We start from the raw sequence: 55890 nt of genomic DNA, 5'->3' as shown, positions 1-55890 counted from the left end.
GATCCGGCGCCGCCGCAACTCGTCGGTCGTGGCGAGTGGCCGGGTCCCGATCGTGTAGGACACTGGACGAGGGGCCGGGACGACACCGCCCTGTCGAGGTCGCTCCGCGCAGGGGTGGCACCGGCCCGGGACGATCAGGGAGCCCCGTGAGCGAGTCCGCACGCGTTCCGTCCAGCACCGCACCGTCGGGCACGACGACGTCCCCCGAGGTGCTCGCGTGACCGCCCCGGTCGGCAACGCGCCCGCCCCGGTGCCGCCGTCGGCGGACGCCGCCCGGCTGGAGCGGGTGCTGTTCGAGATCAAGCGCGTCATCGTCGGTCAGGACCGGCTGGTGGAGCGGATGCTGGTCGCGCTGCTGGCCCGCGGCCACGTGCTGCTGGAGGGCGTGCCCGGCGTGGCCAAGACCCTCGCCGTCGAGACGCTGGCGACCGTCGTCGGCGGCAAGTTCGCCCGCCTGCAGTTCACCCCCGACCTGGTGCCGGCCGACATCCTCGGCACGCGCATCTACAAGGCCGGGCAGGACGCCTTCGACACCGAGCTCGGCCCGGTGTTCGCCAACTTCGTGCTCACCGACGAGATCAACCGCGCACCGGCCAAGGTGCAGTCGGCGCTGCTGGAGGTCATGGCCGAGCGGCAGGTGTCCATCGGCGGCGTCACGCACCCGCTGCCCGACCCCTTCCTGGTGCTGGCCACGCAGAACCCGATCGAGTCCGAGGGCGTCTACCCGCTGCCCGAGGCGCAGCGCGACCGCTTCCTGATGAAGGTGCTCGTGGACTACCCGAGCGCCGAGGAGGAGCGCGAGATCATCTACCGGATGGGCTCGCAGCCGCCGGTGCCGGAGAACGTGCTGGACCCCGACGAGCTCCGCCGGCTGCAGCGGACCGCCTCGCAGGTCTTCGTGCACCACGCGCTGGTCGACTACGTCGTGCGGCTCGTCGTCGCCACCCGGTCGCCGCGGGAGCACGGCATGGAGGACGTCGCGAACTGGGTGTCCTACGGCGCCAGCCCGCGTGCCTCGCTCGGCCTCATCGCCGCCAGCCGTGCGCTGGCGCTGGTCCGCGGGCGCGACTACGTCCTGCCGCAGGACGTGCTCGACGTGACCGCCGACGTGCTGCGGCACCGGCTGGTGCTCTCCTACGATGCGCTGGCCGACGGCGTCCCCGCCGACCACATCATCAAGCGGATCATCCAGACCGTCCCGCTCCCGCAGGTCGCCCCGCGCCAGCAGGCGACCGGCGGTGGCCCCGGCGCGCCGGGCGGCCCCTCGGTGCCCGCGCCTTTCTACGGCCCGCCGCAGGGCGCGCCCCACGGTGCCCCCGCCTGGCCGGCGGCGCCGCAGGGCCCCAACGGGCACGGCCCCGGGGCCCACCCGGCGTGATCCGTCGCCGTCGCCGGGAGGAGCCGCTCCCGGCCGCACCCGCGCACCCGGGGCTGCTCCTGCACCCCGCGACGCCGGGGTCCGCCGCGGCTGCGACCGGGGGCGAGGGTGCCCCGCCCCGGTTCGCCGACGGCCCGGCCGACGTCCTGCTCCGGCGCCTGGAGCTCACCGTGCGGCGCCGCCTGGACGGGCTGCTCCAGGGCGACCACCTCGGTCTGGTGCCCGGTTCCGGCAGCGAGGCCGGTGACTCCCGCACCTACCACCCGGGGGACGACGTCCGGCGCATGGACTGGCCGGTCACCGCCCGCACCCAGGTGCCGCACGTGCGGGAGACCATCGCCGACCGGGAGCTGGAGACCTGGGCGGTCGTAGACCTCTCGGCGAGCCTGGACTTCGGCACCGCGAACTGCCAGAAGCGCGACCTGGCGATCGCCGGGCTGGCCGCCGTCGGTCACCTGACCGTGCACGGCGGCAACCGCCTGGGCGCCGTCGTCACCACGGGGGAGCGGGTCGACCGGTACCCGGCGATGCCGGGGCGGCTGGCGGCCGAGCGGTTGCTGCGCTCCGTAGTCGCCACGCCCCGCGCCACCGGAGGACGGCGGGGCGACCTGGCGCAGGCGCTGGAGTCGCTGCGCCGCCCGCACCGGCGGCGTGGCCTCGTCGTCGTCATCTCCGACTTCCTGGGTGACGGCGACTGGGAGCGGCCGCTGCGCGGGCTGGGCACCCGCCACGACCTGCTCGCCGTCGAGGTCGTCGACCCGCGCGAGCTGGAGCTGCCCGACGTCGGCTTGCTGACCGTCGTCGACCCCGAGTCCGGCCAGACTCTCGAGGTGCCCACGGGCAACGCGGAGTTCCGCGCCCGGTACGCCGAGGGCGCCGCCGCACAGCGCGAGCAGGTGGCCGCCGCGCTGCGCCGGGCGGGTGCCGGGCACCTGCAGCTGCGGACCGACCGCGACTGGCTCATGGACGTCGTCCGATTCGTCGCCGACCGCCGGCGCGCCGGCAGCGGAGGGGCCTCCCGATGACCTTCCAGTCCCCGTGGTGGCTGCTGGCGCTGCTGGTTGTCGCACTGCTCGTGGGCGTCTACGTGCTGCTGCAGCTGCGCCGGAAGGCCTACGCCGCCCGGTTCACCAACGTGGCGCTGCTCGGCACGCTCGTGCCCAAGCGGCCCGGCTGGAAGCGGCACCTCGCCTTCGGCATCGTGGCGCTCGGCCTGGCCGTGCTGGTCGTCTCGCTCGCCGTGCCCAGCACGGAGGTACGGGTCCCGCGGGAGAAGGCGACCGTGATCATGGCCGTCGACGTCTCCCTCTCCATGGAGGCCAAGGACGTCGAGCCGACCCGGTTCGCGGTGATGAAGCGGGCGGCGACGGACTTCGTCGACGTGCTGCCCGAGCGGATCAACCTGGGGCTGGTGTCCTTCGCCGGGACGGCGACGACCGTCGTGCCGCCGACGACGGACCGCGGTCAGGTGGCGGTGGCGATCGACAACCTCGACCTGGCCGAGGCGACGGCGATCGGTGAGGCGATCTTCACCTCGCTCTCGGCGATCGAGAACTTCCAGGCGTCGCTGGAGAGCTCGGGGGAGGAGCTGCCCCCGGCGCGGATCGTGCTGCTCTCCGACGGCTCCAACACCGTCGGCCGGGCGAACACCCAGGCGATCGACGCGGCCCGAGCGGCCGGGGTGCCGGTCTCCACGATCGCGTTCGGCACCGACTACGGCACCCTCGACATCGAGGGGGAGAACGTGCCGGTGCCGGTCGACCGCGGCTCCCTGGAGCAGATCGCGGACGAGACGGGTGGCAGCTTCAGCGAGGCGGCGAGCGCGGCCGAGCTGGAGGCGGTCTACAAGGACCTGGGCAGCCAGATCGGCTACACGACCGAACCCAAGGACATCAGCCCGTGGTTCGTGCGGGCCGGCGTCCTCGTCGTCCTGGTCGGGGCGGTGCTCAGCCTGTTCTGGACCAACCGGCTCGTCTGAGCGGCACCGGTCGTGCCGACGGCCGCTCCGTGGGTCAAGCCGCACGGGCCGACGTCCAGCCGCGCCGTGACGCGGCCGGACGTCAGCCCGCGAGGGTCGAGCCGGGCTACCGGCTCGGGTCGAGGACGAGCTTGCCGGTGGTGCGTCGGGCGAGCAGGTCCTCGTGCGCCCGGGCGACCTCGGAGAGCGGGTAGCGGCCGCCGACCACCGGCTTCAGGTCGCCGGCGTCGACGAGGGCCAGCAGGTCGGTCATGGCGGCGTCCATCATCTGCGGGCGGGCCATGCAGTGCGCCAGCCAGAAGCCGATGACGGCGCGGCTCTTCTGCATGAGCATGCCCGGGGGCACGGCGCGGGTCTCCTGGCGTGCGGCCATGCCGTAGGCGACCAGCCGGCCGAAGGGGGCCAGGGCGGACAGTGACCCGGCGAAGACGTTGCCGCCGGTCATCTCCAGCACGATGTCGACCGGCTTGCCGCCGTTGGCCTCGCGGAGCGCCCCGGTGAACGCCTTGGGGTCCTCGTCGGCCAGCGCCGGGTCGACGGTGGCGTGCGCGCCGAGCTCCTCGGCGAGCTTCCGCTTCTCGGGGGAGGAGGCGGTGGCGATGACCCGCCCGGCGCCCCACCGGCGGGCCAGCTGCACGGCCAGCGATCCGACGCCACCGGCACCGGCGATGACGACGACGGTCTCGCCCTCGGCCAGGTGGGCGCTGGTGCGCAGCAGGTGCCAGGCGGTGGAGCCCTGGAGGACGACGGCCAGCGCCTGCTCGTCGGTGACGCCGTCGGGCACGGCCCAGGTGAGGAAGTCGTGCGCGGCGACCTTCTCCGCGTAGCCGCCGCCGTCGAGCAGGCCAACGACCCGCTGACCCCCACCGACCGGGGTGCCGACGAACTCCGCGCCGGGGGTCAGCGGCAGCTTCTGCTCGGCGAGGTAGCTGTTCTCGATCTGGTGGGTGTCGGCGAAGTTGATGCCGGCGGCGGAGACGTCGTAGAGCTTCTGCCCCGGAGCGGCCTCCGGCTCCGGGATGTCGACGACGTCGAGGACCTCGGGCCCGCCGAAGCGGGTGATCTGCACAGCACGCATGCCGTGACCCTAGGCCGTTCGTTGCGTGCGCCTCCGGAGTCCGGAGTCGTCGCGACGTCACCCGCCCCGTGGTTGCCGACTGCCTCGACGCGCCCGCTCGAGGACGCCGTGGACCTGGCGACGACGATGTGGGCGCAACCCGTTGTCGGGCGCAGGTCGGGGCGGGCAAGGTGTGCGGAATGCGGTGGGGGCGGCGGGGAGATCCAGGGTCCGAGCGCACGAGCAGCGCTGTGCGCCTCCTCCTGGCAGAGGCATCCGCCTTCCTCTCGGCCGAGTGCGCCGCGAAGGCCGAGGAGATGCTGAGGGTCTGCGAGCCGGACCTGGCCCTGGAGTGGATCGCGTGGGACCTTGGCCCCCCGCGCGGACGAGCTGCCTGCGGACCTCGTCCGGTCCATCCCGGTGGAAGCGCGCGACGTGGGACCGTTGCCACCCGTCTTCGAGACGTAGAGATCGTGCCCCCTGGAGGCCGGGCTGCGCGCGAGGGTCAGTGCGCCACGGCTGCGGCCTCGATCCAGCCGGTGCGCCCGGTCATCACCCCCGGCCCGAACTCCCGACGCAGGGCCTCGGCCGCGATCCGCGTCGCCTCGACCAGCGACACCCTGGGATGGGCCTCGATCGCGGCGCGCAGCGGGGTTCCCTGGCAGTAGGCGACGGCTGCGTCGTCGGCCGTGGCGGTGCTCGTACCGCGGACCTGCTCGATCGTCAGGGAGGCGAAGCCGGCCTGCAGCACGTCGTCCTCGATGCGGGCCGTGTCGGCGTAGCCGTGCGGAACCCGTGCCATGAAGTCGAGGGAGTCGTCCCCGGTCAGCTCCCGCAGGGCCTGGTCGACCACGCGGGCGAAGTCGTTCGTCGCGAGCGACTCCCACACGGCGAGGACCAGGGACCCTCCCGGGCGCAGCACCCGGTGCGCTTCCCGGTGGCCGCGGACCCGGTCGGGGAAGAACATGACCCCGAACTGGCAGACCACGACGTCGCACCACGCATCGTCCACCGGGAGGTCGAGTGCGTCGGCCTGCTGGAAGCGGACCCGGTCGCTGGTCCCGATGGTCGACTCGGCGCGATCCAGCATCGGCTGGTGCACGTCCGTCGCGAGCACCTCGGCGCCAGGGCAGGCGTCGAGCAGCGCGGCGGTGAGCACCCCCGTTCCGGCAGCGGTCTCCACGATCCGGGCGGGCGCGGCCGACGCGACGCGACGCGCCAGGGAGGCCGCGGGCTCGGTGAAGATCATCGGGACCATCAGCCGCTCGTAGAGCTCCGGGACCGACCCGGTGAACTCGACGTCGTGCGCCATCGGCCGACGGTAGAACCGGCCGCACCCTTCGGACAGAGCTTCGGTGCTGATCGGTCGAGACGGCCGCGCCGGAACCCGTCGCGGGCGGCGCGCCGCCCGCGCTAGCGTCACCCGTCCGGATCGCATCGACAGGCTGCGACCGATCGCGGCCCGCTGCCGGGACGGTGAGTCATGTCCGCGAGCTCTGGCCCGATCATCGCGCTGGCGGTCGTCGCCGTCCTGGTCGTCCTCGGCATCGTGACCGGACTGGTCCTCCTGATCATCTGGCTGCTCTGAGCCGCGGGCGCCGGGAACCGCCAGGTGAAGGACGTCGTCGCGGTCCTCGGGGGTGTGCTCGGTGCGGTGGCGTTCTTCGGGAACGTCGGTCTCTCGCTGATCGCCCACACGCACATGGAGCTGACGCTCGAGTGGCTCGAGCGGGGCAAGCGCTCGGTGCTCACCGCGCTCACGACCGTGGAGAACCGGGGCCGCTTCCCCAAGCGGATCCACTACCTCTGCCTGGTCGTGGGACCGGCGGGGGAGAGCCTCCCGCAGATGCTCGCGGCGCTCGGGGACGCGGGGCGCACCTCGGCGTCGGGCGGCCGGCTGGACGCACTCGTCCGGGCGCGCGCCGACGAGGAGGACTACGCGCCCGACGGGGCGCACGCGCTGCTGCCGCTGCCCTTCGTCTACCGCGACCAGCCGAGCATCGGCCAGGAGGCGGTGTCGTTCCGGTCGGTCATCGACACCGCACGACTGGCCTCGGCGGCCGACCTGCGGGTGTACCTCGTGGCCGCCAGCCGGTACCCCCTCGGCGTCCTCCGGTACCGGACCACGGCGGAGCTGGCGATCCACGAGCCCGGGTGAGCACCGCGGGTCAGGGATGCCGGAAGCCGGTCGCCTTGAGGTCCGGCTCGAGGTCGGTCAGCGGTCCGCGCCGCTCCAGGTAGGACTCCAGGCCCGGCGGGCGGTATGTCGGGATCTGCCGATGCCGGAGGACGGCGGTGGAGGCCACGGTCTCGGTGCGCTCGTGGGTGCTGCCGATGCGCCGGTGGTGCCGGGGCAACAGCTTGTACAGCGCGGTGCGCGAGTCCCGCAGCGGCCCGTCGGCGCACGGTAGGGGGTGGGGACGGTTGTCCGTCGGTCGCCGGCCCTCCGGCAGCGAGGAGAACGCGTCCGGCAGGAAGGTGAGGCCGCACTCCTTGGCCCGCTCCACCATCCACAGCAGGGCGATGTCCGAGAGGCCGGTGTCGGCGTACCCGCCTCCGACGCCGCAGTGGACGCCGGAGAACCAGACCTGTTCCAGCCGCTGACCGACCGGGTGGGCGTCCTCGTCGTGCGGCTCCCAGAGCGTCGGCCGGAACGGACCCCGCTGCTCGTCGATCGCCAGGGCGTGGAAGGCGTTCTTCACGATGGAGCTCAACTTGGTGTCGTGGAAGGCCCACCGGCGGTTGAGCCACCCCATGCCCCGCACGGGGATGCCGAGGGCGCCGACGGTGTCCCACACGCCGATGAAGGTGATCTCCGCTTCCCACGAGTACGAGCGGCGGAACAGCTCGGACTCCGTGCCGCGCGGATGGGCGCCGCGGGCCCGGTAGAGCTCGTACGCCTCCTCGACGCGGTGCGCTTCCTGCGGCTTGAGCACGCCGCAGTTGCGCACGAACCCGACCGTGCTGCGCGCGGTGAAGGCGCCGCGGCTGAAGCCGAACAGGAAGATCTCGTCGCCGGGCTCGAAGTTCTGCACGATGGTCCGGTACGCGTCCTGGACGTTGCGGGACAACCCCATCCCGAACCCGCCGCCACGGAGGCGCTCACCCTTCTCGGTGCCGACGCCGCGCAGGTAGTAGACGCACTGGTCGCGGCCGTCGTCTCCCCTCGGGGCGACCTCCAGCGCCACCTTGGTCACGTTGGTCGGGCAAGGCCGGCCCTCGGCCGCCTGGTCCGGGGTGTTCCAGGTTCCGTCGCAGCAGATCACCAGACGCTTGGCCATGGCCCCTCCCGGCCCTCGGCGGTGGGCGGCGGGCGGCGTTCCCCGCCGCCGACACCGCGAGCGTCCTCGCGGTCACTGCCGCGGACCAGGGTCTTTCGACGTCGCTGCGACGCCGCAGACGGGGGTGAGGCGCGGAGGGCGGGGGTGACCGGTCCGCTTCACCGCGGCCGGGGGTTCGTCGGTCGCCGTCGGGCTCCCGGTCCGGTCCTCCCCGGGTCGATCAGGCGACGTCGGTGCGCGCCTCGGAGAGGTACTCGCGGACGGCGGTCTCCGGCACGCGGAAGGAGCGGCCGACGCGAACGGCGGAGAGCTCACCGCCGTGGACCAGGCGGTACACGGTCATCTTGGAGACCCGCATGATCGCCGCGACCTCGGCGACGGTGAGGAAGCTGACGGCGCGCGGGGCGGGACGCTGCTCCGGCACGGGACGCTGCGCCGCGGGGGCGACGGGCTGCTGCGGGCGGGCGCCGGCGGGCATCATCCGCGCGGCGGGGTAGGCGCCGTGCATGGCCGGGCGGGGAGCGGGGCGCTGGCCGTAGGCGGCCGGGCGGGCGAGGGTCTGGGCGGTGGAGCGCTGGGGAAGGGACACGTCGTTTCCTCTCGCGGGGGTGGTGGACGCCTCGTCCCGGTGTCTACCGGCTGCGCCCTTGCTGACACCCACAGTAAGCAGCCGAGTGCGCTCAGTGTCAGGTCGAGACGGACGAGACGGACCGTTCCCCTTCGTCACATGTTGCCCGTGCGACTCTCGCGACCCGTGCGAAGCGCGAGGTGACAGGCGACGCGTGAGGCGCGTGAGCCCGGCGGCCGCGGACGCCGGATCCCGTCGCAAGCTCGGAGGCATGTCCCCGTCATCGGCCGGATCCTGCAGTCGCAGGAGGACCCATGGCTGAGCGTGTCTTCCTCCACGTGGGGACGCCCAAGAGCGGGACGACCTATCTGCAGGACCTGCTCTGGAGCAACCGCGAGGTGCTCGCCCGGGACGGCGTCGCTTACCCCGGTTGGGCCCCCGACGCGCACTTCCGAGCCTGCCTGGACCTCCTCGACCTGCGCTTCGACGACTGGCACGGCCCGGCGACGGTCGGCACCTGGGACCGGTTGGTCGCGGAGGTGGCGCAGACCGGGGGGCGCGGTGGTGATCAGCCACGAGCTCTTCGGTGACGCCGACGCCGAGGTGGCCCGGCGGGCGCTCGCCTGGTTCGCGAAGCAGCAGTCGCCCGGCTCCTCGGCGCCCTCGGTGCCGGATCAGCCCGAGCCCGAGCCCGAGCCCGAGCCCGCGCCCGAGCCCGAGCTCGCCTCGGAGACGGCTCCGGCACCGCCGGCCGTCGAGCCGACGCCGCAGGACAACCATGCGTCAGCAGACCCGGTGATCTCGTCGGGACGCAGACGTTTGGCCCGGCTCCTCGGGCCTGCGGCGGGCAGGGCCGGCCTGGCCGCGTCCGTGCGTCGCTGACCGCAGCGCCGGCGAGGGACGTCGTCCCCGAGTCGTGCTCGCGGGTGGTCACCGCACCCGCAGGTCGGGCCCCGGCCGGCGCCAGGCGCTACTCTGGGGACGGCGGCGGTCCGCACGGGCCGTTCCACCGGCGACGACTTCTGCTCTCGCGTGGGTGCCCCGGCGATCCCGGTGGCTGTCTGCCCACGACGGAACCGTTCCCGGAGGCGTCGACCGCCCACGGATCCGTGGACGCCGGCGCAGCAGCCCCGCGGTTCCTCCGTCCACGGCCCCGGCCGCCGGACCGGGGCCGTCCGCGGTAGCGCGTCGTGGTGCCCGTGCCGGGTGCCCGGAGGAGGAGTACGTGGCAGGACCAGCTCGTCGGTCGACGGGCGCGCGGCGCAACGCCCCGCGCAACCAGCGCCAGCGGCGTGTCCGCGAGGGCGGCGACGTGATCGCGGTGCTCGCCCGCGCCGTCCGCGAGGTCGAGGGTGCGGTGAAGCGCGGCCGGGTCACCCCGTCGGTCCGCGCCGAGTTCCAGGCCATCGCCCTGGTGCTGCGCGAGGAGCGCGCCCGGGTGCAGGCGGACTCGACGCTGGGGGAGGCCCGCCGCGGCGAGCAGCTCAAGCGGCTGGACGGGATCGCCACGATCCTCGCCACCACCGCCGTCCGGGAGTCGGGCCTGCTGGCCCTGCTCGCCGACGACGCCGTCGCCTCCGACGCGGCCCGCGCGCTGAAGCGGGAGATGCTCGAGGCGGCCGGGATCGACACGCCGGAGGAGGTCGCCCCGCCCGCCCCCGAGGTGGAGACGGCGCCGGCCGCCCCCGAGCGCAAGGTCGTGCCGCAGTCGGTGATCTCCCGGCAGCTGGCCAACCCCTTCCTTGCCCCCGACTTCTCCGCCGCCCGGCCGGTCGCGGCCAAGCCGCGCCGGCTGATGGGCTGGGAGCTGCTCAGCCCGCTGCTGAACTCCTTCGAGCGGGCCGGTGGCGGCGCCCCCGCCTGCATGTCGCTGCCCTTCCCGAGCTCGCAGTTCACCCCGGCCGGGCTGGAGCTCATGCCGCACCAGGGGCAGGTCGTCGCCGCCGCGGCACAGGGGCACCGCACGTTCCTGCTCGCCGACGAGCCGGGTCTGGGCAAGACTGCCCAGTCGCTGCTGGCGGCCGAGGCGGCGCAGGCGTTCCCGCTGCTGGTGGTCGTGCCGAACGTCGTGAAGACCAACTGGGCCCGCGAGGCCGCGCGCTGGACGCCGCACCGGCCTGCGACGGTCATCCAGGGCAACGGCGAGACGATCGACGCCTTCGCCGACATCGTCGTCGTCAACTACGAGGTGCTCGACCGGCACGTGGGCTGGATCGGGGACTTCGGCTTCCGCGGGATGGTCGTCGACGAGGCGCACTTCATCAAGAACAAGACCTCGCAGCGTTCCCAGCACGTCCTCGAGCTCTCCGAGCGCATCCGCTCCCGCACCCCGCGGCCGTTGCTGATGGCGCTGACCGGCACGCCGCTGATCAACGACATCGAGGACTTCCGGGCCATCTGGCAGTTCCTCGGCTGGATCGACGACGAGAAGCCGCTCGGTGAGCTGATGCAGTGCCTGGAGGACACCGGCTTCACGCCTGCGGATCCGGGTTTCTACCCGGCCGCCCGCCAGTGCGTGATCGACCTCGGCATCGTGCGCCGCCGCAAGGTCGACGTCGCCGCCGACATCCCGGCCCGCCGCATCGCCGACCTGCCCGTGGAGCTCGACGACAAGGCCGGCCGGTCCATCCGGGCGGCCGAGCGCGAGCTGGCTGCCCGTCTGGTCAAGCGGTACGACAGCGCGCTCGCGGCGCGCGAGTCCGCGACCGTCGTCGAGGAGATCGACCGCGAACTCGTCCGCAAGGTCGCCGGCTGGGAGCTCAAGGACACGACAACGAAGACCACCGGCGAGAACGTCTTCAGCATGATGCGGCGCATCGGGCAGGCCAAGGCCGGCCTCGTCGCCGACTACGCCGCACAGCTGGCCCGCAGCGCCGGCAAGGTCGTGTTCTTCGCCAAGCACGTCGACGTCATGGACACCGCGGAGGAGACGCTCGACAAGCTCGGCATCCGCTACTCCTCGATCCGCGGGGACCAGACGCCCACGGCGCGGCAGAAGAACATCGACGCGTTCGTGAAGGACGCCGACGTCGCCGTCGCGGTCTGCTCGCTCACCGCGGCCGGCGTCGGCCTCAACCTGCAGGTGGCCTCCAACATCGTGCTCGCCGAGCTCTCCTGGACCGACGCCGAGCAGACGCAGGCGATCGACCGCAGCCACCGCATCGGCCAGACCGAGCCGGTCACCGCCTGGCGGATCATCGCCGCGCAGACGCTCGACTCCCGCATCGCCGAGCTCATCGACAGCAAGGCGGGCCTGGCCGCCCGGGCGCTCGACGGCTCGGACGAGGAGGTGCAGTCCTCGACCGACGTGCAGCTCGAGGCGCTGGTCGCGCTGCTCACCGACGCCCTGGAGAACCGGTGACGATCCTGGACGACGCGACCCGCGTCGCGGACCTGCTGCTCGACGTCCAGACCCGGGTGAACGGGCAGATCGACGCCGCCCTCGCCGACGCGCTGCCCGCGGTCCAGCGGGCGGTCGGCGTCTCCCCGGAGGACGCCGTCGACCTCGGGGACCTGGTCAACGCGCGGATCACCGGGCTCTCCGTCGTCGTCACCCCGGCCTCGGTCGCCGCCGTCGTCCCCCTGTCGGGCACGTCGGTGCAGACGACGCGGACCGCCCGGCGGGCCATGGCCGAGATCCTGACCGGCGCCGACCAGCGGCTGGCCGTGATCGCCGGCCCCTGCTCGATCCACGACCCGGAGGCCGCGCTGGAGTACGCCGCCTTCATCGCGCGGATGCGGCAGCGGCACGGCGCGGACCTCGAGATCCTGATGCGCACCTACACCGAGAAGCCGCGCACCGAGGTCGACTGGAAGGGCTTCGTCTACGACCCGTTCCTCGACGGCTCCAGCCGGATCAGCGTGGGGCTGGTGGCCACCCGGATGCTCATGTGCCGGATCACCGCGCTCGGCGTCCCGGTGGCGGCGGAGCCGCTGAACGCGCTCACCCCGCAGTACGTCAACGGGCTGGTCACCTACAACGGGGTCGGCGCCCGCAACGTCACCGACCAGACCGCCCGCGAGCGGGTCTCGGGCTTCTCCTCGGTGGTCGGGTTCAAGAACTCGCCGGAGGGCAGCGTCGAGTCGGCGATCCAGGCGGTCGTGACGGCGCGGTCGCCGCACGAGTTCCTCGGCGTCGACGCCCACGGGGTCTCCGCCCAGCTGTCGACGACGGGCAACGCGACCGGGCACGTGATCCTGCGCGGCGCCAAGGACGGCCCGAACTACTCCGCCCAGCACATCGCCGACCTGCGGCAGCGGTTGTCCGAGCGGGGGCTCCCGCAGGTGGTCGTGGTCGACGCCTCCCACGGCAACAGCCAGAAGAACCACCTGCGCCAGATCGAGGTCGTGCGCGACCTGGCCGGTCAGATCGCCGGTGGGGAGAGCGCGATCCGCGGTGTCATGGTCGAGAGCAACCTGGTCGCCGGCCGGCAGGACCTCGACCAGGAGCACCCCGAACGCCTGGAGTACGGCCGGAGCGTGACCGACGCGTGCGTCGACCTGCCGACCACCGAGGCGATGGTCGCCGAGCTGGCGGAGGCCGCCCGCGCCCGGCGCGGCTGACCTGCCCGGCTACCGTTCGTCCGTGCCGACCGTCGCCCGCACCGCCGCCCGACTCGTCCTCGGGGCGACCATGGTCGGCGCCGGGGTGCTGCACCTGACCACGCAGCGGCAGGAGTTCCAGGCCCAGGTGCCCGAGTGGTTCCCGCTGGACGACGACCTGACGGTGCTCGGCTCCGGCGTCGCCGAGATCGCCCTGGGGGCGGCCTTCGTCGCGCTTCCGAGACGGCAGCGGCTGATCGGCGGGCTGCTGGCGGCGTTCTTCGTCGCGATCTTCCCGGGCAACGTCGCGCAGTACCTGGAGGGGACCAGCGCCTTCGGGCTGGACACCGACACCAAGCGGCTGGTCCGGCTGTTCTTCCAGCCCCTCCTGGTGCTGTGGGCGCTCTACGGCGGCGGCTGGCTGCGGCGCCGGCCGGCTCAGTAGGAGCGAGGGAGTCCCAGCACCTGCGTGCCGAGGTGGGCGAGGATCAGCTCCTCGGCCACGGGGATGTTCTTGGCGATGCGGGAGTCGCGGAACAGCCGTTCCACCGGGTGGTCCTTGGAGTAGGCCATGCCGCCGTAGGTCTGGAAGGCCTGGTTCGCCGCCTCCCAGGCGACCTGCGCGCCGGTGAGCTTGGCGATGTTGGTCTCGGTGCCGCAGGGCAGGCCCTGGTCGAACAGCCAGGCGGCCTTGTAGGTCATCAGCCGGGCGAGCTCGGTCTTCGCCTTGATCTGCGCGAGCGGGAACTGCACCGCCTGGTTGGCCCCGATGGGCCGGCCGAACACCGTGCGTTCCCGGGCGTAGTCGCAGGCCAGGGCCAGCGCCGCCTCCGCGCCGCCGACCCCGCCGGCCGCGGCGAGGATCCGCTCCGGGTTGAGCACGTCCCACAGCACCGGGAAGCCCTGGTCGACCTCGCCCAGCACCCGGTCGGCCGGCACCCGCAGGTCGTCGAGGAAGACCTGGCTGCTGGTGACGACGTTGCCGCCCAGCTTCGGGATCGGCGTGTAGCTCAGCTGCCCGTTCGCCACCGCCTCCTTCACGTCGACCAGGAAGAGCGTGAAGCCCGCGGTGCGGGGCCTCGCCTCCGCCGCCGGGATCGTGCGGGTCACCGCGATCATCCAGTCGGCGTTCTCCAACCCGGAGATCCACACCTTCTGCCCGCGGATGAGGAAGTCCTCGCCGTCCCGGCGCGCCTGCGTGCTGATCTCCAGGGCGTTGCTGCCCGCGTCGGGTTCGGTGAGCCCGAGGGCGAACTGCACGCTGCCGTCGGCGACGCCGGGCAGGATCGCGGCCTTCTGCTCGGGCGTGCCGTGCCGGGCCAGCGTCATCGCGCCGAAGCCCGGCGTGAGGATGTAGAGGAAGATCCCGGCCGTGCCGCCCGAGGCGGCGAGCGTCTCGCAGGCGACCGCGAGCTCGAGCAGCCCCTGGCCGCCGCCGCCGTACTCCTCGGGCACCGACAGCCCGAGCCAGCCGCCGTCGGCCAGGTCGCGCCAGGCCTCCGTGGGGAAGCGGTGCTCCTCCTCGCAGCGCGACCAGTAGGCGTGGTCGTACTTCGCCGCGACCCCGCGCACTCCGTCGCGGACGGCCAGGGCGGAGTCGGGGAGCGTGAAGTCCATGTCGCCTCGCAGATAGGAGGGGCCACCGCGCGACGGCGGCGGACACAGCGCCGCCGATGCTGCCACGGCCCGCCGTGGAGCGGACGGTAACGATCCGGCGGCCGTGTAAGGGACGCCGACGCGTGTCGGGCCTCCGGCGCCCCAGGCTCCGTGCACCCTGGTGCGCCGGTGACGGAAGGGGTGCGTGTGGTCGTGCGACGGTGGACTCCTCGGCTCGGGCGGGTCGTCGTGGGCGCAGCGCTCGGTCTGGGCCTCCTGTGCGGAACGGCGTCGGCGGCGCCGGCGGACCCGCGGGTCACCGCCGCCGAGCAGGCCGCCCAGGCGGCGACGGTCCGGGTCGGCGAGCTGCTGGGCCGGCTGGGCGTGGCGCAGAACGAGGTGGACCGCGCGGGCGCGGAGCTCGCCCGGGCGCGAGCCGACGCCGAGGCGCAGCAGCAGGCGTACGCGGCCACGTCCGCCGCGGCGCAGGCCGCAGGGCGGGTGGCGCAGCAGGCGCAGGACGAGCTGACCGCCGCCCGCGACGCCGTGGTGGCCTTCGCGCGGACCAGCTACATGTCGGGCACCACGTCGCCGACCCTGGCCGGGCTGCTCACCGCTGGGAGCCCCGCGCAGCTTGTGGAGCGGGCAGCACTGCTGGAGGTCGTCGGCGCGGGACGTACCGAGGTGTTGGCGTCGGCCGCGGCAGCGCAGCAGCATGCGGCGGAGAGCGAGTCGGTCGTGCAGGAAGCCCTCGCCGAGGCCGACCGTGCGCGGGACACCGCCCAGGCGGCCGTGGCCTCTGCGGAGGCCGTCGGGGCCCGCGCGACCGAGCAGCTGACCCAGCTGCAGGCCCAGCAGGCCGACCTGCAGGCGCAGCTCGAGCAGGCCCGGAGCGCGCTGGTCGCCCAGCAGGTGGCCGCCCGCCGCACCGTGCCGGCACCGCCGCGGCCCGCCCCGACGACCGGCGGCGCCCCGGCGCCGGCTCCCGCGCCTGGGCACGACTGGGACGCCGTCGCCCGGTGCGAGAGCGGCGGCAACTGGAGCATCGACACCGGCAACGGCTACTACGGCGGCCTGCAGTTCGGCTCCACTACGTGGACGTCGTTCGGCGGCGGGGCCTACGCCCCTCGCGCGGACCTGGCCACGAAGGAGCAGCAGATCGCGATCGCCGAGAAGGTGCTCGCGAAGCAGGGCCCACGGGCCTGGCCCACCTGCGGCAAGCTCCTCTGACCCTCGGCCGCCCTGAGCGAACCGTGGTGAGCCTGTAACGATCCGTGCGGTCCGGACACGTACCGGATGTGATCGCGACGCAGGGGCCACCAGCCATGACCAGACCGCTACGCGGCGACGACCTCTTCGAGGAGGTCTACCGGAGCTCCGGTACCGCGTTGCTGGGCTATGCCCTGCGCCGGTCGTCCACGCGGGAGGACGCGCTCGACGTCGTCGCCGAGACGTTCGCGACCGCGTGGCGGCGGCGGGCCGACATGCCACCGGATCCGGCCGACGCCCGCCCCTGGCTGTTCGGCATCGCCCGCCGCCACTTGGCCAACTCGCGGCGCGGCAGCGAACGCAGCGGACGGCTGGGGGAGCGGCTCGCCCGCTCGTTCGCCACGGACGCCGTCCCTGATCCCGCGGACCTGCTCCAGCGGTCGGCGGACACCGCCCGCGTGCGGGCGGCGCTGCAGCAGATGTCCGAGGAGGACCGCGAGCTGCTGACGCTCATCGCCTGGGAGGGCCTCACCCCTGCCCAGGCCGCCGCGGCGCTCGACCTCACGCCGGGCACCGCCCGGGTCCGTCTGCACCGCGCCCGCGGACGACTCCGCGCCGCCCTTGCTCCCTCCACCGATGAGGAGACCGCCCGATGATCACCGACCGAGAGCTGGACGACCGCCTGACCGCGGCGGCGGGCATCCGCGACGCCGAGCTGCCCGCCCTTCCCGACGACTTCCTCCGCTTCGTGACCGAGGCCGACGAGTCGGCGTCCGTCGTCGCCGCCCGCCAGCTGGCCGCCGAGTCCCGCACCGCACCGCGTCGTCGGCGCCCCAGCCGGAAGACCTTCGTCCGGGCCGGCGCGGGGGTGCTCGTCGTCGCCGCGGCATGGACCACCGCCGTCGTCGTCGACCTCCGACCGGAACGACCACCGGTCGTCGCGGCGCCCGACGCGCAGCTGCCGGCCGAGCCGACGCCGCTGCCGCTCGACCCGCCCGGCGGCCTGACCCTGGTCGCTGCTGAGGCGATCACCTTCCCGTACTCGCTGGACCCGGCGCCCGAAGGACTGACGCCCGTCCTGAGCCGCGGGGGAGGGCTGGAGATGTTCGGCGCCGTGGAGCCGTTGGTCTACTCGGCCCGGTACAGCTCCGCGGACGACCCGGGGTTCACGTTCACGATCTCCGAGCGCGATCCGCGGGTGCCCCCGCCGGGCGCGCAGCTGTCGCCGCCCTACACCGACGACGAGGTCGAGGACCGGGGCACCACCGCAGTCGCCGGCCGGCCCGCCGACTTCACCCGGGCGACCCTGTCCGAGCCGTCCTGCACCTACGCCCCGGCGCCGCCGACGCAGCAGCAGGAGCCGGAGCAGGTCTGCGGCAGCGCCTATGCCGAGCTCTACTGGCAGCGCGCCGACGGGCTGTGGGTCGGCCTCGTGGGGTGGGGTGACCGGTACGGCTCGGAGACCGCCCTGGTCTCCGTCGGCCAGTCGATCGTCGACCGGCCGCAGCCCGTCCAGCTGCAGTTCGGTCTCGCGCCCGAGGGGTGGGCGGTCTCCAGCTACGAGAGCCTCGGCAACCTCGCGCTCGTCGACGAGGCCGACCCGACGAACCCCAGCGCGCGCGTCGCGGTCAGCCTGCTGGAGCAGTGGCGGGGCTACGACTCCCCGGACGTCGTGCTGCGGGGCATGGCCGACGGCAATCCCGTCGAGGAGCTCACCGTCAAGGGGCGGTCCGCGCGGCTGGTCTCGGTGCCCGATCACTTCGCCGACCTCGGTTCGGGCACGCGGATGTGGTACCTCGCCGGCGAGTTCCGCGATGGCACCGGCTTCCTGCTCCAGGCGCCGGACACCCTCTCCCGGGAGGACGTCCTGGCCATGGCCGAGGGGATGAGCTACACGGCCTGATCGGCCGGCGGCGGGACGGACGGCACGCGACAGGCCGCCGTCCCGCCGGGCAGCCGGTACCGGTTGGCCGCCACCAGCCGGTACACCGGCGGGGCGATCCAGCGGACCGGCGGCAACGACAGCAGGACGCCGAGGACGAGCCAGAACCCGCCGGCGGCCCGCAGCGCCCGGGCCACGGCGGGCGCGCCACCGGTGACCGCGCCGTCCCTGTCGACCCAGAGCACCTCGCGCTGCGCCCGTTCGGCGGTGAGCCCCGCTGTGGCGAGGTCCACCTGCTGCCAGGGGAGGACGGCGCACCCGGCCGGCAGGATGCCCCGGGCGAACTCGGCGCTGCGGGTGCAGAAGGCGCAGTCGCCGTCGAAGACGAGGGCGGGACGCTGCACGGGGCACCTCCGGACAGGGATCGGACGCGTCAGTCTCGCAGGTGGCGGTGCTGGTGGGGAGCCTGCCGCGCCGCCATGATCGCCGTCGTGAGCACCGACTACGTCTACTTCCTGGCCGACGACGACGCAGCCGCCGCCGAGGCGCTGACCCGCCCGGGCGGCCCGCTCGGGTGGCCCGAGGTCACCGGTCAGCGCAAGACCGGGCTCTTCCGGAAGGAACCCGTGGTGACCGAGCTCGGACCGGGGTACCCGGGCTTCGCTACGCCCGCCGTCGATCCGGTCGTGGCGCTGGGCACCCTGGCCGAACTGCTGACCGGCGTCGACTACGACGCGGTGCAGGACGACCCGCGCCACGGTGCGGAGGTCGCCTCGACGCCCACCGGCGATCGCATGGTCCTCGCCGTGACCGACTCCCTGCGGGAGGCACTGACCGCCGTCGAGGACTCGCGCATCGCCGAACTCGCCGAGGCATGGGGTCGCACGGAGGAGCTCGAGCACGCCGACCCTGCCGACCTGCGCGAGGTCCTGCGCGGCCTCCGGGAACTCGCCCGCGGTGACGCCCGAGCCCGGCTCTACGCGTACCTGGCGGCCTAGCGGGACCCGCTCCCGTGAGGCAGTGATCACGTACTCGCCGGTAGCCGGTGGGAGCCGCGACCAGGGGCTAGGTTCGGTCCGACAGGGTCGTCGGCAGGGGAGTGGCGCGCGTGAGCAGATCGGTGCTGGTGACCGGTGGGAACCGGGGGATCGGGCTGGCCATCGCGCGCTCGTTCGCCGAGCAGGGCGATGCCGTCGCGGTCACCCACCGGGGCAGCGGCGCCCCCGACGGGTTGTTCGGGGTGCAGTGCGACGTGACCAGCAGCGAGGACGTCGACCGCGCGTTCGGTGAGATCGAGCAGCACCAGGGGCCGGTCGAGGTCCTCGTCAGCAACGCCGGGATCACCCGCGACGGGCTGCTCATGCGCATGAAGGAGGACGACTTCACCGACGTCCTCGACGCGAACCTCACCGCCGCCTACCGGGTCGCCAAGCGGGCCAGCGCGAAGATGGTCCGCGCCCGCTCCGGCCGCATGATCTTCGTGTCGTCGGTCGTCGGCCTGCTCGGCTCGGCGGGCCAGACGAACTACGCCGCCTCCAAGGCCGGCCTCGTCGGGTTGGCCCGGTCCATCGCCCGCGAGCTGGGCAGCCGGAACATCACCGCGAACGTCGTCGCGCCCGGCTTCGTGACCACCGACATGACCGCGGAGCTGCCCGAGGCGCGGCAGAAGGAGATCCTCGGCCAGGTGCCGCTGGGCCGGTACGCCGACGCCGACGAGATCGCCGGCGTCGTGCGCTTCCTGGCCGGCGACGCGGCGGGCTACATCACCGGGGCGGTCGTCCCGGTCGACGGCGGACTGGGAATGGGGCACTGATGGGGATTCTCGAGGGCAAGAAGATCCTGGTCACCGGCGTGCTGACGGAGGCGTCGATCGCCTTCGCCACCGCGCGGCTGGCCCAGGAGCAGGGCGCCACGCTCGTGCTCTCCAACTTCGGCCGCGCCCTGTCGCTCTGCCAGCGCATCGCCAAGCGGCTGCCGCAGGAGGCCGCCGTCGTCGAGCTCGACGTGACGAACACCGAGCACCTCGGCTCGCTGGCCGACCGGCTGCGCGAGCAGGGCTTCGACACCCTGGACGGCGTCGTCCACTCCATCGGCTTCGCGCCGCAGGAGGCGATGGGGGAGGGGTTCCCGGAGGTCGCGTGGGAGCACGCGGCGACGGCCTTCCAGGTGTCGAGCTGGTCCTACGCCTCGCTGACCCAGGCGTGCCGGCCGCTGCTGGCCAACCCCTCGTCGGTCGTCGGCCTCACCTTCGACGCCTCGGTCGCCTGGCCGGTGTACGGCTGGATGGGCGCGGCCAAGGCGGCGCTGGAGTCGGTCAGCCGGTACGTCGCCCGCGAGCTCGGGCCCGAGGGCGTGCGGTCCAACATCGTCGCCGCCGGGCCGCTGCGCAGCATGGCGATGAAGTCGATCCCCGGCAGCAAGCAGTTCGAGGAGGCCTGGGAGGGCCGGGCCCCGCTGGGCTGGTCGGTCACCGACACCGAACCCGCGGGCAAGGCCGTCGTCGCCCTGTTGTCAGACTGGTTCCCGGCCACCACCGGCGAGATCGTCCACGTCGACGGAGGCTTCCACGCCGTGGGCGTGTGAAAGTCGCAGAGCCACGCCGTCGGCGTGTGAGTGCATCCAGCGTCACCCCGCAACAGGAAGAAACACACGTGCCCCGCGCCCTCGTCGACATCACCCCTGACGGCCAGCGTCCCGACCAGGACCCCTCGCTCGCCGTCCGCAACAACGGCGGCGTCGAGCCGTCGTCCGCCCCGGCTCCGGCCGGTCGCCGCGAGGCGTTGCTGCTGCTCTCCTTCGGCGGCCCGGAGGGCCACGACGACGTCATGCCGTTCCTGGAGAACGTCACCCGCGGGCGCGGCATCCCGCGCGAGCGGCTGGAGGAGGTCGCGGAGCACTACCACCACTTCGGTGGCGTGAGCCCGATCAACGACCAGAACAAGGCGCTGCTCGCCGCGCTCGAGGGAGAGCTGGAGGCCGCCGGCGTCGACCTGCCGATGTACTGGGGCAACCGGAACTGGGCGCCCTACGTCGAGGACGTCTGGCAGCAGATGGCCGACGACGGCATCCAGCACGCCTACGTCCTCGCGACCTCGGCCTACGCCTCGTTCTCCGGGTGCCGGCAGTACCACGAGGACATCGCCCGGGCCCGCGCCGCGTTGACCGGGGATCCGGCCACGCCGGGAGGCCCGACGGCGGAGAAGCTGCCGCACTACTTCGACGCCGACGGGTTCGTGCGCGCCAACGCGGACGCGCTGGTCGAGGCGCTGGCGCACATCCCGGCCGAGCTGCGCGACTCCGCCCGTCTGGTCGCGACGGCGCACAGCATCCCCGATTCGATGGCTGCCGTCGCCGGTCCGGACGGGCACGCCTACGAGGCGGAGCTCATGGAGACCGCCCGCCGGGTGGTCGCCGCCGCCGTGCCCGGGCGGGACTTCGACCTGGTGTGGCAGAGCCGTTCGGGTCCGCCGTCGGTGCCGTGGCTGGAGCCGGACGTCAACGACCACCTGAAGGCGCTGGCGGAGGCAGGGGAGAAGGCCGTCGTCGTCTTCCCGGTCGGCTTCGTCAGCGACCACCTCGAGGTGATCTGGGACCTCGACAACGAGGCGAAGGAGACGGCCGGCGAGCTCGGCCTCGCCTTCGCCCGGGCGGCGACGGCCGGTACGCACCCGGACTTCGTGCGCTCGCTGGTCGAGCTGCTGGTCGAACGCCGCGCCGGAGGGGAGCCGCGGCTGGGTACCAACTGCCCGGCGTCCTGCTGCTTCACCCCGCCGCGGCCGCCCCGCCCGACGGCCTGACCGCACGACTCTGCCGGCGGGTTCCCGACCGTGCTGGAGGGATCGCGCCCGCAGCGTGTGCGGTCCAGCCGCAGAGTCGCCGCTCAGTCGGTGCCGGACCCGACTGAGCGGCGTCTCAGTGCCGCGAGGTGGGCGTCCGCCACAGCGGTGCCACCTCGCGGGTGTACCGGCGGCCGATCAGGCGGGTGAAGACGGCGAGCACCGGCGGGGGCACGGTGGACCGGAGGAACCGACGCTCCGGTTCCTCGGCACCGTCGGTGAGCCAGGCGAAGAAGCGGCCGATCTCGCCGACCGGGCGGCTGCGGAGCTTCTTCTCCACCGCCTTCCACTCGGGGGAGTCGTGGTGCGGCTCCAGCTGCGGCTCGAGCTCGTCCTCCTCGTGCCGGAGGTGCCGCTCGGTGATCTCCCGCGTCCGGCCCACGCTCGCGCTCGCCGCCGCGGCATCGGTGGTCGAGCCGCTCGCGGCCAGCGCGCCGAGCGCCGTCGACGTCTGCGCGAGGGCCTCGGCCATCGCCTCGTGCTCGGACTCCATCGCGGTGAGCAGCTCCCGGTCGACCCCCACCGAGGCCAGCATCGGCCAGATGTAGGCGTCCTCCGTCTCGTGGTGGTGGGTGAGCTCGGCCCGGAGGTTGGCGAAGGCGCGCTCGAGCTCGCCACCTCGTGCCCGGTCGCCCTCGCGCCAGTCGTCCAGGGCCGCGGAGAGTCGCTGCAGGTCCCGCCGCACCGCGGCGTGGATCACCCGGTTCATCGTCATCGACGCTGCCATGGCCGAACGCTAGCCGCGCGCGTTCCCCCGGTGGAGGGGTTCGCGCGCCCTATCGGCTCCTCGGCAGCTGCCCGCGCCGAGCTGACGAGGCGGGGCCAGAGGTGTCCTCAGTCGGTGCCGGACTCCATGGCGGCGCGGTCGAGCAGCTCATCGTGCGCCGACACCTGACCGCGCGAGGCGATCGTCTCGGCACCACCCTGCTCGGAGGCGTCGATGAGCCCGGTCGATGCCGCCTGGGCCGCACCGATCGCCGCGTGCGAGGCGGCACCGCCGACCATGCCGATCCGGGCGTACTGCTCCAACCGGGCACGCGAGTCGGCGATGTCGAGGTTCCGCATCGTCAGCTGACCGATCCGGTCCACCGGGCCGAACGCCGAGTCGTGCGTGCGCTCCATCGACAGCTTGTCCGGGTGGTAGCTGAACGAGGGGCCGGCGGTGTCGAGGATCGAGTAGTCCTCGCCGCGCCGCAGCCGGATCGTCACCTCTCCGGTCACCGCCATGCCGACCCACCGCTGCAGCGACTCCCGCAGCATGAGCGCCTGGGGGTCCAGCCAGCGACCCTCGTACATGAGCCGGCCCAGGCGGCGGCCCTCGGAGTGGTAGGTGGCGAGGGTGTCCTCGTTGTGGATCGCGTTGACCAGCCGCTCGTAGGCGATGTGCAGAAGCGCCATGCCCGGAGCCTCGTAGATCCCGCGGCTCTTGGCCTCGATGATGCGGTTCTCGATCTGGTCGGACATGCCCAGCCCGTGCCGGCCGCCGATGGCGTTCGCCTCGGTCACCAGGTCGACGGCGGAGTCGAACTCCTTGCCGTCGATGGTGACCGGGCGGCCCTGCTCGAACCCGAGCGTCACCGTCTCGGGGGTGATCTCGACCGACTCGTCCCAGAACCGCACGCCCATGATCGGCTCGACGGTCTCGATGCCCGTGTCCAGGTGCTCCAGCGTCTTGGCCTCGTGCGTGGCGCCCCAGATGTTGGCGTCGGTGGAGTAGGCCTTCTCGGCGCTGTCGCGGTAGGGCAGGCCGTGCGCGACCAGCCACTCCGACATCTCCTTGCGGCCGCCGAGCTCGGTGACGAAGTCGGCGTCCAGCCACGGCTTGTAGATCCGCAGGCCGGGGTTGGCCAGCAGGCCGTAGCGGTAGAACCGCTCGATGTCGTTGCCCTTGTAGGTCGAGCCGTCGCCCCAGATCTGGACGTCGTCCTCGAGCATCGCCCGGACCAGCAGCGTGCCCGTGACGGCGCGGCCCAGCGGCGTGGTGTTGAAGTAGCTGCGCCCACCGGAGCGGATGTGGAAGGCGCCGCAGGTCAGCGCGGCGAGGCCCTCCTCGACCAGTGCGGCGCGGCAGTCGACCAGCCGGGCCAGCTCTGCGCCGTAGGCCGAGGCCCGGCCGGGGACCGAGGCGATGTCGGGCTCGTCGTACTGCCCGATGTCCGCGGTGTAGGTGCAGGGGACCGCTCCCTTGTCGCGCATCCACGCGACCGCCACGGAGGTGTCGAGACCTCCGGAGAAAGCGATGCCGACGCGTTCGCCGACGGGAAGGGACGTGAGCACCTTGGACACGGCACAAGTATGCATGACCGTGCATGGTCATGCATGACCGGGTCAGCGGGGGACGGCGTTGTACGCCGCGGTCACCGCCTCGCGGACGGCGCCGGCGAGCGGACGCAGCGCGGCGTCGCGCCGCGCGGCCTGCGCGTGGTTGACCGCGGCTCCCGGTGCATCGGTCGCCGCCAGGTCCAGGACGGCGGCCAGCCGGAGCGCCCGGCCGAGGACCGACAGCGCGAGGGGGTCGTGGTCGTCCGGCAACCCCGGCGCCGGCCTCGGGCGCGCCAGCCCGGCCAGCAGGGTGGGCACCTCGGGATGCCAGCGGGCGAGGTCGAGCTCGGCCAGCGTGCGCGCGGCATCGGTGACCGCCAGGTCCAGTGCCCCCGAGGCGGCGCGCAGGGTGCCCTCGACCGGTGGGGGAGGAGGCGGGACGTCGTCGAGGCCGAACGCCGTCCACTGCAGCACCGCCGAGCCGAGCTGCTCGGGCACCAGGGCGACCCGGTCGCCGACGGCGGCCTGTCCGGCCTCCAGCGCGAGCGGCGCCAGGCCCGGGACGGCGGGCAGACCGCGGACGTCGCCGGGCGCGGGGAGCACCAGCCGCAGCCGCTTCTCACCGAGGCCGCGCAGCGCGCTCAGCGCCTCGCCCAGCGGGATCGCGCCGTCGGAGCCGGCGAGCCCGACCACCCGGTGCGCGGAGTGCCCGGTGATCCCGTCGAGGGCGTCGTCGTAGGCGGTGCGTCCGGTGAGCCAGGCGGTGGCCCACACCGCGAACCGGCCGGCGGGGAAGTCGTGCACGGCAGCGAGGCTACGGCCGGGGAAGCGGTGGCTCCCGGGCCGCACCGACGTTCCCCCAGGTGGGGTGCGGTGGATGAGACGAAGACCACCGGTCTGCCAGACTCCGGCACATGGCTGCCTGGCTCATCTGGCTGATCGGTGCCGTCGTGCTCGCCGTGGGCGAGGTGCTGACCGTCGACCTGGTGCTGCTGATGCTCGCCGGGGGTGCGCTGGGCGGCATGGCGGCGGCCCTGCTGGGTGGGGGAGCGGTCGTCCAGGTGATCGCCTTCATCGCCGTCTCCGGACTGCTGATGGCCGGTGTGCGGCCGATCGCCCGGCGCCACCTGGAGAACCGCACACCCCGCCAGCCCGACGGCGTCGAGACGTTCATCGGCCGGACCGCCACCGTCACCGAGGCCGTCGGTCGGCACGGCGGCCGGGTCCGCATGGGCGCCGACGAGTGGTCGGCCCGCACCGAGCAGTCCGCGGACTCCTACGCCGTCGGCGCGACGGTGCGCATCCTGGCGATCGACGGGGCCACCGCCGTCGTCGGCGACGCGCTGGAGTGAACCGGCCGCCGAGGGGCTGACCCGGCGAACCGGACCCGGCAGGATCTGCATCGACCCCGAGGAAGGGAGCCAGCCGTGGAACCGGCGCTCATCGCACTGCTCGTCGTCGCCGTCCTGGTCATCGTCCTGCTCGCCAAGAGCGTGACGATCGTCCCGCAGGCGCAGGCAAAGGTCGTCGAGCGGCTGGGCCGCTACAGCCGCACGCTGTCCCCGGGGCTGTCGATCCTGGTGCCGTTCATCGACCGCGTGCGGGCCACCATCGATCTGCGCGAGCAGGTCGTCTCGTTCCCGCCGCAGCCGGTGATCACCGCCGACAACCTGCAGGTCGGCATCGACACCGTCGTCTACTTCCAGGTGACCGACCCGCGGTTGGCCGTGTACGGCATCGCGAACTACATCACCGGCATGGAGCAGCTGACCACCACGACGCTGCGCAACGTGGTCGGCGGCCTGAACCTCGAGGGTGCGCTGACCGGACGCGACGGCATCAACAGCCAACTGCGTTCGGTGCTCGACGGGACGACCGGCCCGTGGGGTCTGCGCGTGGCCCGGGTGGAGATCAAGGCGATCGACCCGCCGCTGTCGATCCAGGACTCCATGGAGAAGCAGATGCGCGCCGACCGGGACAAGCGCGCCATCATCCTGACCGCTGAGGGGCAGCGGCAGGCCGCGATCACCTCGGCCGAGGGTGAGAAGGCGGCAGCGATCCTCTCCGCGGAGGGCAAGAAGCAGGCCGCGATCCTCGAGGCGGAGGCCGAGCGGCAGAGCCGGATCCTGCGTGCCGAGGGTGAGCGTGCCGCGCTGTTCCTCCAGGCGCAGGGCCAGGCGAAGTCGATCGAGACGGTGTTCCAGGCCATCCACGACGGCAAGCCCGACCAGGGGCTGCTGGCCTACCAGTACCTGCAGACGCTGCCGCAGATCGCCCAGGGCGACGCCAACAAGATGTGGATCGTCCCCAGCGAGTTCAGCAAGGCGCTGGAGGGGCTGGCCAACCTGGGCGGCGCCGGCGAGGGGCGGTCCTGGATGGACGTGCAGTCCGACGGGAACGGCAGCAGAGGACCCAAGGACGGCGGTCTGGACACCAGCAGCTGGTTCGAGTCGCAGGTGCCGGCTGCGGCCGATCAACCGGAGGCCCGGATCGAGCTGTCGAGCATCGCCGACACCACGCCCGCCGTGCCGACGCCTCCGTCGCTGTCCGAGGTGACCGCCGAGGTGCGGGAGAGCGGCCCGGCCGCCGACCCCGCCGTCCGCGAGCAGTTCGGCACACCGGACGACGGCACCACTTCGCCGTGATCATGAAGTTCGGGAAGCGACGCGCCGCTGAACGGCGGCGTGGCGCTTCCCGAACTTCATGATCACGCAGCGGGTGGGCGTGAGCCAGGGGATGGCGGGGGCCGGGCTCAGTCCTTGAGCAGGCCCTCGCGCAGCTTGGCCAGCGTCTGCGACAGCAGCCGGGAGACGTGCATCTGCGAGATGCCGATGTCCGCGGCGATCTGCGACTGGGTCATGTTGCCGAAGAACCGCAGGATCAGGATGCGGCGCTCGCGGGCCGGGATCGTGGCCAGCAGCGGCTGCAGCGACTCCCGGTACTCGACGCCCTCCAGCGCGGCGTCCTCCTCGCCGAGCGTCGCCGCCAGGGTGGGGGAGTCGTCCTCGCCGGAGAGCCGCTCGTCCAGGGAGCTGCTGCGGTAGGCGTTGGCCACCGCGAGACCCTCCAGGACCTCGGCGCGCGGGATGCCCAGGTGCTCGGCCAGCTCCGACGGCGTCGGCGCGCGGCCGTTCTTCTGCGCCAGCTCGCCCACCGCGGAGTTCAGCGACAGGTGCAGCTCCTGCAGCCGGCGCGGCACCCGCACCGACCAGCCCTGGTCGCGGAAGTGCCGCTTGATCTCACCGGTGATGGTCGGCACCGCGAAGGAGAGGAACTCCACGCCGCGGGTCGGGTCGAACCGGTCGATCGCCGCGATCAACCCGAGCGTGCCCACCTGCAGCAGGTCGTCGAACGGCTCGCCCCGGTTGCTGAACCGGCGGGCGAAGTGCCGGACGAGGGGCAGGTGCTCCTCGACCAGGATCTCGCGCAGCCGTTCGCGGCGCGGGTCGTCCTTCTCCAGAGAGGCGAGCTCGGCGAACAGGGGTGCGGTGCGCTCGGCCCGGCGCCGGTTCTCCGACATGGGGACGGCGTCGGGCTCCGCGGCCTGCGCCTCGGGCGCAGGGGCGTTCCCGTCGGTGCTCCCGACCGGCGTCGACTCCGCTGCCTCGCCCGTCGGGGCGTCCAGCGGTTCCTCCACCGGGTCGGTGGCGGCCGAGGGGGTCACCGGGCCACCGAGAGGTTCTGTCCGCTGCCCACCTCGGCCGGGTGCTGACCGGGCAGGAACTTGTCCATGGAGATGATCGCGACCGGACCCTGGCCGCCGTCGCCGGCCGGGACCTCGCCCTGGGTCGAGCGGCGTCCCTCGACGGCGTCGACGAGTGCAGCCAGGACCGCCCAGCCGAAGCCGTCCGTGGGCACCTCGGTGCCGTCGGCCGTGGGCACCCACGCATCGATGTGCAGACCGGCGCGCGTGGTCTCGAAGACCACCGTGAGCGGGGCGTCGCCCTCGGCGATCGTGGTCAGGGTGGCGCAGGCCTCGTCGACGGCGAGGCGGAGGTCCTCCACGGCGTCCAGGTCGTAGTCCATGCGCATCGCCAGGTCACCGGCCATCGCCCGGACGGCGGGGAGCTGGGTCGCCGTGGTGGGCACGCGCAGCTCCAGTCGTTCCGCGCGTCGTCCGTCCTGCGCGAGGGGGCCCCTCGAGTCGACCATCCGTCGTCCGCTCCTTCGTTCCCGGCGCGCTCGACCCTCGAGCCGCGGCGGTCCATCCTGCCCGGGGTCCGCCGCGGGCTCGCGGGTCGTTCCCGGGTCACTGCACAAGGAGGCTGGTTACCCGCGCGGCAGGCCCCCGGAAACGTGGGCCTGCCCACGGGCGCCAACCGTGGGAGCGCGGTTGCCGCACCCCCCGCCCTGAGGTTCCCTGGCCGGTGATGAGCGCCAGTTCCGGCAGTCTGCCACCCTCCACCGCCCACCCTCTGGACGAGGGTGCCGCCGTGCTGGTCGCCGCGCTCGACGCCGCTCCGCACGCCGTCTTCCTCCTGCGGGCCGACACTCCCGTCCCCGTGTGGCTGAACGCCCGGGCCCGCGAGCTCCGGGACGGGGCGGACGGTCTCCCCGAGGTCGCCGGCCGCCCCGTCACCGACACCGTCGACGCGGCGCTGCGCAGTGGCCGCCCGGAGACGGTGCTGGGCCGGCTCGGGGCCGGCGGGCCGCGCACGTCGGCGACGGCGCGGCCGCTCACCGTGGACGGCGAACGGGCCGCGCTCCTGGTGCTCGAGGAGATCGACGGGAACGCCGCGGACGACCTGCACCGCGCGCAGCTGTCGCTCCTGCCCCCGTCGCTGCCGATGTTGCCGGACCTGCGCCTGTCGGGGAGCTACCACCGGGCGACGGACTCCTCGGCGGCGGGCGGTGACTGGTACGACGCCATCCCGCTCGGCAAGGGGCGGCTGGCCCTCGTCGTCGGCGACGCCGTCGGCCACGGGGTGGCGGCGGCCGGGGCGATGAGCCGTCTCCGGGGTGCGCTGCGCTCCACCCTCCTCCGGGAGAGCGATCCGGCCGCGGTGCTCGCCACCCTGGACGCCTTCGCCGCCCAGATGGAGGACATCGAGGGGACGTCGATCTTCTACGGCGTGCTGGACGCCGGCACCGGCCGGCTGGTCTACAGCGCGGCGGGCCACCCGGCTCCGCTCGTCGTGGGGGCGGACGGGGCGATCGTCTGGCTCGACGTCACCCCGCGCCCCCCGCTCGGGAGCCTCCCGGGCGCGCCGGCGCCGGTGCACGAGGCCCTCGTGCCGCACGGGGCGACCCTCGTCCTCTTCTCGAACGGGGCGGTGGCCGGCGCCGACGAGCCCCCGACGGTCGCGCTGGACCGGCTCGGACAGGTGTCCCGTGAGGTCCTCGCTGCGCCGGAGTCCCTCGACGCCGAGGCCGCGGCCGGCATCGCCGACGCCGTGGCCGAGGGGGTGCGGCAGCCGCAGGGCTGGCTGGACGACGTCGCCGTGCTGGTGGTGCACCGCCGGGCCACGGCCCAGGAGGAGTTCCGGCTCGACCTGACTGCGGTGCCCCAGGCACTCCCCGGCGTGCGGCGGCGGCTCAACGCCTGGCTGACCGCGCTCGGCATGGGGGAGCAGGACCGCGTGGGGGTCATGGTGGCCGTCGGCGAGGCCTGCGCCAACGCCGCCGAGCACGCCTACTCCGGTGTCGAGCCCGGTCCGATGACCGTGACGGCGCACGTGGACGTCGACGGCGTGCTCACCGTGACCGTGCACGACGAGGGCACCTGGCGTCCGCCGGACCGCGACCCGGGTGACCGCGGGCGCGGGCTGCTGATCATGCGGCAGCTGGTCGACGGCGTGACCCTGGCCGACGACCACGGGACGACGGTGACGTTGAGCTTCCGGCTCCGGCAGACACCCGACGCCGACCTGGACACCCCGCGTGCGGTCGAGGGCATCGACATCGAGGTGGACCGGGACGGGCAGCGACCGGTCGTCCGTGCCCGGGGCGCCATCGACGGGTTGTGCGCCGAGCAGCTGCGCATCCGGCTGCTCGAGGCCAGCCACGGCGGGGCCGCCCCGATGGAGCTGGACCTGACCGGCGTGACGCTGTTCAGCAGTGCCGCGGTGCGGGTCGTGCTCGCGATGGCGCGGATCGCCCGCGGCGAGGGCTGGCGGTTGGTCGTGCACGCGCCCGAGGGCGGCGTGACCCGGCACGTCCTGGAGATCAGCGGGCTGGACGGGCTGGTGGAGCTGCGCTGAGGCGTGACGCTGCGCCGCCGCGCGTTTGCGGAACGCCTCCGGTGCCCATCCACCGCCCGTGAGACTGCGGCGGAGCGACGTGCACGGCCCCGGCTACTCGCGCCGGCGCGCGGGGCGGGGCTTCGCCTACCGCGATCTGGACGGCTCCCTCATCCGGGATGACCGGCTCGACCGGATCCGGGCGCTGGCGATCCCCCCGGCGTGGAAGGACGTCTGGATCTGCCCGTGGCCGAACGGGCACATCCAGGCCACGGGCGTGGACGCTGCCGGGCGCCGGCAGTACCGCTACCACGACCAGTGGCGGGCCCGGCGGGACGCGGAGAAGCACGAGCGGGTGCTCGAGATCGCCCGCCAGCTGCCCGACGTGCGCGACGCGGTCAAGGCGGCGCTGCGCACGCGGGGGCTGAACCGCGACCGCGTGCTGGCGACCGCGATCCGCTTGCTCGACCTCGGTGCCTTCCGCATCGGGAGTGAGCAGTACGAGGAGGAGAACGGAACCTTCGGCCTGGCCACGCTGAAGCGGGCGCACGTCTCGGTGCGCGGCGAGCGGACCTTCTACTCGTACACGGCCAAGGGCGGGATCGACCGCGAGGTGGAGATCACCGACCGGCCGGTGGCCACCGTCGTCCGCCAGCTGCTCGAGCGACCGGCCGATGCCGGTGAGGACCTGCTGGCCTACCGGACCGAGGACGGCGAGTGGCGCGACGTCACCAGCAGCGAGATCAACGCCTACCTCAAGGAGATCAGCGGCGCGGAGATCTCGGCCAAGGACTTCCGCACCTGGACGGCGACCGTGCTGATGGCCGCCGCGCTCGCCGAGGCACCCCCGCCGACGTCGAGGACGGCGCGCAAGAAGCTCGTCAGCGCGGCCTACAAGCAGGTGAGCGAGCAGCTGGGGAACACGCCGGCGGTGTGCAAGGCGAGCTACGTGGACCCGCGGGTGGTGGACCGCTTCGAGCACGGCGAGACGGTCGCGCACGTCCTGAGGGAGGCCGATGAGGCCCTGGAGTCCGGCGGGATGGCCGACCGGGACACCCAGAAGGTGCTCGAGCAGGCCGTCTGCCAGCTGCTGTCGGCCTGAGCAGCGTCCACCGAACGCGAGGAAGGCCCCCACCGGAACCCGGCGGGGGCCTTCCTCGCGGCGCCGCCCCGGAGGGCGGCACCCGACGCTCAGCGGGCGTCGGCGATCGTGAACAGGTCGATCAGACCGGTGACCTCGAGCGGCCGGGTGACGGCGCGGGTCGTGGCGATGAGCCGCAGGGCGACCTCACGGCTGCGGGCGGACTTCTGCGTCTCCACCAGCACGGCCAGGCCGGCCGAACCCAGGAACTGCACGCCCGAGAGGTCGATGACCAGCTCGCTGGGCGACTGCTCGAGCTGGCTGTCCAGCGTGGAGCGCAGCACGGGGGCGGTGAAGGTGTCCACCTCGCCGACGACCGTGACCGTGACCGCGCCGTCCTCGCCGGTGGAGGTCGACAGCGTGATCACGTCGTCGAAGGGTGCCTCCGTGCTCTCGGTCGACACGTCGGGCTGACCCTCGGCGGGCAGGTCGGAAGTGGTCACGGACAGTGGCTCCTCTCGGCGGCACCCGGACGGCGGACCGCCCGGACAATCTACCGCTGTGCGCGCCGGGGGCTCGGAGGTCCCCGGTGCGCCGGTGGTCGAACGTGTGTCGTGCCGGACGGGGGCCCAGCGCGGCGCGGCTACCTGCTGAACCGCGGACCCAACGTAGACAACCCACCGCGCCCGCGCCAACCCGCCCCCCGCGAGCCACCCGTGGGGGTGTCTGCGGGGAGCGGGTCGGCGGGCCGGACCGGGGCGGTCAGCCGTCGGTGATGTGCACCGCGGCCTCCTCGGGACCCTCCCCGCCCACCGGCACGTCGGCAGTGGCCTCGACGTCGTCGGCGGTGCGGTTGGTGCCGGAGTCGCTGAACGGAGTCGTGGGGGTGTCCTGCTCCAGCTGGGCGTCGGCGCGGTTGGGGTCCTCCGCCGGACGCACGTCCAGGGCGCCGTCGGGGATCTCGCGGTCGAGGCGGCCGCTGAGCGACTCGCCCTCGGACTGCTCGAAGGCGGTGGTGCCGAAGTCGGTGCTGGCGCCCGGTCGCTCGCCGGGCAGCGCCTCGAACTGCGGGTCCTCGGCGGTCTCCATGGTCGGGGAGTCGTCCTGGGCGGTCTCCGGGATGCCCTCGTCCTCGGGGAAGACGTCGCGCGCGGTCTGGCCCTCGGGCTGCGTCATGCGGTGCCTCCGTCTCTGCGCGGTGTGCGCGGCTGTCCGTCGTGGCGCCGTGGCAGGCGCCGGAGCCGGTCGGTGGGACCGGCGTCGGACCACCGCCCTACCCGGCGCGTGAGAGGCCATGCGCCGGTGTGGGTCGCGGCACTCCGTCGGGCGGTCGGCATGGGCGGTCCGCGAGGGGGTAGCGGGGAGTCATGGCATTCACAGACGAGGTGCAGCGGGTCGGGGCGCCGATCCGCCGCTGGGCCCGGACCCAGAAGCGCGAGTACACCCAGGGCGAGCCACGGCCGCTGGCCGGTGACCTCGGCGCGATGGGCGTGTACGCGAGCCTCGTCGCGGGTGGGGCGGCCGCCGTCCGTGCGTCGGGGAAGCGGCTGCCCGAGCGCATCCCGCTGGGTGACGCCGTGCTGCTGACCGTCGCCACCTTCCGGTTGGCGCGCCGGATCGCCAAGGACCCGGTGACCGCCCCCTTCCGGGCACCGTTCGTGAAGTTCGAGGGGCCATCCGGGCACGCCGAGGTTGCCGAGGAGGTCCGGGAGCACGGCGGGATCAAGCACGCGGTCGGCGAGCTGGTGACCTGCCCGTTCTGCCTGGCGCAGTGGGTGGGGACGGCGTTCGTGTTCGGCTACGTGACCGCGCCGCGCGCCACCCGGCTGGCGGCCCTGACCATGACCACGGTCGCGGGCTCCGACGTCCTGCAGTTCGTGTACGACGCGATCCAGAACGGCGCCCTCGCCCCGTCGGAGGACGAGGCCGGCGTGCAGTCGTGACCGCGCCATGACGGTCGGTGGCTGTCGCCCGTAGGGGGGAGCCGCGGCGTCGTCCGGGCTGCCGCGGGTACCGCAGCGGACCTATCCTGCGATCTTGACCCGGATCCGGGGTCGTGGAGCGTCGCGGGCGTCCGGGGCGCGAGGGAGGAGCGGCATGCGATCGATCTGGCGCGGCGCCGTGTCGTTCGGCCTGGTCAGCATCGGTGTGAAGCTGTACTCCGCCATCGAGGACAAGGACATCCGCTTCCACCAGGTGCACGCCGCCGACGGCGGCCGGGTGAAGTACAAGCGGGTGTGCTCGATCGACGGCGAGGAGGTCGAGTACGCCGACATCGCCAAGGGCTACGAGCTGCCCAGCGGCGAGGTCGTGATCCTCACCGACGAGGACTTCGACGAGCTGCCGCTCAGCACCCGCCGGGAGATCGAGGTCCTGGAGTTCGTCGACCAGGCCGAGATCGACCCGATCATGTTCGAGAAGACCTACTACCTCGAGCCCGACGGCCCCGCGGCCCGCCCCTACGTGCTGCTGCGCGACGCGCTGGAGAACGCCGGCCAGGTGGCGATCACCAAGATCGCGCTGCGCCAGCGGGAGTCGCTGGCCGCGCTCCGGGTGCGCGACGGCATCCTCGTGATGCACACCATGCGCTGGCCCGACGAGATCCGGCGTCCGGACTTCGCGTTCCTCGACGAGGACATCTCGGTGCGGCCGCAGGAGCTGAAGATGGCCGAGGCGCTCATCGGCTCGATGACCGCCGAGTTCGACCCCTCGGAGTTCACCGACGAGTACCGCGAGGCCATGACGGCGCTGCTCGAGGCGAAGCAGAGCGGTGGCGAGGTCGCCCAGCCGGCCGAGGCGCCCGACGACGGCGCGGCGGTGGTCGACCTGATGAGCGCTCTGCGCCGCAGCGTCGAGCGCGCCCGCGGCGGTGCGGTCGAGGACGACGAGCCGGCAGAGAAGCCGGCCGCCCGCCAGGCCGCCCCGAAGAAGGCGGCCACGAAGACGTCGGCCACGAAGACGTCGGCCACGAAGGCGGCGGCCACGAAGGCGCCTGCCGCGAAGGCGCCGGCGAAGAAGGCCGCCGCGAAGAAGGCGGCTGCTCCGGCCGAGAAGGCCGCAGCCGCCGGCGACAAGCCGCCGGCCAAGCGGGCCCGCCGCAGCGCCTGAGGTGGCGGCACCCGAGCCGGCGGGGCTCCCGCTGCCGATGCTCGCCGTCCCCGGTGAGCTGCCGCCCGACGACGGCGGCTGGGGGTACGAGTTCAAGTGGGACGGCGTGCGGGCGCTGGCCGGGATCCGGGACGGCGGGCTGACGCTGGCCTCCCGCAAGGGCACCGACATCACGGTCCGCTATCCGGAGGTGGGCCGGCTCCCGGGCGCGGTCGCCGGCCGGGACCTCGTCGTCGACGGCGAGATCGTGATGATGGACGCGCTGGGGCGGCCGGACTTCGGCGCCCTGCAGAACCGGATGCACCGCACCGGCCCCGAGGTGCCGCGCATGGCCGCGGCCGCGCCGGTGACCTATCTCGTCTTCGACCTGCTCGCCCTGGACGGGCGCGACCTCCGCAACCGCCCCTACGGCGAGCGGCGGGAGCTGCTGGACGAGCTGGCGCCGGCCGGGAACCGCTGGGTGCTGACGCCGTGGTTCCCCGGCTCGGGGGCGCAGGTGCAGGCGGCGAGCGAGGAGAACGGGCTGGAGGGCGTCGTCGCCAAGCGGCTCGACTCCCCCTACCGCGAGGGCGTCCGCAGCCCCGAGTGGCGCAAGGTCAAGAACTTCTTCACCCAGTCCGTCGTCGTCGGGGGATGGCGTCCGGGGCAGGGGCGGCGCGAGGGCACCATCGGCTCGCTGCTCGTGGGAGTTCCGGACGACGAGGGCCGGCTGGTCTACGTCGGGCACGTGGGCACCGGGTTCACCGACGCGGCGCTGCGCGACCTGCAGCGGTTGCTGACCCCGCGGGCGGCCACGCCGTTCCACGGAGTGCTGCCCCGGGAGGTCACCCGCGACGCGCACTGGGTGGAGCCGGACCTCGTCGGCGAGGTCGCCTACGCCGTGTGGACCGCCGAGAACCGGCTGCGCCACCCGGCCTGGCGGGGGATCCGGGACGACCTGGAGCCCGACGACGTGGTGCGCGAGTCATGACCGGGAAGCAGCGGGTCGAGATCGCCGGGCGTCAGCTGGGTGTCTCGAACCTGGAGAAGGTGCTCTTCCCGGAGGTCGGTTTCACCAAGGCCCAGGTCATCGACTACTACGTGCGCGTCGCACCGGCGCTGCTGCCGCACGTGGCCGGCCGGCCGGTGACCTTCACCCGCTGGCCCGACGGCGTCGAGGGTCAGGCGTTCTACGAGAAGAACAGCGCCCGGCACGCGCCGGAGTGGGTGCGCCGGGTCACGATCCCGAGCCCGGGCAGTTCGCGGGGCCGGGAGACCCTCGACATGGTCGTGCTGGAGGACGTCGCGGATCTCGCGTGGGCGGCCAACCTCGCGGCGCTCGAGGTGCACGTGCCGCAGTGGCAGGTGGACGACGACGGCGAGCCGCAGCTGCCTGACCTCCTGGTGCTCGACCTCGACCCGGGGCCCGAGACCGGCATCTACGAGTGCTGTCTCCTGGCCGAACGGCTCGGCGCGCGGCTGGAGGCCGACGGGCTGGACCCGGTGGTGAAGACGTCGGGCTCCAAGGGCATGCAGGTGTACGCGCCGATCTCCACGCCGTCGGACCGCGAGCACCCGAGCCGGTATGCCAAGGCGCTGGCCCAGGAGCTCGCGGCGGAGACGCCCGACGACGTCGTCTGGCGGATGGAGAAGGCGCTGCGCCCCGGCAAGGTGCTCATCGACTGGAGCCAGAACAACCCCGCGAAGACGACGGTGGCGCCGTACTCGCTGCGGGCGCGCGCGGGGGCGACGGTGTCGACCCCCATCGGCTGGGACGAGGTGGACGCCGTGCGCGACGGCTCGCTGGAGCCGGCCGCGCTGCGGTTCACGACCGATCAGGTGCTCGCCCGGGTGGAGGAGTACGGCGACCTGTTCGACGTCGCCGGCGCCCGTCGCGCCCCGCTGCCGGAGGTCTGACGCCGCGCTGCCCCCGTGATCATGAAGTTCGGGAGGCGACGCGCCGGTTCCTGACGCCGCGGCGCTTCCCCAACTTCATGATCACGCGGGCGCGGGGTCTGGGAGTATGCGCGGCATGGCTTCCGCGCAGAATCCCGGCTCCACCGACGCCGGGCGGCTCGTCGTCCGCTGCCCCGACCGACCCGGGATCGTCGCTGCGATCAGTGGCCTGATGGCCGAGGTGGGCGCGAACATCACCGACTCGCAGCAGCACTCGTCGGACCCCAGCGGTGGCACGTTCACGCTGCGGCTGGAGTTCGTCCTCGCGGATCTGGCCGCGCGGCGCGCGGAGCTCGACTCGCGGCTGGCCGAACTGGCGGGGGAGTGGCAGCTCACCTGGCGGCTGGTCGAGGCCACCCACCGTCCCCGGGTCGCGGTGTTCGTGAGCCTCACCGACCACGTGCTCCAGGAGCTGATCTACCGGGTGAATGCCGGCGACCTGCAGGCCGACATCGTCGCCGTCGTCTCCAACCACCCCGACCTCGAGCCGGTCGCCGCGGCGGCCGGTATCCCGTTCCACCACGTGCCGGTCACACCGGAGACGAAGGCCGAGGCCGAGGCGCGGGCGCTGGAGCTGATCGGCGACGTCGACCTCGTGGTGCTCGCCCGCTACATGCAGATTGTCTCGCCGGAGTTCTGCGCCCGCTTCCCGGAGCGGCTGATCAACATCCACCACAGCTTCCTGCCGGCCTTCGTGGGAGCCAACCCCTACCGTGCGGCGCACGACCGCGGGGTGAAGCTGATCGGCGCCACCGCGCACTACGTCACCGCGGAGCTCGACGCCGGCCCGATCATCGAGCAGGAGGTCGCGCGGGTGGACCACCGGGCGACGGTCGAGGACATGCGCCGCGTGGGCCGGTACGTCGAGCGCCAGGTGCTGGCCCAGGCGGTCACCTGGCACGTGGAGGACCGCGTGATCGTGGAGGGCCCGCGCACCATCGTCTTCGCGTAGTGCCGCGGATGATCAGGTGACCTGATCGTTCTGGGTCCTCCCTCACCGTCGACCACGAGGGAGGACCCGTGGTGATCAGGTCACCTGATCATCATGGGTGGTCTACGCCTCCTTCTTTTGACTCAGTCAAGAAAAGGGCGTTGACTGGTCGGCGATGGAGACGACCTGGGCGCAGCACCTGCGAGAGGCGGGGCTGCGCGTGACGCGGCCGCGCCTGTCGGTGCTCGACGTCCTGGCCGACCATCCCCACGCGGACGTGGACACGATCGTGACCGGCGCGCGCGAGCAGCACCCGTCGTTGTCGCCCCAGGCCGTCTACGGGGTGCTCACGGCGTTCGTCGCCGCGGGGATCGCCCGCCGCATCGAGCCGGCCGGCGCGCCCGCGCTGTTCGAGCTGCGCGTGGGCGACAACCACCACCACCTGGTCTGCCGCTCGTGCGGCGCCGTCGCCGATGTCGACTGCGCCGTGGGGGCTGCTCCCTGTCTGAGCCCCTCGGACACGGCCGGCTTCGTCGTCGACGAGGCCGAGGTCGTGTTCTGGGGGCTCTGCTCGACCTGTCTGAGCAGGAAACACGAGGAGGAACACCCAGCATGACCGACGTCGCATCGCAGGGCCCGGCCCCGAGCGAGGCCGACCGCCCCGTTCTGACCAACCGTCAGGGCCACCCGGTCTACGACAACCAGAACCAGCGGACCGTGGGCGCCCGTGGTCCCGCGACCCTGGAGAACTACCAGTTCCTCGAGAAGATCAGCCACTTCGACCGGGAGCGCGTCCCGGAGCGTGTCGTGCACGCCCGCGGCATCACGGCCTTCGGCTACTTCGAGGCCGACGGCACCGTCGGTGACGAGCCGATCGCGAAGTACACCCGCGCCAAGCTGTTCCAGGAGAAGGGCAAGCGCACCGACGTCGCGCTGCGCTTCTCGACCGTCGCCGGCGGACGGGACTCCTCCGAGTCCGCCCGCGACCCCCGCGGCTTCGCCGTGAAGTTCTACACCGAGGACGGCAACTGGGACCTCGTCGGCAACAACCTGGGCGTCTTCTTCATCCGCGACGCGATCAAGTTCCCCGACTTCATCCACTCGCAGAAGCCGGACCCGGTCACCTTCGAGGCCAACGTCGCCGAGCGCGCGTTCGACTTCTTCAGCCAGACCCCCGAGGCCATGCACATGATCTCGCTGGTCTTCAGCCCTCGTGGCACGCCGGCGAACTACCGGCACATGCAGGGCTTCGGCGTGAACACCTACAAGTGGGTCAACGCCCAGGGCGAGACCGTGCTGGTCAAGTACCACTGGTACCCCAAGGAGGGCGTGAAGTCCTGGGGCCCCGCCGACGCCGCTGCCGCGCAGGCGAAGAGCCTCGGCACCCACACCAAGGACCTGCACGACGCCATCGCCGCGGGCGACTACCCGCAGTGGGACCTCTACGTGCAGATCATGAGCGACGACGAGCACCCGGAGCTGGACTTCGACCCGCTCGACGACACCAAGACCTGGCCGCAGGAGCTCTTCCCGGTCCGCAAGGTCGGCACGATGACCCTGAACCGGATGCCGGTGGACAACTTCACCGAGAACGAGCAGATCGCCTTCGGCACCGGTGTGCTGGTCGACGGGCTGGACTTCTCCGACGACAAGATGCTCGTCGGCCGGACGTTCTCCTACTCCGACACCCAGCGCTACCGCATCGGGGCCAACTACCTGCAGCTTCCGGTCAACCAGCCGAAGGCGCGGGTCGCCACCAACCAGCGCGACGGCCAGATGGCCTACGGCGCGGACCGTGCCGAGGGCACCAACCCGCACGTGAACTACGAGCCGTCGATCCTCGGCGGCCTGCGTGAGGCGCAGTACCCCAGCCACGACGAGCAGGGTCCGGTCATCACCGGTCGGCTCACCCGCAAGCGGATCCCGCGCACGAACGACTACCAGCAGGCCGGTGAGCGCTACCAGCTCTCCGAGCAGTGGGAGAAGGACGAGCTGGTCGCCAACCTCGTCGGTGCCCTCGAGCAGTGCCGCCGCGACATCCAGGAGCGGATGGTCTGGCACTTCTTCATGTGCGACGACGAGTGGGGCCAGCGGGTCGGTGAGGCCCTGGGCATCACCGCGGACGACGTCCGGGGCCTGGAGCCGCTGCAGACCCAGACGCTGGACGAGGACGAGCTGGCGCGTGCGGCGAACCTCGGCAAGAACGGCCCGCGCGACGTCACCGGCAAGGACATGACGCACTGCGTGCCGAACGAGCACGTGACCGTCTCCTGACGAGCGCGTAGCTCCGGCACGAGCAGCGGGCCGCGACCGGGATCTCCCGGTCGCGGCCCGTCGTCGTTCCGGCCAGCGGAGGCCGAGTGGGGCGGTGGCGGCCGAAGCCCTAGCGTTCGAGGGCACCTGACGCCGATCCCCGGGAGACCCCGTGAGCTCCACCTCGACCGCCGGCGGAACGACCGCCCGCGCCACCGGCTGGGTGGCCCCGCTGTGCTGGATCGCCGTCCTGCTCGACGGGTTCGACCTCGTCGTCGTGCCCACGACGCTGAGCGGGCTGTCGAAGGACTGGGGGCTGTCGGCGGGCGGCGCGAGCACGCTGATCACCGTCGGTCTGATCGGCATGATGGTCGGCGCGCTGAGCATCGGCACGCTGACCGACCTGCTCGGCCGGCGCAAGGCGCTCATCGGTGCAGTCACTGCATTTTCCGTGCTCACCGCGCTCTGCGCGCTCGCGCCCAACCCGGTCGTCTTCGGTCTCCTGCGGTTCCTCGCCGGGCTCGGGCTCGGCGGCTGCCTGCCGACGGCGATCGCGATGGTCAACGAGTTCAGTCGCGGTACCCGGGGTGGCCGCGCGACGACGACGATGATGACGGGCTACCACGTCGGTGCCGTCGCCACCTCGGCGCTGGGCATCCTGGTCGTGGAGCCGCTGGGCTGGCGCTGGATGTACGTCATCGGCGCGGTACCGGCCCTCGTGCTGGTGCCTCTCATGCTCCGCCACCTGCCGGAGTCCGCGGCGTACCTCGCCGCGCACGGCCGCCGCCCGGAGGCCGAGGAGGTGGCCCGCCGGTACGGCCTGGAGCTCGAGGCGCCCGCCGCCACGGTGGACCCGCACGCGGGGGAGGCCAGCGCGGGAGGCGCCGCGGCGAACCTGCGGACTCTGTTCGGCGCCGGGTACCTGCGCAACACCGTGGCCATCGGCGTCACGTCCTTCATGGGCCTGCTGCTGGTCTACGGGCTGAACAACTGGCTGCCCGGCATCATGCGCGAGGCCGGGTACGAGCTCGGTGCGCAGCTGGCGTTCCTGACCGTGCTCAACCTCGGGGCGGTCGCCGGACTGCTGGTGGCCGGAGGCGTGGCCGACCGCATCGGCGCCCGGAAGGCCGGCGTCGCCTGGTTCGCCGCCGCGGCCCTGCTCCTGGCGCTGCTGTCGATCAAGCTGCCGATCGTCGGCATCTACCTGATGGTCTTCCTGACCGGCTGCTTCGTCTTCAGCGCCCAGGTCCTGGTGTACGCGCTGGTGAGCGCGGCGCACCCGCCGCAGGTGCGGGCCACGGCCCTCGGCTGGTCGGCCGGGGCGGGCCGCATCGGCGCCATCGTCGGCCCGATCCTGGCCGGCCTGCTGGTCGGCGCCGGCGTCGCCTTCCCGTGGGGCTTCTACATGTTCGCCGTCGTCGGGCTCCTCGGAGCGGTGGCCCTGAGCGTCACCCGCCAGTCGCGCTGACCCGGACCCGCGGGTTCCCCAACCGCAGGGCCGGTGCGAGAGTGGTCGGCATGTCGAGCATGCGCGGCGGCCGCTGCGCACCTGGCGACGGAACGCTTCGTGGAGGTGGCGCGCGCGTTCGACGGGAACGACGTCGCCCGGGCACGCGAGGTGTGGCGCACCGTGGCGCCGATGGTCCCGACGCTGTTCGCCGAGTCCAACCCCATGCCGCTCAAGTACTGCCTCTGGCGTCTCGGGCTGATCCGGTCGCCGGAGTGCCGCCTGCCCCTCACCCAGGTGTCGAGCGGCATGGCGGCCACCCTGGAGTCCCTGGTCGCCGGGTTGCCGGAACGCTGACCGGCGTCAGTCGCGGGGGCGCTTGCGGTCCTGGTCGGCCAGGAACCGCTCGAACTCCGCGCCGATCTCCTCGGCGCTCGGCACCTCGCCGGCGGCGCCGAGGAGGTCGGTGCCCTCGCGCGCCGCGGTGAAGGAGTCGTACTGCTGCTCCAGGGCGGCGACCACCGCGGTGTTCTCCGCCGAACGCCCGATCTGCTCGTCGATCTCCGTGCGGTTGGCCTCGGCCGCCTCGCGCAGGGCATCGGTGGGCAGCCGCAGACCGGTGAGCCGCTCGAGGTGCTCGATCAGGGTGAGGGACGCCGCCGGGAAGGTCGCCTGCGCCAGGTAGTGCGGCACGTGCGCGGCGACGCCGAGCGCGTCGACCCCGACCTCGCCCATGCGCAGCTCCAGCAGGGCCGAGACGCTGCCCGGGATCTTCATCTCGCCCCAGTAGACCGGGTAGGGCTCGATCAGCTGGCGTCGGGTGGCGTGCGCGGTGACGGTGACCGGCCGGGTGTGCGGCACCGGCATCGGGATCGCCTGCAGCGCCACGACGCTGGTGACGCCCAGCCGGTCGACCAGGGTGCCGACCGCGGCGACGAACCGCTCCCAGGCGTAGTCGGGCTCCGCGCCGTGCAGCAGTAGGAACGTCTCCCCGGCGTCGTCCTCGACGGCGTACAGCAGGATCTCCGGCGCCGTGAACGACTCGTACCGGTCGGAGTTGAACGTCATCCGCGGCCGGCGCGCCCGGTAGTCGACGAGGCTGTCGGCGTCGAAGCGCGCGATCACCTCCGCGGAGAGCGCGCTGAGCAGGTGAGCCCCGGCCAGGGTGCCGGCCGAGGCGGCGTCGAAGTCGCCGGCGAGGTCGTGCACCAGAACCAGCCCGCGTCGCTCGGCCGGGTCGGTGACCGCGGCCTCGCGGTCGAGGAACCGGTCTGCCGCGGGGAGCAGCTCGACGAGCTCCTCCGGTCGCTGGGCCACGGGGGGACCTCCTGGTGCTCGGGAACCGGACGGGGGGTGCAGCACGCGGGTGCTGGCCCGGCATTCCCATCGTCCCCCGGAGGGGAGGGGTCAGCCGCGCCGGGTCTCCTCCGGCTGCGGGGCGGCCACCTGCTCGTGGACGACGGCGGTGCCCGAGTCGTCGCCGTGGACGCGCGCCCGGGTGCCGTCGTCGGCGACCTCGGGCTCCTTGTCGTCGAGCTCGTCCCGCACGTAGCGGTAGACGACGGCGATCAGCGCGGCGACCGGCACGCCGAGGAAGGCGCCGATGATGCCGGCCAGACTGCCCCCGGCGGTGACAGCGAGGATGACCACGGCGGCGTGCAGGTTGAACCCACGCCCCTGGATGATCGGCTGCAGGACGTTGCCTTCCAGCTGCTGCACCACCAGCACGATGACCAGGATGATCAGCGCGGTCGTGAAGCCCTGGTCGACCAGCGCGATGAGGACGGCGAAAGCACCGGCGACGAACGCACCGATGATCGGGATGAAGGCCCCGAAGAAGGTCAGCACGGCGAGCGGGATCACCAGCGGCACGTCGCAGATCCACAGGCCCAGCCCGATGAAGAAGGCGTCGATGAAGCCGACGAAGGCCTGCTGGCGGATGAACTCCGAGAGCGTCGCCCAGGTCTTGTAGGACAAGGCCGCGACGTGGCGGGCGGCGCGCGGGCCGGTCTGGGCCGACAGCCACGGCACCCAGCGGGGGCCGTCCTTGAGGAAGAAGAAGCAGAGCACCAGGGCCAGCACGAGGTTGATCAACCCGTTGCCGACGGCGGACGCGCCGCTGACCGCGTACCCGGCGATGTTGGCCGCGTTCCCCTGGATGGAGTTGATCGTGGAGTCGACGGCGTTGCCGATCTGGTCCTCGCCGAGGTTGAACGGCGGTCCCTGCAGCCACTCCTGGACGTCCTGCAGGCCGCGCGAGGCCTGGTCGGCCAGCTCGGTGACCTGGTCGGCGACCGAGGGGGCGATCGCGGCGATGATGCCGCCGAAGATCGCGAGGAACGCCACCAGGACGATGGCCGCCGCCAGCGCCGGCGGCCATCGGTGGGCCCGCAGGAAGCGCACCGGCGGCCACAGCACCGTGGCGATGAGCAGGCCGAGCACGATCGGCAGCAGGATCACCCAGAGCTTGCCGAGGACGTACCCCAGGACGTAGACCGCGGCGAGGATCAGCAGGAGCTGCGCCGAGGTGCTGGCCAGCGTGCGCAGCGCCCGCTGCATCTTGGGGCCGCGACCGCTCGTGGGAGCCGGCGCGCTGGACCGGGCCGGCGCGGCCTCGTCCACGGAGGGCGCCGGCTGGGGGCGTGTCTCGTCCGCACCGCGCGCAGCAGCGGGCGTCCGACCGGGCAGGCGCAGCTTCATGCTGCGATCCCACCACGGATCGCGCGGGTGTACCGGCCGGGAAACGATCATCACACCGTCGTCGTAGCGTTCCGGCCATGCCGAAGATCGCCACCGCCGACCGGGTCGACCGCGAGGCGCTCCTGGACTTCCTGCGCCCCCGGCACCGGGCCGTGCTGGTCACCCGCCGCGCCTCGGGCGCGCCGCAGCTCTCGCCGGTGACCTGCGGGGTCGACGCCGAGGGGCGCATCGTCGTCTCCACCTATCCGCAGCGGGCGAAGGTGGCCAACGCGCGCCGCGATCCGGCGGTCTCGATGTGCGTGCTCTCCGACGAGTGGGACGGGCCCTGGGTGCAGGTCGACGGCGAGGCGGAGGTGCTCGACCTCCCGGACTCGGTGGAGCCGCTGGTGGAGTACTTCCGCTCGATCAGCGGGGAGCACCCCGACTGGGACGAGTACCGGGCGGCGATGGTGAAGCAGGGCAAGTCGCTGCTGCGGGTCACCGTCACCGGGTGGGGCCCGATCGCCACGGGTGGCTTCCCCGCCGAGATAGCCGACAAGCTCTGAGACTTGCGTTGCCTAGAGAAAGCTGTCAGGCTTGCCTGGTGCCGTACGTCATGACCGTCGACCAGCAGGGCAGCCGGCGAGGCCCCGATCGCGTCGGTGAGGCCCTCGCCCGGCTCGGCGACGGGCTTCGCCCCGTCCTGCCCTTCGAGCGGACCGCGGGAGACGAGTTCCAGGGAGTCCTCGGCACGCCGGAGGCGGTTCTCGAGGTGACCGTCCGCCTCGTGCGGCTCGGCGGCTGGAGCATCGGCATCGGTGCCGGACCCGTGCAGAACCCGCTGCCGCCCAGCACCCGCGCGGCCGCCGGGCCGGCCTTCCTGTGCGCCCGGCGAGCGGTCGACGCGGCGAAGCAGCGCCCGATGCGCCTCGCCGTGCGCGGCGCCGTCCCCCCGGACGCGGCCGACGCGCAGGCGGTGCTCAGCGCCCTCGCGGTGCTCGTGGCGCGGCGCAGCCCGCAGGCGTGGGAGGCCATCGACCTCGTCGAGGACGGGCGCACCCAGGCCGAGGCGGCCGCGGAGCTCGGCATCTCCCGGCAGGCGGTGGGCCAGCGGCTGGCCGCGGCGTCCTGGGAGCTGGAGCGGGAGCTGCGGCCCACGGCGGCCCGGCTGCTGGCGAGGGCGGCCGGATGACGACCGGGGTGCTGGTGCTGCTCGGGCTGGTGGCGCTGGCCGGCCTGCTCCTGACGCTGCGCGGCGAACGCCGACCTGTGGTCATCGGGGGAGCGGTGGCCCTCGTCGGGGCCCTCGCCGTCGCCGCCGGGCTCGCCTGGATCGGGCAGGGCGTCGGCACCGGCGCCCTGCAGGGCGGCGTGGTCCTCGCCGTCCTGGCTGCCGTCACCGGCGGCAGCCCGGTGACGACGGCGGTGCTGCACGCCGCCGACCCGGCCGCGGCCGGGGTCACGGGCGGCCCGCAGGACCCCGACATCCTGCGCGGCGGCGCCTGGATCGGTGTCCTGGAACGCGCCGCGATCGCCGGGACCCTGCTGGGCGGCTGGCCCGAGGGCCTGGCCGTCGTCCTGGCCGTGAAGGGACTGGGACGCTTCTCCGAGCTGCGCGCCCCGGCCGCGGCCGAGCGCTTCATCGTGGGCACCCTGGCCAGCGCGCTCTGGGCCGCGGCGTGCGTCGGGGTCGTGGCGCTGCTCCGGCTGTGAGCGCACGCCGAGCGGGGTGATCACGAGGCGGCGACAATGGAGGCTCACCGTCGTCCCTCCTGGAGGCCTCGTGCCCGACCCGACCGCCACCGGCGCCGTCCGCAACCCCGAGCTGCTGGCCATCTACTGCAACGACCACCTGGCCGCGGCGACCGGCGGGATCGAGCTGGTCATCCGGATGATCGGCCGGCACCGGGGGACCGCCTACGAGGCGCCGCTGGAAGGGCTGCTGGACGAGCTGCGCGAGGAGAAGGCCGCCCTGCGCAGCACCATGCACTCCCTCGGCGCCCCGGTGCGGCAGTACAAGCTGCTCGCCACCTGGGTCGCCGAGAAGTTCAGCCGGGGCAAGCTGAACGGCCGCCTGCTCTCCCGGTCCCCGCTCAGCGACCTGGTCGAGTTCGAGTTCATCGCCACCGCCGTGCTGGCCAAGCGGGCGGGCTTCGAGACGCTGCGCGCCCTGGGCGAGTCCGACCGCCGGGTCGACGCCGCTCTCTTCGAGCGGCTCATCGACCAGGCCGACCGCCAGCACCGCTGGCTGGCCGAGGCGCGCCGGGAGGTGGCGGAGGAGATCTTCGGCGGCCGCTCGGAAGCCGCCAGCGACGCCGCCGACACCTGAGCCGAGGAGTTCTCCCCGCATGTGCCACAGCCACGACAGCCGCCCGCCCGCGCCCCCGCGCAGCGGAGCGGTCGGGTCCAGCACGGCCTCGACCCTCACCGCCGCCGACGGGACGGAGTTCTCGGTCAGCACGGCCCTGCCGGCCGAGCCGGCCCGCACCGGGGTCGTGATCCTCCCCGACATCCGCGGCCTGCACCCCTACTACGTGGCCCTGGCCGAGCGCTTCGCCGAGGCCGGCGTCGCCGCGGTCGCCATCGACTGGTTCGGCCGGACGGCGGGGATCGCCGCGACCGGCACGCGCGGCGAGGACTTCGACTGGGAGCCGCACATCCCGCAGACCACCGTCGAGGGCATCGACGCCGACGTCACCGCGGCGATCGCGCACCTGCGGGCGCAGGCGGGGGAGGACCTGCCGATCGTCACCGTCGGCTTCTGCTTCGGCGGCAGCCACTCCTGGCGGCTGGCCGGTGGCGATCTCGACCTGGCCGGCTGTGCCGGGTTCTACGGCCGCCCCTCGTTCGTGGGCGACGCGGCCGACCGGGCGCACCTGCCCACGGTGATGCTGATCGCCGGAGCGGACACCGCGACGCCGGTCGAGGAGCAGCGAGCCCTCGCCGAGCGGATGCGTGCGGCCGGTGCCGAGGTCGACGCGGTGGTCTACGACGGCGCCCCGCACTCCTTCTTCGACCGGGCTCACGGCGACTGGGCCGATGCCTGCCGCGACGCGTGGGAGCACGTGCTGGCCCTGACCGACCGGGTGGCCCGCTCCTGACCGGCTCGGGTCCGGCGTGGGGACGGTTGTCGGGAACGTCCGTCGACGTGCGCCGGGCAACGGCTGCCGACCTGCCGGCCCTGGTGGGGTTGCTCGCCGACGACCCGCTGGGCCACGGGAGGGAGCGAACCGCCGACCTGGATCCCTACCGGGCTGCGCGCTCGTGCAGCTGACGACCGACCGGACCCGTGCCGACGCCCACCGCTTCTACGAGAGCCTCGGCTTCTCGCACACCCATGCCGGCTACAAGATCGCGCTGTGACGGCGGTGTCGGCCGCGGTCTCCTACGCTGGTGGCGTGAGCGGCCAGCAGATCGACCCCGACGTGATCGAACTCGCCGGACGGGTCTTCGACCTCGCCCGCGGGGGATACACCGAGGAGCTCGCCGCCTACCTGGACGCGGGGGTGCCGGCCAACCTCACCAACGACAAGGGCGACACCCTGCTCATCCTCGCGGCGTACCACGGGCACCCGGCCACGGTGAGGGCCTTGCTCGCCCACGGCGCCGACCACGGGCGGGCCAACGACCGGGGCCAGACGGCGTTGGCGGCCGCGGTGTTCAAGCAGTCCGCCGAGACCGTGCAGGCGTTGCTCGCCGCCGGGGCCGACCCGGACGCCGGCGGCCCGAGCGCGCGTGAGATGGCCACCTTCTTCGACCTCCCGGCGATGGCGGAGCTGCTGGACGGGCGCGCCTAGCGCGCTCACCCTCGCCGCGCGGCGAGGGTGAGGGGACGATCGACGCCATCGAGGGGGAGGGTGGGCATGGCGGCACCACGTGACCTGCCGGCGACAGCAGGCCCGCGGGCACTCGGCGCCCGCGACCCGGAGCCGGACGACCCGGCCACCGAGGTCGCGGTCGAGGTCGCCACGGCCGAGCCCGCCCCGACCGGGCTGCCCCGATGGCTGCTCCTCGTCGGTGGGGTCGCCGCCGCCACCATCGCCGTCGCGGGTCTGCAGGCGGTCGCCTGGCTGGTCGCCCCGGTGTTCCTCGCGCTGGTCGTCGTCATCGCCCTGGCGCCGGTGCAGAGCTGGCTGCGCGGCATCGGCGCGCCCCGGTGGGTGGCCACCACCGTCCTCCTGCTGCTGGTGTGGGCGGTCCTGCTGGGCTTCGTGGCCCTGCTCGTCGTCTCCGTGGCGCAGTTCGCCGCGCTGCTGCCCGACTACGCGGGCCAGGCGCAGGCGCTCATCAACGAGGTCGTCTCCGACCTCAACAGCCGGGGCATCGTCTCCGGGCAGCTGTCGGACCTCGTCGAGCAGATCGACTACGGCTCGCTGGTGGGACTGGCGACCGACCTGCTCGCCCGGCTGACCAGCGCGGCCTCGACGCTGGTCCTGCTGCTCTCGGCGCTGGTGTTCATGGCCATCGAGTCCGGTGGCTTCAGCCGCCGGATGGCGCTGGTCGCCTCCGAGCGGCCGCACCTGCCGGTGGCCCTCAGCCTTTTCACCCGCGGCACGCGCAGCTACCTGCTGGTCAGCACCGTCTTCGGCGCGATCGTCGCGGTGGGCGACACGATCGCGCTGGCCTGGCTCGACGTGCCGGCCGCCCCGTTGTGGGGCGTGCTGGCCTTCATCACCAACTACGTGCCCAACATCGGCTTCGTGCTGGGCGTCGCGCCGCCGGCGGTGCTCGGGCTGCTCGCCGGCGGGTGGGGCGAGCTGGTCGCCATCATCGTCGTCTACTCGCTGCTGAACTTCGTGGTCCAGACGCTGATCCAGCCGCGCTTCGTCGGGGACTCGGTCGGTCTGTCGATGACGGTCACCTTCGTCGCGCTGCTGTTCTGGAGCTGGGTGCTCGGGGCGCTCGGGGCGCTGCTGGCCATCCCGCTGACGTTGCTGGTCAAGGCGCTGCTGGTCGACGTCGACCCGCGGGGGCACTGGCTCGACGCGCTGCTGCGGGAGGAACCCCGCGCCCCCCGCACCATGCGGGCGCGGCGCCGGATGGCCGTGCGGCACGCCACCCTCGCCTCGATGCGGCGGCTGCACCACCACCCGCACCGCCGGTCCTCCGCGGCGGCGGGGCAGGGCGCCGAGGGCGTGCAGGCCGTGGACGCGGAGACGCGCTGACCGCTCGGGAGCTCGTCGTGCGCGGACCTTGTGACAGGGGCCGCAACCGGCGGCCGTAACGTGTCGGGCGCAGCTCGCCGCGCACCGGGGCTCCCCGGTGATCGCCGGCATCCGACCCGAAGGGAACTCACATGAGCGAGGCAGGCACCACGGGGGCACCGTCCCGCGTGGCCATCGTGACCGGCGCGGCCCGTGGCATCGGCGCGGCGACCGCGATCCGGCTGGCCCAGGACGGCTTCGCCGTCGCCGTCCTCGACCTGGACGAGGGCGCCGCCAAGGCCACCGTCGAGGCCATCGAGTCCGCGGGCGGCAAGGCGCTGGCCGTCGGCGCCGACGTCAGCGACTCCGCCGCGGTCGAGGCCGCCGTCGAGCGGATCGCCACGGAGCTCGGCCCGCCGACCGTCCTGGTCAACAACGCCGGCGTCCTGCGCGACAACATGCTGTTCAAGATGTCGGACTCCGACTGGGACATCGTCATGAACGTGCACCTGCGCGGCGCCTTCCTCATGACCCGTGCCGCCCAGAAGCACATGATCGACCAGAAGTTCGGCCGGATCGTCAACCTGTCCAGCACCTCGGCGCTGGGCAACCGCGGTCAGGCCAACTACTCCACCGCCAAGGCCGGTCTGCAGGGCTTCACCAAGACCCTCGCCATCGAGCTGGGCAAGTTCGGCGTCACGGCCAACGCGATCGCGCCGGGCTTCATCCAGACGGAGATGACCAAGGCCACGGCCGACCGCATGGGCATCCCCTTCGACGACTTCATCAAGGGCGCCGCCTCCCAGATCCCGGTCGCCCGCGTGGGCCAGCCGGAGGACATCGCGCACCTGGTGTCGTTCTTCGTCAGCGAGGGCGCCGGCTTCGTCTCCGGTCAGGTCGTCTACGCCGCCGGCGGTCCGAAGGCCTGACGCGCGCGTTCCATCCCCGCACGAGGCCGGGCAGCCGCATAGGCTGCCCGGCCTCGTGCCATTTCCCGCGTCCGGAGGTCCCGTGTCCGAGCAGCCCGTCCTCGTCGAGCGCCGCGGTGCGGTGCAGGTCATCACGATCAACCGCCCGCGGGCGAAGAACGCCCTCGACGCCGCCGTGGCGCGGGACGTCGCCGCCGCGGTCGACGAGCTGGACGCCTCCGACGAGCTGCGCGCCGGCGTGCTCACCGGCGCCGGCGGCTTCTTCTCGGCGGGGATGGACCTCAAGGCGTTCCTGCGCGGTGAGACGCCGGCCATCGAGGGTCGGGGCCTGTGCGGGATCACGAGGACGCCGCCGCGCAAGCCGCTGATCGCCGCCGTCGAGGGTGGCGCGCTGGCCGGCGGCTTCGAGCTCGTGCTCGCCTGCGACCTGGTGGTCGCCGGCCGGGGTGCGCGGTTCGGCGTCCCGGAGGTGAAGCGGTCCCTGGTCGCCGCCGGGGGAGCCGCGCTGCTCCTGCCGCAGCGCATGCCGCGGGCCGTGGCGCTGGAGCTGCTGCTCACCGGCGACCCGGTGGAGGCCGAGCGCGCCGCGGCGGTGGGGCTGGTCAACCAGGTGGTGGAGGACGGCGCGGCGGTGGAGGCGGCCGTGACCCTGGCCGAGCGGATCGCGGCCAACGGACCCCTGGCCGTCGCGGCCACCAAGCAGGTGGTGCTGTCCGCGCCCGCCTGGTCGCCGGACGAGGCGTGGGACCGGCAGGACGAGATCGTGCGGCCGGTGTTCGCCTCCGAGGACGCCCGTGAGGGCTCGACGGCGTTCGCCGAGCGGCGGGAGCCGGTGTGGCGCGGTCGCTGACCGCGTGACCGCTTGCACACCGTGAAAGATTGCACGGTGTGCACGAAAGCTGCTTCACTGGGCCGGTGACGGGGCCGGGGCTGCGCGAGCGCAAGAAGCGGGACACCCGTGCCGCGCTCGCCCGCGCCACCCTCGACCTGGCGGCCGAGCACGGGCTGGCCGAGGTGACCGTCGAGCAGATCGCCGCGCGGGCCGGCGTCTCCTACCGGACGTTCTTCAACTACTTCTCCGGCAAGGAGGAGGCGCTGCTGCGCCCGGACGACGGCGACGTCACCTTCGCCCCGCGGCTGCTCGCCCAGGACCCGTCCCTGCCCCCGCTCGAGGCCGCCCGGCGGGCGCTGCGCGAGCAGCTCGCCGTCCTGGACGAGGACCAGGCGGGCTGGCGGCTGCGGCTCACCGTGATCGCCGCGGCACCGGAGCTGCTGCCGCGGCTGATGGAGATCGGATCCGCGGGCGAGCGCGAGATGACCGAGGCGCTGGGCGAGTTCACCGGCCTGGACCCCGCCCGCGAGCCCTATCCGGCACTGCTGGCAGCCGTCCTCGGGTGCGCGGTGCGCGTGACCCTTGCGCACTGGCACGCCGCGGGCGCCGCCCGCCCGCTCGCCGCGCTGTTCGACGACGCCGTCGACACGCTGGCCGCCGGCCTGCCGGCGCCCGCCCCGCAGATCCCCTGACCCCCGACGGCCGATCGCCGTCGGGGAACCGAGCACGACCGAGGAGAACCGTGTCCACGTCCGTCGAACCCGCCGCTGCGGCGACCCCGTCCGCCGGGAACCCCGCGGTGGTCGCGCCGATGGCGCGCAAGGAGGTGCTGCAGGCACTCTCCGGGCTGTTCATGGGCATGTTCGTGGCCATCCTGGCCGCGACCATCGTGTCCAACGCGCTGCCGGTGATCATCCCCGAGATCGGCGGCAGCCAGTCGGTCTACACCTGGGTCGTCACCGCCGAGCTGCTGGCCATGACCGCCACCGTGCCGCTCTGGGGCAAGCTGGCCGACCTGTTCAGCCAGAAGCTGCTGCTGCAGCTCTCCTTCGCGCTCTTCGTGGCCGGATCGCTGCTGGCCGGCTTCGCGCAGGACACCACCATGCTGATCGTCGCCCGGGCGCTGCAGGGCATGGGCGCCGGCGGTCTCACCGCTCTGGTCCAGATCGTGATGGCCGCGATGATCCCGCCGCGGGAGCTCGGTCGGTACGCCGGTGTCTTCGGTGCGATCTTCGCCGTCGCCACGGTCGGCGGCCCGCTGATCGGCGGCGTCATCGTGGACACCGACTGGCTCGGCTGGCGGTTCTGCTTCCTGCTCGGCGTGCCCTTCACGCTCCTGGCGATGGTCCTGGTGCAGCGCACGCTGAAGCTGCCGGCCGTTCCGCGCCGCGACGTCTCCATCGACTGGTGGGGCGCGCTGCTCATCACCTCGGGCGTGAGCCTGCTGCTGGTGTGGATCACCTTCGCCGGCGACAGGTACGACTGGCTCTCCGTCCAGACCGCGCTCATGGTCGGCGGCACCGTGCTGCTCCTCGGCCTGGCCGTGCTGGTCGAGTCCCGCGTGCGCGAGCCGATCATCCCGCTCGACCTGTTCCGCAGCCGGACGGTCTCCCTCGCGGTGCTCGCCAGCGCCCTGGTCGGCGTGGCGATGTTCGGTGGCACGGTCTTCCTCGCGCAGTACCTGCAGGTCTCGCTCGGCTACTCGCCGACCGGGTCGGGCCTGATGACCCTGCCGCTGGTCGGCGGTCTGCTGGTCTCCTCCACCGTCGCCGGCGCGCTGATCACCAAGACCGGTCGCTGGAAGGGCTGGTTGGTCGGCGGCGCGGTGCTGATGACCATCGGCTTCGCGCTGTTCTCCACCATCGACGCGCAGACCTCGCCGTGGGTGCTCGGCCTCTTCATGGCCGTGCTCGGCGCCGGTGTGGGTGCCCTGATGCAGAACCTGGTGCTCGCCGCGCAGAACGACGTCCCGGCGCACGAGCTGGGCGCGGCCACCTCGGTGGTCTCGTTCTTCCGCAGCCTCGGCGGCACCATCGGCGTCAGCGCGCTGGGCGCGCTCCTGGCCACCGAGGTGGCCGAGGACCTCAGCGTGCTCGGCACCGCAGAGGGTTCGGGCGAGGCAGCGGCGCCGGACATGTCGCTGCTGCCGGCGCCGGTGCGCGAGCTGGTGCAGAACGCCTACGCCGACGCCACGGCAGAGCTGTTCCTCATCGCCACGCCGCTGGCCGCGCTGGCCCTGGTGGTCGTCCTCTTCATCAAGGAGAAGGCGCTGAAGACGACGTCGGGCGCGCAGCGCCTGGCCGAGGAGCAGGGCGCCGCGGCGCTGCCGCAGCACTGACCCGCGGGGCATAGGAGGGGCCACGGCCGGTGTTGATCCGGTCGTGGCCCCCTCTCGTCTCCGCCTGGCCGTCCTCGGCGACTCGATCGCCTACGGCACCGGCGCCTCCCGGGCCGAGGACACCCTCGGCCGCCGCCTGTCGACCGAGCTGAGCGCCGACGGGTTCGACGTCGACCTGCACGTGCTCGCCGTCCCCGGTGCGGTCTCCGCCGATCTCGCCGCCCAGGTGCGCCGGGCGCTCCCGCTGCGCCCCGACCTCGCGCTGGTCGTCATCGGGGCCAACGACCTGGCCCGCTTCGTGCCGCCCGCGCAGGCCACCGCCGCTCTGGGGGCCGCCGTGGCGGGGCTGCGCGCCGCCGGCACCGACGTCGTCGTGGTGCCGGCACCCGACATGTCCATGGTCCCGTTCGTGCCCCCGGCGCTGCGGTCGCTGGTGCGGGGTGCCAGCGCGGTGCTGCAGGAGGAGCAGCGGCGGGTGGCCGAGGCCGGCGGCGCCACCGTCGCGTCGGTCGCCGCCGAGATGGTCGGCGCGTTCACCACCGATCCCGGCATGTTCTCCGCCGACCGCTTCCACCCCTCCTCGGCCGGCTACGCACTGATCGCCGGTGTGCTCGCACCGCACGTCCTCTCCGTGGCCCGGGCCCGTCGGGACGACGCCGCCGCCTGACCGTCAGGCCGGCACGAAGGCAGTCCGCCGCAGCGCCACCGGTTCGGCGAACCGGGTGAGCAGGGGCCCGGCCACCGCGAGCACCAGCACGTACCCGGTCGCGACCGGCCCGACGTCGGCCAACCCGGCCGACACCGCGAGCCCGGCGATCACGACCGAGAACTCCCCGCGGGCCACCAGCGCCGTGCCGGCGCGCAGCCGGCCGGGGACGGCGACCCCGTCGCGGCGGGCGGCGAACCAGCCGGTGCCGACCTTGGTGAGGGTGGAGACCGCCGCCAGGGCGAGCGCGGCGGGAAGCACCGGCAGGATCGCCCCGGGATCGGTGGCGAAGCCGAAGGCGACGAAGAACAGCGCGGCGAACAGGTCGCGCAGCGGGGCGAGGATCGTCCGCGCCCGCTCGGCGAACGACGCGGGCAGCGCCAGCCCGACCAGGAACGCCCCCACGGCGGCCGAGGCGCCCATCGCCTGCGCGCCTCCGGCGACGAGCAGCGTGAGCCCGACCAGCCGCAGCAGCACCTGCTCGTCGTCGTCGTGGGTGAGCAGCCGGCCCAGCCGGTGACCGTGCCGTTGCGCCGCCACCAGGACCAGCGCGACCGCGCCGACGGCCAGCGCCATCCCGCCCAGCGCCGCCGCCGGGCCGTCGCCGGCGAGGGCGACGACCAGCAGGGGGAGGAACAGCGCCATCGCCAGGTCCTCGAGCACCAGGACGGCGAGCACAGCCGGCGTCTCGCGGTTGGCCAGGCGGCCCAGGTCGCCGAGGAGTCTGGCGACGATGCCGGAGGAGCTGATCCAGGTGACGCCGGCCAGCGCCAGCGCACCCTGCCACGGCAGGCCGAGCAGCAGCCCGGCGACGAAGCCCGGTGGCGCGTTGAGCACCAGGTCGACCACGCCGGACGGGGCGTGCCGGCGGAAGGAGCTGAACAGCTCGGTGGCGGAGAACTCCAGCCCCAGCGTGAGGAGCAGCAGCACCACGCCGATCTCGGCCGCGGCGCTGAGGAACGGCGCAGCCGTGTCCAGCGGGACGAGTCCGCCGTTGCCCACCGCCAGCGCGGCGACCAGGACGAACGGCACCGGTGAGAGGCCCAGGCGGCGGGCGATCAGGCCCAGCAGCGACAGCCCGGCGAACAGCAGCCCCAGCTCGACCAGCAGCGTGGCGACGTGGTCCACCTCGGCCTAGCCCCGGCCGGAGAGGCGGCGCTCGAGCTGGGCGAGCCCGGTGCCGGATCCGATCACCACCAGCACGTCACCGGCCTGCAGCACGTCCTCGGGCCCGGGGGAGGGGACGACGTCGGCGCCGCGGACCAGCGCCACGATGGAGCAGCCGGTGAGGGTGCGGGCCCGGGTGTCGCCGAGCGGGCGGCCCGCGAACGGCGACCCCTCGGCGATGGACAGCCGCGCCGACTCCAGCCCGGGCACCTCCTTGGAGAGGTCGGCGAACCGCTGGGTCAGCCGCGGTGCCCCGAGCACCTCGGCGACCGCGTCGGCCTCGTCCGGGCTGAGGCGGAACATGCCCTGTGCCCGGTCGGGGTCGCGCCGGTCGTAGACCGCGATCTCCGCGCCGCCGGTCCGCTGCACGACGATCCCGAGCACCTGACCGGAGCTGCAGCGCAGCTCGTAGCGCACGCCGACACCGGGCAGCAGGGTCTCCTCGAGGTCCACCCCGGCATCGTCGCAGACGGCGGTCAGGGCAGGCGGCCGGCCAGGAGCTCGGCGAGGTGCTGCCCGCGGCGGCCGGCCAGCTGGTCGAGCTGGGTGCGGCAGGAGAACCCGTCGGCCAGCACCACGGCGTCCTCGGGCAGGTCGCGGACCGCCGGGAGCAGCTGCTGCTCGGCGATGGTCACCGAGACGTCGTGGTGGCCCTTCTCCACGCCCCAGTTGCCGGCCAGCCCGCAGCAGCCGCCGAGCCGGGTGACCGTCGCGCCGGCCTTGCGGAGCAGGGCGGCGTCGGCCGACCAGCCCAGCACCGACGCGTGGTGGCAGTGCGGCTGGGCGACGATCTCCACCCCGGCCAGCGACGGCGGTTCCCAACCGGGGGTGGCGGCGAGGAGCTCGGCCAGCGTGCGCGTGCCCCGGGCGACCCGCTCGGCGGCGTCGCTCCCGACCAGCTCCAGCGACTCGCCGCGCAGGGCGGCCGTGCAGGAGGGCTCCACGCCGACCACCGGGATGCCGGCGTCCACCAGCGGCGCGAGCGTGTCGACGGTGTGCGCGAGCGTGGCGCGCGCGGTGTCGAGCTGGCCGGTGGTGATCCAGGTCAGCCCGCAGCAGGTGTCGGCGCCGGGCACCTGCACCCGGTAACCGGCGGCCTCCAGCACCCGGGCGACCGCGTGCGCCACCTCGGGGGCGAAGTGGTCGGTGAAGGAGTCCACCCAGAGGGCCACCGGGGCACCCCCGCCGGCCGGGACCGGGCGGGCGGCCCACTCGTCGCGGAAGGTCCGGGCCGCGAACGGCGGCACCTCGCGGCGCTGGTCCATGCCCGCGGACCACTTGGCGACCCGCCCGCCGAGGCGGGAGCGCAGCACCGCGTTCACCAGGCGGGGAGCGCGTGCGGCGAGGTCGGCCCAGAAGGGGAGCCGGCCCAGCGTGTAGTGGGCGCGGGGCCGCAGCCGCCGACGGTAGGACTGGTGCAGCACCTCGGCCTTGTAGGAGGCCATGTCGACACCGGTCGGGCAGTCGCGCGAGCAGCCCTTGCACGAGAGGCAGAGGTCCAGGGCGTCGTGCACCTCGGGGGAGCGCCAGTCGCGCACCGGCCCGCCGGGCGCCAGCATCTCCTGCAGCACG

59 protein-coding genes (1 of these 59 running past the window's edge) are annotated in these 55890 nt (G+C 73.6%); 41 read left to right on the top strand and 18 right to left on the bottom strand.

Annotated features, from left to right (window positions below):
• The first annotated feature begins 277 nt into the window (after window positions 1-277).
• The 3 genes from DQ237_RS02430 to DQ237_RS02420 are packed head-to-tail and all read left to right on the top strand — an operon-like array spanning window position 278 to window position 3356.
• Complete coding sequence (locus tag DQ237_RS02430; RefSeq protein WP_369832189.1) at window positions 278-1378, top strand: AAA family ATPase; 1101 nt, start codon at window positions 278-280, stop codon at window positions 1376-1378.
• On the top strand, window positions 1375-2403 hold the full coding sequence (locus tag DQ237_RS02425; RefSeq protein WP_113796722.1) for a DUF58 domain-containing protein: 1029 nt from the start codon (window positions 1375-1377) through the stop codon (window positions 2401-2403). The genes DQ237_RS02430 and DQ237_RS02425 overlap by 4 nt, the downstream gene beginning before the upstream one ends.
• Entirely contained in the window at window positions 2400-3356 is a 957-nt protein-coding gene (locus tag DQ237_RS02420; RefSeq protein ID WP_113796720.1) for a VWA domain-containing protein, read from the top strand. The genes DQ237_RS02425 and DQ237_RS02420 overlap by 4 nt, the downstream gene beginning before the upstream one ends.
• A 106-nt stretch (window positions 3357-3462) precedes the next feature.
• On the opposite strand, the gene DQ237_RS02415 is transcribed toward DQ237_RS02420, so the two are convergent.
• Both DQ237_RS02415 and DQ237_RS02410 read right to left on the bottom strand, forming a co-directional pair.
• Window positions 3463-4434 carry an NADPH:quinone oxidoreductase family protein gene (locus tag DQ237_RS02415; protein ID WP_113796718.1) on the bottom strand — a complete coding sequence of 324 codons (972 nt, stop codon included), beginning with the start codon at window positions 4432-4434 and terminating at the stop codon, window positions 3463-3465.
• Between the two features lie 484 nt (window positions 4435-4918).
• A complete protein-coding gene (locus DQ237_RS02410; protein ID WP_113796716.1) occupies window positions 4919-5725 on the bottom strand; it encodes a class I SAM-dependent methyltransferase in 807 nt (268 codons plus the stop codon).
• A 300-nt stretch (window positions 5726-6025) separates the two neighbouring features.
• Between DQ237_RS02410 and DQ237_RS02405 the strand changes: the two genes are divergently transcribed.
• Window positions 6026-6571, top strand: coding sequence for a hypothetical protein (locus DQ237_RS02405; RefSeq protein WP_113796715.1), 546 nt, complete (start codon window positions 6026-6028; stop codon window positions 6569-6571).
• A gap of 10 nt (window positions 6572-6581) precedes the next feature.
• Here the strand turns inward: DQ237_RS02405 and DQ237_RS02400 are convergent, their stop codons facing one another.
• Together DQ237_RS02400 and DQ237_RS02395 are read right to left on the bottom strand one after the other, a co-directional pair.
• Window positions 6582-7694, bottom strand: coding sequence for a DUF2235 domain-containing protein (locus DQ237_RS02400; RefSeq protein ID WP_113796713.1), 1113 nt, complete (start codon window positions 7692-7694; stop codon window positions 6582-6584).
• A 220-nt stretch (window positions 7695-7914) separates the two neighbouring features.
• Window positions 7915-8172, bottom strand: coding sequence for a helix-turn-helix domain-containing protein (locus DQ237_RS02395; protein ID WP_113797443.1), 258 nt, complete (start codon window positions 8170-8172; stop codon window positions 7915-7917).
• Between the two features lie 404 nt (window positions 8173-8576).
• On the opposite strand from DQ237_RS02395, the gene DQ237_RS02390 reads away from it, so the two are divergent.
• The 5 genes from DQ237_RS02390 to DQ237_RS02370 all read left to right on the top strand — a co-directional run bounded on the left by DQ237_RS02390 (window position 8577) and on the right by DQ237_RS02370 (window position 13249).
• Window positions 8577-8852, top strand: a complete 276-nt coding sequence (locus tag DQ237_RS02390; protein WP_113796711.1) for a hypothetical protein — start codon at window positions 8577-8579, stop codon at window positions 8850-8852.
• Entirely contained in the window at window positions 8827-9144 is a 318-nt protein-coding gene (locus DQ237_RS02385; protein ID WP_147251722.1) for a hypothetical protein, read from the top strand. Before DQ237_RS02390 ends, DQ237_RS02385 begins: the two co-directional genes overlap by 26 nt.
• 343 nt (window positions 9145-9487) lie before the next feature.
• Window positions 9488-11623 (top strand): DEAD/DEAH box helicase, encoded by a 2136-nt coding sequence (locus DQ237_RS02380; protein ID WP_113796707.1) that lies wholly within the window; start codon window positions 9488-9490, stop codon window positions 11621-11623.
• The gene (locus DQ237_RS02375) at window positions 11620-12825 is read left to right on the top strand and encodes a 3-deoxy-7-phosphoheptulonate synthase (RefSeq protein WP_240619339.1); all 1206 of its coding nucleotides are present in this window, start codon (window positions 11620-11622) and stop codon (window positions 12823-12825) included. Before DQ237_RS02380 ends, DQ237_RS02375 begins: the two co-directional genes overlap by 4 nt.
• A gap of 22 nt (window positions 12826-12847) precedes the next feature.
• Window positions 12848-13249, top strand: a complete 402-nt coding sequence (locus tag DQ237_RS02370; protein WP_205730038.1) for a hypothetical protein — start codon at window positions 12848-12850, stop codon at window positions 13247-13249.
• Here the strand turns inward: DQ237_RS02370 and DQ237_RS02365 are convergent.
• Window positions 13243-14421: an acyl-CoA dehydrogenase family protein gene (locus tag DQ237_RS02365; protein ID WP_113796703.1), complete on the bottom strand. Its 1179-nt coding sequence runs from the start codon at window positions 14419-14421 to the stop codon at window positions 13243-13245. The two genes, DQ237_RS02370 and DQ237_RS02365, sit on opposite strands and share 7 nt — an antisense overlap.
• Window positions 14422-14613: 192 nt before the next feature.
• Between DQ237_RS02365 and DQ237_RS20490 the strand changes: the two genes are divergently transcribed.
• From DQ237_RS20490 to DQ237_RS02350, 3 genes are all read left to right on the top strand, one after another.
• Window positions 14614-15630: a transglycosylase family protein gene (locus DQ237_RS20490; RefSeq protein ID WP_304557630.1), complete on the top strand. Its 1017-nt coding sequence runs from the start codon at window positions 14614-14616 to the stop codon at window positions 15628-15630.
• A gap of 95 nt (window positions 15631-15725) precedes the next feature.
• On the top strand, window positions 15726-16265 hold the full coding sequence (locus tag DQ237_RS02355; RefSeq protein WP_113796701.1) for an RNA polymerase sigma factor: 540 nt from the start codon (window positions 15726-15728) through the stop codon (window positions 16263-16265).
• Entirely contained in the window at window positions 16262-17512 is a 1251-nt protein-coding gene (locus DQ237_RS02350; protein WP_113796699.1) for a hypothetical protein, read from the top strand. The genes DQ237_RS02355 and DQ237_RS02350 overlap by 4 nt, the downstream gene beginning before the upstream one ends.
• Here the strand turns inward: DQ237_RS02350 and DQ237_RS02345 are convergent.
• A complete protein-coding gene (locus DQ237_RS02345) occupies window positions 17500-17895 on the bottom strand; it encodes a thiol-disulfide oxidoreductase DCC family protein (protein WP_113796697.1) in 396 nt (131 codons plus the stop codon). The genes DQ237_RS02350 and DQ237_RS02345 overlap by 13 nt on opposite strands.
• Before the next feature lie 87 nt (window positions 17896-17982).
• Here DQ237_RS02345 and DQ237_RS02340 point away from each other — a divergent pair, with 87 nt between their 5' ends.
• The 4 genes from DQ237_RS02340 to DQ237_RS02325 all read left to right on the top strand — a co-directional run bounded on the left by DQ237_RS02340 (window position 17983) and on the right by DQ237_RS02325 (window position 21288).
• Window positions 17983-18489 carry a hypothetical protein gene (locus tag DQ237_RS02340; RefSeq protein ID WP_147251721.1) on the top strand — a complete coding sequence of 169 codons (507 nt, stop codon included), beginning with the start codon at window positions 17983-17985 and terminating at the stop codon, window positions 18487-18489.
• 110 nt (window positions 18490-18599) lie between these two features.
• Entirely contained in the window at window positions 18600-19304 is a 705-nt protein-coding gene (gene fabG, locus DQ237_RS02335; RefSeq protein WP_113796693.1) for a beta-ketoacyl-ACP reductase, read from the top strand.
• Window positions 19304-20074 (top strand): enoyl-ACP reductase FabI, encoded by a 771-nt coding sequence (fabI, locus tag DQ237_RS02330; RefSeq protein WP_113796691.1) that lies wholly within the window; start codon window positions 19304-19306, stop codon window positions 20072-20074. Before fabG (DQ237_RS02335) ends, fabI begins: the two co-directional genes overlap by 1 nt.
• 68 nt (window positions 20075-20142) lie before the next feature.
• Complete coding sequence (locus DQ237_RS02325; protein WP_113796689.1) at window positions 20143-21288, top strand: ferrochelatase; 1146 nt, start codon at window positions 20143-20145, stop codon at window positions 21286-21288.
• 115 nt (window positions 21289-21403) lie between these two features.
• On the opposite strand, the gene DQ237_RS02320 is transcribed toward DQ237_RS02325, so the two are convergent.
• The 3 genes from DQ237_RS02320 to DQ237_RS02310 form a co-directional block, all read right to left on the bottom strand.
• Window positions 21404-22054 (bottom strand): hemerythrin domain-containing protein, encoded by a 651-nt coding sequence (locus tag DQ237_RS02320; protein ID WP_113796687.1) that lies wholly within the window; start codon window positions 22052-22054, stop codon window positions 21404-21406.
• 107 nt (window positions 22055-22161) lie between these two features.
• Window positions 22162-23613 carry an argininosuccinate synthase gene (gene argG / locus DQ237_RS02315; RefSeq protein WP_113796685.1) on the bottom strand — a complete coding sequence of 484 codons (1452 nt, stop codon included), beginning with the start codon at window positions 23611-23613 and terminating at the stop codon, window positions 22162-22164.
• A gap of 42 nt (window positions 23614-23655) precedes the next feature.
• A complete protein-coding gene (locus DQ237_RS02310; protein ID WP_113796683.1) occupies window positions 23656-24393 on the bottom strand; it encodes a hypothetical protein in 738 nt (245 codons plus the stop codon).
• Between the two features lie 110 nt (window positions 24394-24503).
• On the opposite strand from DQ237_RS02310, the gene DQ237_RS02305 reads away from it, so the two are divergent.
• Window positions 24504-24941, top strand: a complete 438-nt coding sequence (locus DQ237_RS02305; RefSeq protein ID WP_113796681.1) for an NfeD family protein — start codon at window positions 24504-24506, stop codon at window positions 24939-24941.
• 75 nt (window positions 24942-25016) lie between these two features.
• Window positions 25017-26234, top strand: coding sequence for an SPFH domain-containing protein (locus DQ237_RS02300; RefSeq protein WP_113796679.1), 1218 nt, complete (start codon window positions 25017-25019; stop codon window positions 26232-26234).
• A 107-nt stretch (window positions 26235-26341) separates the two neighbouring features.
• On the opposite strand, the gene DQ237_RS02295 is transcribed toward DQ237_RS02300, so the two are convergent.
• Together DQ237_RS02295 and DQ237_RS02290 are read right to left on the bottom strand one after the other, a co-directional pair.
• The gene (locus DQ237_RS02295) at window positions 26342-27253 is read right to left on the bottom strand and encodes an RNA polymerase sigma factor SigF (RefSeq protein ID WP_113796677.1); all 912 of its coding nucleotides are present in this window, start codon (window positions 27251-27253) and stop codon (window positions 26342-26344) included.
• On the bottom strand, window positions 27250-27741 hold the full coding sequence (locus DQ237_RS02290; RefSeq protein WP_113796675.1) for an ATP-binding protein: 492 nt from the start codon (window positions 27739-27741) through the stop codon (window positions 27250-27252). The genes DQ237_RS02295 and DQ237_RS02290 overlap by 4 nt, the downstream gene beginning before the upstream one ends.
• Window positions 27742-27959: 218 nt before the next feature.
• Here DQ237_RS02290 and DQ237_RS02285 point away from each other — a divergent pair, with 218 nt between their 5' ends.
• Entirely contained in the window at window positions 27960-29789 is a 1830-nt protein-coding gene (locus tag DQ237_RS02285; protein ID WP_166509458.1) for a SpoIIE family protein phosphatase, read from the top strand.
• Window positions 29790-29847: 58 nt separating this feature from the next.
• Window positions 29848-30870, top strand: a complete 1023-nt coding sequence (locus DQ237_RS02280) for a DNA topoisomerase IB (protein WP_240619338.1) — start codon at window positions 29848-29850, stop codon at window positions 30868-30870.
• A gap of 89 nt (window positions 30871-30959) precedes the next feature.
• Here the strand turns inward: DQ237_RS02280 and DQ237_RS02275 are convergent, their stop codons facing one another.
• The gene (locus DQ237_RS02275) at window positions 30960-31352 is read right to left on the bottom strand and encodes an STAS domain-containing protein (RefSeq protein ID WP_113796671.1); all 393 of its coding nucleotides are present in this window, start codon (window positions 31350-31352) and stop codon (window positions 30960-30962) included.
• 259 nt (window positions 31353-31611) lie between these two features.
• Window positions 31612-32025: a hypothetical protein gene (locus DQ237_RS02270; RefSeq protein ID WP_113796669.1), complete on the bottom strand. Its 414-nt coding sequence runs from the start codon at window positions 32023-32025 to the stop codon at window positions 31612-31614.
• Between the two features lie 191 nt (window positions 32026-32216).
• On the opposite strand from DQ237_RS02270, the gene DQ237_RS02265 reads away from it, so the two are divergent.
• The 9 genes from DQ237_RS02265 to DQ237_RS02225 all read left to right on the top strand — a co-directional run bounded on the left by DQ237_RS02265 (window position 32217) and on the right by DQ237_RS02225 (window position 40880).
• Window positions 32217-32792, top strand: coding sequence for a DUF1360 domain-containing protein (locus DQ237_RS02265; protein ID WP_113796667.1), 576 nt, complete (start codon window positions 32217-32219; stop codon window positions 32790-32792).
• A 154-nt stretch (window positions 32793-32946) separates the two neighbouring features.
• Window positions 32947-33957 carry a Ku protein gene (locus DQ237_RS02260; RefSeq protein WP_113796665.1) on the top strand — a complete coding sequence of 337 codons (1011 nt, stop codon included), beginning with the start codon at window positions 32947-32949 and terminating at the stop codon, window positions 33955-33957.
• Between the two features lies 1 nt (window position 33958).
• The gene (gene ligD, locus DQ237_RS02255) at window positions 33959-34927 is read left to right on the top strand and encodes a non-homologous end-joining DNA ligase (RefSeq protein WP_240619337.1); all 969 of its coding nucleotides are present in this window, start codon (window positions 33959-33961) and stop codon (window positions 34925-34927) included.
• The gene (gene ligD / locus DQ237_RS02250) at window positions 34924-35853 is read left to right on the top strand and encodes a non-homologous end-joining DNA ligase (RefSeq protein ID WP_113796663.1); all 930 of its coding nucleotides are present in this window, start codon (window positions 34924-34926) and stop codon (window positions 35851-35853) included. Before ligD (DQ237_RS02255) ends, ligD (DQ237_RS02250) begins: the two co-directional genes overlap by 4 nt.
• Before the next feature lie 115 nt (window positions 35854-35968).
• Window positions 35969-36844 (top strand): formyltetrahydrofolate deformylase, encoded by an 876-nt coding sequence (purU, locus tag DQ237_RS02245; RefSeq protein ID WP_113797433.1) that lies wholly within the window; start codon window positions 35969-35971, stop codon window positions 36842-36844.
• A gap of 154 nt (window positions 36845-36998) precedes the next feature.
• A complete protein-coding gene (locus DQ237_RS02240) occupies window positions 36999-37439 on the top strand; it encodes a Fur family transcriptional regulator (protein ID WP_113796661.1) in 441 nt (146 codons plus the stop codon).
• On the top strand, window positions 37436-39097 hold the full coding sequence (locus DQ237_RS02235; RefSeq protein WP_113796659.1) for a catalase: 1662 nt from the start codon (window positions 37436-37438) through the stop codon (window positions 39095-39097). Before DQ237_RS02240 ends, DQ237_RS02235 begins: the two co-directional genes overlap by 4 nt.
• 151 nt (window positions 39098-39248) lie before the next feature.
• Entirely contained in the window at window positions 39249-40544 is a 1296-nt protein-coding gene (locus DQ237_RS02230; protein ID WP_113796657.1) for an aromatic acid/H+ symport family MFS transporter, read from the top strand.
• 33 nt (window positions 40545-40577) lie between these two features.
• A complete protein-coding gene (locus DQ237_RS02225; RefSeq protein WP_113796655.1) occupies window positions 40578-40880 on the top strand; it encodes a dihydrodipicolinate synthase family protein in 303 nt (100 codons plus the stop codon).
• A gap of 6 nt (window positions 40881-40886) precedes the next feature.
• Here DQ237_RS02225 and DQ237_RS02220 read toward each other — a convergent pair whose 3' ends face one another.
• Both DQ237_RS02220 and DQ237_RS02215 read right to left on the bottom strand, forming a co-directional pair.
• The gene (locus DQ237_RS02220) at window positions 40887-41840 is read right to left on the bottom strand and encodes a proteasome assembly chaperone family protein (protein ID WP_113796653.1); all 954 of its coding nucleotides are present in this window, start codon (window positions 41838-41840) and stop codon (window positions 40887-40889) included.
• Between the two features lie 90 nt (window positions 41841-41930).
• The gene (locus DQ237_RS02215; RefSeq protein WP_113796651.1) at window positions 41931-43223 is read right to left on the bottom strand and encodes an AI-2E family transporter; all 1293 of its coding nucleotides are present in this window, start codon (window positions 43221-43223) and stop codon (window positions 41931-41933) included.
• 77 nt (window positions 43224-43300) lie between these two features.
• Here DQ237_RS02215 and DQ237_RS02210 point away from each other — a divergent pair, with 77 nt between their 5' ends.
• The 12 genes from DQ237_RS02210 to DQ237_RS02150 all read left to right on the top strand — a co-directional run bounded on the left by DQ237_RS02210 (window position 43301) and on the right by DQ237_RS02150 (window position 53112).
• The gene (locus DQ237_RS02210) at window positions 43301-43768 is read left to right on the top strand and encodes a PPOX class F420-dependent oxidoreductase (protein ID WP_113796649.1); all 468 of its coding nucleotides are present in this window, start codon (window positions 43301-43303) and stop codon (window positions 43766-43768) included.
• A 38-nt stretch (window positions 43769-43806) separates the two neighbouring features.
• Window positions 43807-44394, top strand: coding sequence for a hypothetical protein (locus tag DQ237_RS02205; RefSeq protein ID WP_205730036.1), 588 nt, complete (start codon window positions 43807-43809; stop codon window positions 44392-44394).
• Window positions 44391-44915, top strand: coding sequence for a hypothetical protein (locus DQ237_RS02200; RefSeq protein WP_113796645.1), 525 nt, complete (start codon window positions 44391-44393; stop codon window positions 44913-44915). The genes DQ237_RS02205 and DQ237_RS02200 overlap by 4 nt, the downstream gene beginning before the upstream one ends.
• 70 nt (window positions 44916-44985) lie before the next feature.
• Window positions 44986-45531: a hypothetical protein gene (locus DQ237_RS02195; protein ID WP_113796643.1), complete on the top strand. Its 546-nt coding sequence runs from the start codon at window positions 44986-44988 to the stop codon at window positions 45529-45531.
• Window positions 45532-45550: 19 nt separating this feature from the next.
• Window positions 45551-46303, top strand: a complete 753-nt coding sequence (locus DQ237_RS02190) for a dienelactone hydrolase family protein (protein WP_113796640.1) — start codon at window positions 45551-45553, stop codon at window positions 46301-46303.
• A 297-nt stretch (window positions 46304-46600) separates the two neighbouring features.
• Complete coding sequence (locus tag DQ237_RS02180; RefSeq protein ID WP_113797431.1) at window positions 46601-46999, top strand: ankyrin repeat domain-containing protein; 399 nt, start codon at window positions 46601-46603, stop codon at window positions 46997-46999.
• A gap of 66 nt (window positions 47000-47065) precedes the next feature.
• Window positions 47066-48367, top strand: coding sequence for an AI-2E family transporter (locus DQ237_RS02175; RefSeq protein WP_113797429.1), 1302 nt, complete (start codon window positions 47066-47068; stop codon window positions 48365-48367).
• Window positions 48368-48498: 131 nt separating this feature from the next.
• Complete coding sequence (gene fabG, locus DQ237_RS02170; protein WP_113796638.1) at window positions 48499-49275, top strand: 3-oxoacyl-ACP reductase FabG; 777 nt, start codon at window positions 48499-48501, stop codon at window positions 49273-49275.
• A gap of 82 nt (window positions 49276-49357) precedes the next feature.
• Window positions 49358-50125: a crotonase/enoyl-CoA hydratase family protein gene (locus DQ237_RS02165; RefSeq protein ID WP_113796636.1), complete on the top strand. Its 768-nt coding sequence runs from the start codon at window positions 49358-49360 to the stop codon at window positions 50123-50125.
• Between the two features lie 65 nt (window positions 50126-50190).
• Window positions 50191-50799, top strand: a complete 609-nt coding sequence (locus DQ237_RS02160; RefSeq protein ID WP_166509456.1) for a TetR/AcrR family transcriptional regulator — start codon at window positions 50191-50193, stop codon at window positions 50797-50799.
• 50 nt (window positions 50800-50849) lie between these two features.
• Window positions 50850-52445 carry an MDR family MFS transporter gene (locus DQ237_RS02155; protein ID WP_205730035.1) on the top strand — a complete coding sequence of 532 codons (1596 nt, stop codon included), beginning with the start codon at window positions 50850-50852 and terminating at the stop codon, window positions 52443-52445.
• Between the two features lie 43 nt (window positions 52446-52488).
• Window positions 52489-53112, top strand: coding sequence for an SGNH/GDSL hydrolase family protein (locus DQ237_RS02150; RefSeq protein ID WP_113796632.1), 624 nt, complete (start codon window positions 52489-52491; stop codon window positions 53110-53112).
• Between the two features lie 3 nt (window positions 53113-53115).
• On the opposite strand, the gene DQ237_RS02145 is transcribed toward DQ237_RS02150, so the two are convergent.
• The 3 genes in view from DQ237_RS02145 to DQ237_RS02135 are tightly spaced (at most 23 nt apart) and all read right to left on the bottom strand, a layout consistent with a single transcriptional unit that may run on beyond the window.
• On the bottom strand, window positions 53116-54279 hold the full coding sequence (locus DQ237_RS02145; protein ID WP_113796630.1) for a cation:proton antiporter: 1164 nt from the start codon (window positions 54277-54279) through the stop codon (window positions 53116-53118).
• 6 nt (window positions 54280-54285) lie between these two features.
• Window positions 54286-54771, bottom strand: a complete 486-nt coding sequence (locus tag DQ237_RS02140) for a cation:proton antiporter regulatory subunit (RefSeq protein ID WP_113796628.1) — start codon at window positions 54769-54771, stop codon at window positions 54286-54288.
• A 23-nt stretch (window positions 54772-54794) separates the two neighbouring features.
• Window positions 54795-55890 carry the end of an FAD-binding and (Fe-S)-binding domain-containing protein gene (locus tag DQ237_RS02135; RefSeq protein ID WP_113797425.1) on the bottom strand. It continues 1760 nt past the right edge of the window, so 1096 of the gene's 2856 nt are visible here — the last part of the coding sequence; the start codon falls outside the window, past its right edge — the gene reads right to left on this strand; the stop codon is at window positions 54795-54797.

It is taken from the genome of Blastococcus sp. TF02-8, assembly GCF_003319175.1.
Lineage (GTDB): Bacteria > Actinomycetota > Actinomycetes > Mycobacteriales > Geodermatophilaceae > Blastococcus.
This window is presented reverse-complemented; position numbering and strand designations above follow the sequence as displayed.

What these genes read in the sequence shown, in the direction of transcription:
- DQ237_RS02420 (WP_113796720.1), top strand. Translation starts at nt 2,400, where the DNA reads ATGACCTTCCAGTCCCCGTGGTGGCTGCTGGCGCTGCTGGTTGTCGCA.
- DQ237_RS02415 (WP_113796718.1), bottom strand. Translation starts at nt 4,434, where the DNA reads ATGCGTGCTGTGCAGATCACCCGCTTCGGCGGGCCCGAGGTCCTCGAC.
- DQ237_RS02410 (WP_113796716.1), bottom strand. Translation starts at nt 5,725, where the DNA reads ATGGCGCACGACGTCGAGTTCACCGGGTCGGTCCCGGAGCTCTACGAG.
- DQ237_RS02400 (WP_113796713.1), bottom strand. Translation starts at nt 7,694, where the DNA reads ATGGCCAAGCGTCTGGTGATCTGCTGCGACGGAACCTGGAACACCCCG.
- DQ237_RS02395 (WP_113797443.1), bottom strand. Translation starts at nt 8,172, where the DNA reads ATGCCCGCCGGCGCCCGCCCGCAGCAGCCCGTCGCCCCCGCGGCGCAG.
- DQ237_RS02390 (WP_113796711.1), top strand. Translation starts at nt 8,577, where the DNA reads ATGGCTGAGCGTGTCTTCCTCCACGTGGGGACGCCCAAGAGCGGGACG.
- DQ237_RS02365 (WP_113796703.1), bottom strand. Translation starts at nt 14,421, where the DNA reads ATGGACTTCACGCTCCCCGACTCCGCCCTGGCCGTCCGCGACGGAGTG.
- DQ237_RS02355 (WP_113796701.1), top strand. Translation starts at nt 15,726, where the DNA reads ATGACCAGACCGCTACGCGGCGACGACCTCTTCGAGGAGGTCTACCGG.
- DQ237_RS02350 (WP_113796699.1), top strand. Translation starts at nt 16,262, where the DNA reads ATGATCACCGACCGAGAGCTGGACGACCGCCTGACCGCGGCGGCGGGC.
- fabI (WP_113796691.1), top strand. Translation starts at nt 19,304, where the DNA reads ATGGGGATTCTCGAGGGCAAGAAGATCCTGGTCACCGGCGTGCTGACG.
- DQ237_RS02320 (WP_113796687.1), bottom strand. Translation starts at nt 22,054, where the DNA reads ATGGCAGCGTCGATGACGATGAACCGGGTGATCCACGCCGCGGTGCGG.
- DQ237_RS02305 (WP_113796681.1), top strand. Translation starts at nt 24,504, where the DNA reads ATGGCTGCCTGGCTCATCTGGCTGATCGGTGCCGTCGTGCTCGCCGTG.
- DQ237_RS02290 (WP_113796675.1), bottom strand. Translation starts at nt 27,741, where the DNA reads ATGGTCGACTCGAGGGGCCCCCTCGCGCAGGACGGACGACGCGCGGAA.
- DQ237_RS02285 (WP_166509458.1), top strand. Translation starts at nt 27,960, where the DNA reads ATGAGCGCCAGTTCCGGCAGTCTGCCACCCTCCACCGCCCACCCTCTG.
- DQ237_RS02270 (WP_113796669.1), bottom strand. Translation starts at nt 32,025, where the DNA reads ATGACGCAGCCCGAGGGCCAGACCGCGCGCGACGTCTTCCCCGAGGAC.
- DQ237_RS02265 (WP_113796667.1), top strand. Translation starts at nt 32,217, where the DNA reads ATGGCATTCACAGACGAGGTGCAGCGGGTCGGGGCGCCGATCCGCCGC.
- DQ237_RS02260 (WP_113796665.1), top strand. Translation starts at nt 32,947, where the DNA reads ATGCGATCGATCTGGCGCGGCGCCGTGTCGTTCGGCCTGGTCAGCATC.
- ligD (WP_113796663.1), top strand. Translation starts at nt 34,924, where the DNA reads ATGACCGGGAAGCAGCGGGTCGAGATCGCCGGGCGTCAGCTGGGTGTC.
- purU (WP_113797433.1), top strand. Translation starts at nt 35,969, where the DNA reads ATGGCTTCCGCGCAGAATCCCGGCTCCACCGACGCCGGGCGGCTCGTC.
- DQ237_RS02240 (WP_113796661.1), top strand. Translation starts at nt 36,999, where the DNA reads ATGGAGACGACCTGGGCGCAGCACCTGCGAGAGGCGGGGCTGCGCGTG.
- DQ237_RS02235 (WP_113796659.1), top strand. Translation starts at nt 37,436, where the DNA reads ATGACCGACGTCGCATCGCAGGGCCCGGCCCCGAGCGAGGCCGACCGC.
- DQ237_RS02215 (WP_113796651.1), bottom strand. Translation starts at nt 43,223, where the DNA reads ATGAAGCTGCGCCTGCCCGGTCGGACGCCCGCTGCTGCGCGCGGTGCG.
- DQ237_RS02210 (WP_113796649.1), top strand. Translation starts at nt 43,301, where the DNA reads ATGCCGAAGATCGCCACCGCCGACCGGGTCGACCGCGAGGCGCTCCTG.
- DQ237_RS02200 (WP_113796645.1), top strand. Translation starts at nt 44,391, where the DNA reads ATGACGACCGGGGTGCTGGTGCTGCTCGGGCTGGTGGCGCTGGCCGGC.
- DQ237_RS02190 (WP_113796640.1), top strand. Translation starts at nt 45,551, where the DNA reads ATGTGCCACAGCCACGACAGCCGCCCGCCCGCGCCCCCGCGCAGCGGA.
- DQ237_RS02175 (WP_113797429.1), top strand. Translation starts at nt 47,066, where the DNA reads ATGGCGGCACCACGTGACCTGCCGGCGACAGCAGGCCCGCGGGCACTC.
- fabG (WP_113796638.1), top strand. Translation starts at nt 48,499, where the DNA reads ATGAGCGAGGCAGGCACCACGGGGGCACCGTCCCGCGTGGCCATCGTG.